Origin of the sequence: Pseudotabrizicola sp., assembly GCF_030684215.1 — a bacterium.
Lineage (GTDB): Bacteria > Pseudomonadota > Alphaproteobacteria > Rhodobacterales > Rhodobacteraceae > Pseudotabrizicola.
Genome location: NZ_JAUXOV010000074.1, coordinates 113,613 through 169,545 on the forward strand (window position 1 = coordinate 113,613; position 55,933 = coordinate 169,545).

A 55,933-nucleotide genomic window follows, 5' to 3' on the forward strand; every position below is an offset into this window, starting at 1 on the left:
TGGTTAAGGCAGGCTTAAAACGGCACGTCGTCGGCCTGCTCTGCGGGAATGACGAAGCGCGCAACGAGTTTTTTCGGGCCAGCGTGTTCGAAATCGACGTCGAGTTTGTCGCCTTCGATATCTGTCACGCGGCCGTAGCCGAATTTCTGGTGAAACACCCGGTCGCCAATGGTGAAGGCAGAAACCGCTTCGGCATCAATGGTAATGTGCCGCGTTTCGCGCGGTTGTTGTACCGGGCGCACGGCTTGGCCCGCCTGCAAGCGACGCCAGCCGGGGGAGTTGTAGACATCGGCCTTTGACACGCGTTCTTCTAGGCCGGAACCAAAGCCCACGGATGCTGCTGCACCATAGCCGCCGCCATAAAGACCGGGCGGGGTAAGCACCTCGACATGATCGGCGGGCAACTCATCAATGAAGCGCGAGGGCAGTTGGCTTTGCCACTGGCCATAGACCCTGCGGTTCGAGGCAAATGAGACAGTGCAGAGCGATTCCGCGCGGGTGATGCCGACATAGGCGAGGCGGCGTTCTTCCTCCACGCCCTTGAGGCCGGATTCGTCCATGCTGCGCTGGCTTGGGAACAATCCGTCTTCCCAGCCCGGCAGGAAAACTACGGGGAACTCCAAGCCCTTGGCGGCGTGCAGGGTCATGATGCTGATTTTTTCCACCGCTTCTTCGGTTTCATTGTCCATGATGAGGGACACGTGTTCGAGGAAGCCTTGCAGATTGTCGAACTGTTCCAGTGCCTTGACCAGTTCCTTGAGGTTATCAAGACGGCCCGGAGCCTCGGGCGTCTTGTCGTTTTGCCACATCGTCGTGTAGCCGGATTCGTCAAGGATCTGTTCGGCTAGGGCTATATGATTGTAATCGGCGTTTAGCGTGATGGCGTGCCAGCGGTCTGCGCCCTCAACAAACTGGCGCAACTGGCCGCCCCCCTTGCCGCCAATGGTTCCCTTGGCCACAGCTTCGCGCGCGCCATCGAGCAAGGGCACACCTGCCGCCCGCGCAAGGCGCTGAATGTCGCCTTGGGCCTTGTCGCCAAGGCCGCGTTTGGGGGTGTTGATGACGCGTTCAAACGCAAGATCATCTTCAGGCGAGACGGCGAGGCGGAAATAGGCCATCGCGTCACGGATCTCCAGCCGCTCATAAAAACGTGGGCCGCCGATCACGCGGTAGGGAAGGCCGATGGTCAGGAAACGGTCTTCAAACGCGCGCATCTGGTGCGACGCGCGCACCAGAATCGCTTGCTGGTCAAGGTTGACGGGATCAAGACCACGGGTGCCGCGTTGCAGCGCCTCGGCCTCTTCGCCTATCCAGCGGGCCTCTTCCTCGCCATCCCAGTGGCCGATCAAGCGCAGCTTTTCGCCCGGCTCGCCCGCCGTCCACAGGGTTTTGCCAAGGCGGCCCTTATTGGCGGCAATGACGCCTGATGCAGCGGCGAGGATATGGGCGGTGGAGCGGTAGTTCTGTTCCAGCTTGATGACGGTCGCGCCGGGGAAATCCTTTTCAAACCGCAGGATATTGCCGACCTCGGCCCCGCGCCAGCCGTAGATCGACTGGTCATCATCGCCGACGCAGCAGATGTTCTTGTGCGATTGCGCCAGCAGGCGCAGCCAGAGGTATTGGCAGACATTGGTATCTTGATACTCATCGACCAGAATATAGCGGAACCAGCGCTGATACTGGCCCAGCACATCAGGGTGGGCCTGAAAGATGGTGACACAATGCAGCAAAAGGTCGCCAAAATCGGTGGCGTTAAGGGTGCGCAGGCGGTCCTGGTAAGCGGCGTACAACTCGGTGCCCATGTTGTTGAAGCCGGACGCTTCATTTGAGGGCACGTTGGCAGGCGTCAGCGCGCGGTTTTTCCAGCCGTCGATCATCCCGGCCAACATGCGGGCGGGCCAGCGTTTTTCGTCAATATCAGCCGCCGCGAGCAGTTGTTTCAACAGACGCAGCTGGTCGTCAGTATCCAGAATGGTGAAATTGGGCTTCAGCCCCGCCAGCTCGGCGTGACGGCGCAGGATTTTGACCGACAGCGAATGGAAAGTGCCCATCCACGGCATGCCCTCTGCCACCTGCCCCAGCAGGCGGCCGACACGCTCTTTCATCTCGCGCGCGGCCTTGTTGGTGAAGGTCACCGAAAGGATTTCATTCGGCCGGGCGCGGCCCGTGTGCAAAAGATGCACAATGCGGCTGGTCAGCGCCTTGGTTTTGCCGGTGCCTGCGCCTGCCAGCATGAGGACCGGGCCATCCAACGCCTCTACCGCCGAACGCTGCGCCGGGTTCAGGTCGTCAAGGTATGGCGCAGGGCGTGCGGCCATGGCGCGTTGCGACAAAGGCACGCTTTGCGGTGCGGCGGCAGCCTCGAAGGCGTCGTTTTCATCCCAATCGTTCATCGGGTATTTATACGCCTGATTGAGGGGAAGAAAAGCATCTGTTCGTGACTTGTTCACATTTTTGCTGCCGAAAGACGGGGTTTCGCAGCTGCAAACAACTGCCTGCATATTTCGCAAACTTTGCAGTTTGGTGACAGAGTGCCCTTGCGCTGCAGTGCAGCACCAATAGAGTGAGGCGGATTGCCGCGCCTTCGCCGCGCCGTTGCCACGTCTTTGATGGAGTTAGCCATGCCCGAGTTCAGCAAAATTCTTGTCGCCAACCGGGGAGAGATTGCGATCCGCGTGATGCGCGCCGCCAATGAGATGGGTAAGAAGACGGTTGCGGTCTTTGCCGAGGAAGACAAGCTGTCGCTGCACCGGTTCAAGGCGGATGAGGCGTATCGGATCGGTGAGGGCCTGTCGCCGGTGGGGGCTTACCTGTCGATCCCGGAAATCATCCGGGTGGCCAAGATGTGCGGCGCGGATGCGATCCATCCGGGCTATGGCCTGCTGTCGGAAAACCCCGATTTTGTCGAGGCCTGCGATCAAGCCGGGATCACGTTCATCGGGCCGCGGGCCGAAACCATGCGCGCGCTTGGCGACAAGGCATCGGCGCGGCGGGTTGCGATCGAGGCCGGGGTGCCGGTGATTCCGGCGACCGAAGTGCTGGGCGAGGATATGGCCGCGATCAAGGCCGAGGCCAAAACGGTCGGATACCCCTTGATGCTCAAGGCCAGTTGGGGCGGCGGCGGGCGCGGCATGCGCCCTATTCTGGCCGAGGATGAACTGGAAACCAAGGTGCGCGAAGGCCGGCGTGAGGCCGAGGCTGCATTTGGCAATGGCGAAGGCTATCTGGAAAAGATGATCCAGCGCGCGCGCCACGTCGAGGTGCAGATCCTTGGCGACAAGCACGGCCAGATCTACCACCTGTGGGAACGCGACTGCACCGTGCAGCGCCGCAATCAAAAAGTGGTGGAGCGCGCCCCTGCCCCGTATCTGACCGAAGAACAGCGGGCCGAAGTCTGCGAAATGGGCCGCAAGATCTGCGCCCATGTGAATTACGAATGCGCCGGAACGGTCGAGTTTTTGATGGATATGGATGATGAAAAATTCTATTTCATCGAAGTGAACCCCCGCGTGCAGGTCGAACACACGGTCACCGAGGAAGTGACCGGGATCGACATCGTGCAAGCGCAAATTCTGATTGCCGAGGGCAAGACGCTGGCGCAGGCAACGGGGGTGGCCGATCAGGCCGAGGTCAAGCTGAACGGCCACGCGCTGCAATGCCGGGTCACTACCGAAGACCCGCTGAACAATTTCATCCCCGATTACGGGCGCTTGACCGCCTATCGGTCAGCCACAGGCAACGGCATCCGGCTGGATGGCGGCACGGCCTATGCGGGGGGCGTGATCACGCGGTATTACGATTCGCTGCTGGTCAAGGTGACGGCCCATGCCCAGACGCCGGAAAAGGCGATCAAGCGGATGGACCGGGCACTGCGCGAATTCCGTATCCGCGGCGTCGCCACGAATATCGAGTTCGTGATCAACCTGTTGCAGCATCCGACCTTTCTGGATGACAGCTATACCACCAAATTCATCGACACGACGCCCGATCTGTTCGCGTTCCGCAAGCGGCGCGACCGGGCGACGAAAATCCTGACCTATATCGCAGACATCACGGTGAACGGTCACCCCGAGACGGCGGGCCGCGCGAAGCCAGCGGCCGAAGCCAAGGCCCCGAAAGCGCCAAAGTTGCGCACGGAACCCGCGATGGGCACCCGCAACCTGCTGGAGCAAAAAGGCCCGCAGGCGGTGGCAGACTGGATGAAGGCGCAGAAAAAGGTGCTGATCACCGACACCACCATGCGCGACGGGCACCAAAGCCTGCTGGCCACGCGGATGCGGTCGATTGACATGATCAAGGTGGCTCCAGCCTATGCCGCGCATCTGCCGCAACTGTTCAGTGTGGAATGTTGGGGCGGTGCCACGTTTGATGTGGCCTACCGCTTTTTGCAGGAATGTCCGTGGCAGCGCTTGCGCGACCTGCGCGCTCAGATGCCGAACCTGATGACGCAGATGCTGCTGCGCGCGAGCAATGGCGTGGGCTACACCAACTACCCCGACAATGTGGTGCAGGCATTTGTGAAGCAGGCCGCCGAAACCGGGGTGGATGTGTTCCGGGTGTTCGATTCGCTCAACTGGGTTGAAAACATGCGCGTCGCAATGGATGCGGTGCTGGAATCGAACAAGGTCTGCGAAGGCACGATCTGTTACACTGGTGATCTGCTCGATCCTGACCGCGCGAAATATGATCTGAAATACTATGTCGAGCGCGCGCTGGAACTGAAAGGGGCCGGGTCGCACATCCTTGGCCTGAAAGATATGGCCGGGTTGTTGAAGCCTGCGGCGGCGCGGATTCTGGTGCGCACACTAAAGCAAGAAGTGGGCTTGCCGGTGCATTTTCACACGCATGACACGTCAGGCGCGGCCGCGGCGACGGTGCTTGCCGCCTGTGAGGCCGGGGTGGATGCAGTGGATGCGGCGATGGATGCGTTTTCGGGCGGCACCTCGCAGCCCTGCCTTGGATCAATTGTCGAGGCGTTGCGCCACACCGAACGGGACACTGGTCTTGATATCGCCGCCATCCGCGAGATTTCAAACTATTGGGAACAGGTGCGCGCGCAATATACTGCATTTGAGTCCGGCACCCCGGCACCCGCGTCAGAAGTCTATCTGCACGAGATGCCCGGCGGGCAGTTCACCAACCTGAAAGCCCAAGCGCGCTCTATGGGGCTGGAGGACCGCTGGCCCGAGGTGGCGCAGGCCTATGCCGACGCCAACCAGATGTTTGGCGATATTGTAAAGGTCACACCCTCATCCAAAGTGGTGGGTGACATGGCGTTGATCATGGTGGCCCAAGGGCTGAGCCGCGCGCAGGTCGAAGACCCAAGCGTGGAACTGGCCTTCCCCGACTCGGTGGTCGATATGCTCAAAGGCAATCTGGGCCAACCCCATGGCGGCTGGCCCGAAGGCATCCTGAAAAAGGTGCTGAAGGGCGAGGCCCCACTGACCGAACGACCGGGCAAGACATTGCCTGCCGTCGATCTGGCCGAAGTGCGCGCCAAGTTGGCGCAGGAACTGCATCTGGGGCAGGAAGACGCTGATGGCGAGATGCTGGATGAAGAAGACCTGAACGGATACCTGATGTATCCACGCGTGTTCATGGATTACCGCGCGCGTCATCGTCTCTATGGCCCGGTGCGTGTGCTCCCGACGCGCACTTTCTTTTACGGCATGGTCTCGGGTGAAGAAATCACCGCCGAGATCGACCCCGGCAAGACGCTTGAAGTGCGCCTGCAAGCCGTGGGCGATGTATCCGAAGACGGTGACGTAAAGGTGTTTTTCGAGCTGAACGGCCAGCCGCGCGTAATCCGGGTGCCAAACCGCGCCGTAAAGGCCAAGACCGCCTCGCGCCCCAAAGCGGCCGAGGGCAACGCCGCCCATATCGGCGCGCCGATGCCGGGGTCGGTGGCATCTGTGGCGGTGACAGTGGGGCAAAAGGTGCGGGCAGGTGATCTATTGCTGACCATCGAAGCCATGAAGATGGAAACCGGCCTGCACGCAGACCGCGAAGCAACGGTCAAAGCGCTGCACGTTCATGCTGGAAGCCAGATCGACGCCAAGGATCTGTTGATCGAACTGGAATAATCTTTCTTTTCCAGATGCTTGAAGGCCCCGGCGTTGCGTTGGGGCCTTTTTCTTTGGACGTTCGCAAACCCTTGCGAAAAATCCGTCACCACATGCATTTTTCCCTTGCAGGCATCCGCGCCATCCCCTAAATCACCGCTTACCGAAACGGTGCGGGCGTAGCTCAGGGGTAGAGCATAACCTTGCCAAGGTTAGGGTCGGGCGTTCGAATCGCCTCGCCCGCTCCATTTCGGTTTGAAACAGGCAGCTTCGGCTGCCTTTTTTCATTTGCTGCAATCCCCCGGATAACCCAGACTAAAGCTTGGCACCTTTCCACTGCCTTGACAGGTATCATCGGGGCATGGTCGGTTTTGCAATTTGGGTGCAGGCAAAAGGAAAGCCGCCCGAAGGCGGCTTTCTTTGCTGTCGGCCATCACCAAGGATGATGGTGGGTGACCCTGGAATCGAACCAGGCGTGGGTCTCCCCGGCGGAGTTACAGTCCGCTGCCGCACCTTGCAGCTCGTCACCCGACGGGGGCGGAATACCCAAGGGCACGGGGAGCGTCAAGCGCCGAATGCAATGGGGTGGCAAGAGTTTCGGCTTGCGCATCCCCCCTGCCCCGCCGCATTCTGTGGCGCCAGAAACAATGGCCCGAACAATAGGCTGAATGATGAAGACCGGAACCACCAAACCAACATGGGTGATCGACAAGGAACGCGGCAAGCGTGCCGAAGCGAAGGAGACCGTCTGGCTGTTTGGCCTGCATGCGGTGCGCGATGCGCTGGTGAACCCTGCGCGCGAAAAGCTGCGGCTGGTGTTGACCAAGAACGCACTCGACAAGCTGGAGGAGGCGGTGGCGCAATCGGGGATAGAGCCCGAGATTGCCGATCCGCGCAAGTTCGACGTGCCGATTGATGAAGGCTCGGTGCATCAGGGTGCAGCGATGGAAGTGCGGCCGCTGAACTGGGGCAAGCTGGCAGATGTGGCGATTTCAGGTGCCGGTGCGCCGCTGGTTGTACTGCTGGACAGGGTGACCGACCCGCATAACGTGGGCGCCGTGCTGCGGTCGGCCGAGGTGTTCGGCGCGCGGGCGGTGATTGCCCCCCGCCACCACTCGGCACCCGAAACCGGGGCCCTCGCAAAAACCGCCAGCGGCGCACTGGAGCGCCAGCCCTATCTGCGGGTGGGCAACCTGTCAGATGCGATGCAGGAATTGCGCGACATGGGCTATATCCTGATCGGGCTGGAGGGAGAAGCCGAGCACACGCTGGAAGGCGCGCTGGATTTGGCCAACAAGCGCCCGATTGCGCTGGTGATGGGGGCCGAAGGGCCGGGCCTGCGCGAAAAGACACAGCTGACCTGCGATTATCTGGCGCGCATTCCCTATACGGGCGCGTTTGGCAGCCTGAACGTATCGAACGCCGCTGCAGTGTCGCTTTATGCCGCGAGTCGGCGGCTGGTTCACAAAAGCGCGACATGAGCTTTAACCCGGCCTCAAACTTCTTATGTCAAAGTCATAGGGTGCGGGTTGGAACTCCCGCCCTTTATTCACTGTCCCTCGTTCCGCGACTTGGCGCCCGGGTTTACCCCCGTGGCGCCTTTTTCTTGCACAGGTGAATTCATGCCATCTGAAGACGCGCGTATTGCCGATATTCTGACCCGCAGCCGCACGATTGCACTGGTCGGCTGGTCGCCCAAGCCTGACCGCCCCAGCCACCGCGTTGCCTCTTATCTTGCGCAACGAGGGTATCGGGTTATTCCGGTGAACCCCGGTCAGGCCGGCCAAATCGTTTTGGGGGAAATAGTACGCGCCAGCCTGTCCGAAATCGAAGGGCACGTCGATATGGTCGACATCTTTCGCCGGTCAGAAGAAGCAGGCGCGGTGGTGGATGAGGCGCTGGCACGCTTCCCCGAACTGATCTGTGTATGGATGCAATTGGGTGTCGAGGATGAGGCCGCAGCCGCCCGAGCTCGCGCGCGGGGCGTCGAGGCGGTGATGAACCGCTGCCCGGCAATTGAAATACCAAAGCTGGGGCTGGTCTGATCCCGGATCACCAGCCATTCAGCGGCAAGCCCGCTTCACCTGTCGCAAGATGAGAATTAAACCAAGATGAATGGGCATAGCAAAGCGCCCTTCATTCATCTTGGCTCAAATACTTATCTTTCTGTCAGGGCTGCCGCGATGCCTTTTCCGCGATGCCAGACTCCCCCTCGCGCCGGTCCAGTTCGGCAAGCACGTCTGCCAGTCGCACGTCACAGGCGGCGAGCATGACGAGGAAGTGGTAGAGTACATCTGCTGCTTCGGACGTCAGCTTGGCGCGGTCGCCCTTTACCGCCTCTATGATCGCCTCGATTGCCTCTTCGCCGAACTTCTCGGCGCATTTTTCGGGGCCTTTGGCAAGCAGCTTGGCGGTCCAGCTTGAGTCGGGATCGGTACCTTTGCGCGCGGCAATGGTCGCTGCGAGGCGGCTCAGAGTATCGGTCATGACAGCCTCATCGGAATGCCGGCAGCGGCCATATGGGCTTTGGCCTCACCGATGGTGAAGGTGCCGAAGTGGAAGATGGAAGCGGCGAGGACGGCGGAGGCGTGGCCTTCGGTCACGCCCTCGACCAGATGATCCAGCGTACCGACACCGCCCGACGCGATAACGGGGATCGACACCGCATCGGCGATAGCGCGGGTAAGAGGCAAATTATAGCCTCCCTTGGTGCCGTCACGGTCCATGCTGGTCAGAAGGATCTCGCCCGCGCCTTTGGCAGCGACGGTCCGGGCAAAGTCCACCGCATCGATGCCTGTGGGTTTACGGCCGCCATGGGTGAAAATTTCCCATTTGCCGGGAGAGACGGTCTTTGCATCGATGGCAACCACGATGCATTGGCTGCCGAAACGGTCAGCGGCGTCGGCAACGACGTCAGGGTTGGCGACAGCGGCAGAATTGAAACTGACCTTGTCAGCCCCGGCCAGTAGGAGCGCGCGCACATCGTGATGGCTGCGCACACCGCCCCCCACGGTAAGCGGCATGAAGCATTGCTCGGCCGTGCGGGTGACCAGATCAAACATGGTCCCGCGGTTTTCATGGGTGGCATGGATGTCGAGAAAGGTCAGTTCATCTGCACCCGCCGCATCATAGGCGCGGGCGGCTTCGACCGGGTCGCCCGCGTCGATCAGGTTGACAAAATTGACGCCTTTGACCACGCGGCCATCGGCGACATCAAGGCAGGGAATGATGCGGGTTTTCAGCATGGATGGACCCTAGCGCGTGTGGTTGGCCGGGGAAAGGGGGGCGCTGCCCCCCGCGCGACGCGCGCCCCCGGAGTATTTGGAAAGCAGCAATTCAGGATTTGAGAGCCGAAAGCGCCGTAGCAAGGTCAATGGCGCCGTCATAGAGCGCGCGACCCGAGATCGCGCCGGCGATAACGCCGGTGTCACGCAGGGCGGTAAGATCGGCCATCGATGACACGCCACCGCTGGCGATGACCGGGATCGAGACAGCGCGGGCGAGCGCCTCTGTCGCATCGATATTGGGGCCCTGCATTGCACCATCACGGTCAATGTCGGTGTAGATGAGGGCGGCGACGCCTGCGTCTTCAAAGCTGCGGGCGAGCTCGGTGGCTTGGACCGTGGTCTCATGCGCCCAGCCTTTGGTGGCGACAAATCCCTTGCGGGCGTCAATGCCGACGGCGACTTTGCCGGGAAACGCGCGGGCCGCCTGTTTGACCAGATCAGGGTTTTCCACCGCGACAGTGCCAAGGATGACGCGGGCAAGGCCCTTGGAGAGCCACATCTCGATCGTGGCCATGTCGCGGATGCCGCCGCCAAGCTGGGCGGGAACATTGATGCGGGCAAGGATCGCCTCCACCGCAGCGGCGTTCACGGGTTGACCCGCGAAGGCACCGTTGAGGTCAACCAGATGCAGCCAGTCGCAGCCTGCGGATTCGAATTTGGCGGCTTGTTCTGCCGGATCGTCACCGAAAACAGTGGCGGCGGACATCTCGCCACGCAACAGGCGAACGCATTGGCCGTCTTTCAGATCAATGGCAGGATAGAGGATCATGGCGCACCTTTTGACTTTCCCCCCCTTTGGCATGGCTGCCGCGCAATTCCAAGAGGTCCGCGACCCGACGTCATGCTTGCAAGAGCGGGAGCGGATTGCGGATGATCTGCGAACCTTCAGGGAGGAGGACCGCATGAACAGATTCGTATCCCGCGTGGCACTGGCTGCCGCCGTAGTTTTTACCGCTTCCGCTGCGTTTGCCGATCCGGCTGTCGGGCTTTGGAAAACCAAGCCCGATGACAATGGCAACTTTGGCCATGTGCAGGTGCAAGCCTGTGGTGCAGCCGTCTGTGGAACGCTGGTCAAGGCGTTCGATGGCACAGGCAAAGAGATCGCTTCGCCCAATGTTGGCAAGCGGATCATCTGGGACATGAAATCAAAGGGCGGCGGCGCCTATGCCGATGGCAAGGTCTGGTCGCCGGATCGCAACAAGACCTATAACTCCAAGATGGTCTTGCAGGGCAACGGATTGGCGATCTCTGGCTGTGTGCTGGGCATCTGCCGTGATGGCGGCACCTGGACCCGAATCAATTAAGCACGCTTCGGGTTGAGACGGGGGCGCGGAGCAGTGAAGATTGCTCTGCGCCATTTGCGTTGGAGGGGAAGACGTGACCGATCAGGATTGGGCAGATTTGCTGGCGCGGCGGCACCGGGGCGGGGTCTACGCTGTGGTCACGACCGGGGTGGTGTGCTGCTTTGGTTGCCCCGCGCGCCCGCCGTTACGCCGGAATGCGCGGCTTTTTGACAGCCGGGAGGCTGCGCAGGCCGCCGGTTTCCGGGCCTGCAAGCGATGTGGTGGTCAGCCGAAAACCGACCAGCCGGTGGCGTGGGCCAGATGCTCCATCGCCTCGGCCCCCAGTTTGGAATTTCCCTGAGCGTTCAAACCCGGCGACCAGACGGCGATGCTGGCGCGGCCGGGCGCAATGGCAAGAATGCCGCCACCCACCCCGGATTTTCCCGGCAAGCCAACACGGTAGGCGAAATCACCCGAGGCATCGTAATGGCCACAGGTCAGCATCAGCGCGTTGATCCGGCGCACGCGGGCCGGAGAAACGAGGCGGGCCGCATCCGGGAACCCCGCCAGAAACCGCCCTGCGCGGGCCAGTTGCACACATGACATTTCTACCGCGCATTGATGGCAATAGGTGCCGATGGTCAGCGCACTGGGATTTTGCAGATTGCCATGGGCGGCCATGAACTCTGCCATGGCTATATTGCGATGCGCATGGGCCAATTCAGACAGGGCCACGTCTTTGTCGATGTGAATGTCATTGTCTTCGGCGGCAGTGCGTAAAAACCGCAGCAACTCGGCCAGAACATCGCGCGGCTGAAGTCCGTGCAGGATCGCATCGGTGACCGCAATGGCGCCGGGGTTCACGAAGGGATTGCGCGGGATGCCGTTATTCTGCTCCAGCGAAACGATGGAATTGAAGGCCAGCCCAGACGGTTCCCGCCCGACACGGCTCCACAGACTGTCGCCAAGTCGGCCAAGCGCAATGGCGAGGGTGAAGACCTTGGAAATCGACTGGATAGAGAACGGCGTGGCGGCGTCCCCTGCCTGCAGCACCTGCCCCCCCGGCAGGCACAGCGCGATCCCAAACTGGTCGGGATTGATGCAGCCAAGTTCAGGGATATAGGTCGCGGGCTCGCCCCTATCGGTGGCGCTCGCCATGGCATGTGCGATTTCGTCAAGGATTGGCTGAAGATCAGCCGGGCTCAGGGCTTCCATTGCAGAAAATTGGCAATGATGCGCAAGCCAGAGCTTTGCGATTTCTCTGGGTGGAACTGAGTGCCGACCATGGTGCCACGCCCGATGATGGCGGTGATGTCGCCCGCGTAATCGACATGGGCGAGGCGATGGGCCGGGTCGGCCACGCGAAAGTGGTAGGAATGGACGAAATAGGCGTGATCGCCAGTTTCGATGCCGGCAAGAATCGGGTGAGAGTGGTCGATCACCAAATCATTCCAGCCCATGTGCGGAATCTTCAGGCCCGGATCGGCGGGGGCAATCTTGACCACCTCACCCGGCACCCAGTCAAAGCCGCGTGTATCTGTATACTCTCGCCCCCATGTCGCCATCATCTGCATGCCAACACAGATGCCCATGAAGGGACGGGCCTTGTTGGTCACCGCTTCTTCGATCGCCTCAAACAGCCCGCCGTATTCGCCCAATGCGCGACGGCAGGACGGGAAAGCGCCGTCCCCTGGCAGCACGATACGGTCGGCGCGGGCCACGTCTTCGGGGCGCGAGGTGACGAGGATGTCGCCGCCGCCGATTTCGGCCGCCATGCGCTGGAAGGCCTTTTCGGCAGAGTGCAGGTTGCCGCTATCGTAATCGACGAGGACGGTGAGCATGGTCTTGACCCTTGCTCCCGGCAGAAGCGTGGGAGCCTCCGGCGGGGATATTTAAGAACAGAAAATGGATCAGAGTGCGCCTTTGGTGGAGGGGAGTTGGCCTGCCATGCGCGGATCTGGCTCTACCGCCATGCGCAGGGCGCGGGCGACGGATTTGAAGGCGGCCTCGGCAATGTGGTGGCTGTTGACACCGTGGACGCGGTCGACATGCAGGGTGATGCCGCCGTGGGTGGCGAGCCCCTGGAAGAATTCGCGCACCAGTTCGGTATCAAACGTGCCGATCTTGGCAGTTGGGAAATCGACGTTCCAGACGAGAAAAGGCCGCGCGCTGAGGTCAAGCGCGCAGCTGATCTGGGTGTCGTCCATCGCCAGTACAAAGTGGCCGTAGCGGCTGATGCCGGTTTTATCGCCAAGCGCGCGGGCCAGGGCCTGTCCCAGCGCGATGCCGCAATCCTCGACCGTGTGGTGGTCGTCGATGTGCATGTCGCCCTTGGCGCGCAACGTGATGTCGATCAGCGCGTGGCGGGCAAGTTGGTCGAGCATATGGTCGAAAAACCCAACGCCGGTCTTCACGTCATACTGACCAGTGCCGTCGAGGTTGATCGAGACGGTGATCTCGGTTTCGGCGGTCTTGCGGGTAATTTCGGCGGTGCGCATCGGGGTGCCCTCGCTGTGGGTTTGCGGCCTTATAGGGCGGCGCGGGCGCGTTGGGAAGCGATCAGCGCGGCAGCAGCCAGCATCAGGCCCGAGACCGTGGCGATCATGCCAGAGGCGGAGAGCGTGAAGGGCAGGCCGATCCATAACGGCGCATAGCCGGCGAGGACGTAACCCAAGAGGGCCGAAGCGATGGCAAAGCCGAGCGAGACTGCAAGTTGAGCTGGCAATGTGCGGGTCAGCAGGCGCGCCGTGGCCGCCGGGCAGATCAGCATGGCGATGGTGAGGATCGAACCGACGGCCTGGAACGCCGCGACCGCGGCCAAGGCGGTGGCGGCGGTCAGCCCTGCGCGCAGCCACGCCACAGGGACCCCTTGGGTTTGCGCAAAGACCGGATCGAATGTCGCCAGCACCAGTGGCCGCCAGACCAGCCGGAGCGCAAGAGCAAGGCCCGCGGCGATGAGGGTCAGGCGCAAGAGTTCCGGTGGCGCAGACCCCAGCCAGATCAGGCTTTCCAGATTGCCGTATAGCGCGTGTTCAACATCAAGGTGCACGCCCGAGGTGCCGGTGGTTTCCAACAGCACCACGCCCAGCGCGAACATTGTGGTGAAAACCACGGCCATGGCGGCCCCCGGCTCTATCCCGGCGCGTCGGGTGACCCATTCGATCATGACTGCCGACAGCCCCGCAGCGGCAAGCGCCCCTGCCCCCATCACCACGCCACTGCCCGATCCTGTCAACAGAAAGGCCACGACGATGCCGGGCAGGACCACGTGGCTCATTGCGTCGCCCAGCATGGCGCGGCGCGAAAGCAAAAGGAAGTTGCCGGGCAGCACGCAAGCGATGGCGGCAAGTGAAGCGATCACCATGGGCGGCAGCGACAGATACAGGAATTCATCCATCAGCGCGCCCCCGGATCAGCAGCGTCAGCACGAAGACGCCCGCCGCCAGCAGCACAATCACCGGACCGGTGGGCAGATCGGGAACAGAGGCCGAGATCGCCGCACCGAAGTAGCCGCACGCCGCCCCGATCAGCGCAGACACAGAGGCCGTGCCGGTGACGGTCGTACTCCACATCCGGGCCGAGACGGCGGGGGTGACCAGAAGCGCCACGATCAGGATCAACCCGGTTACATTCAACCCCACCAGCACCACAGCAAGCACAAGTGCCATGAGTGCGGCATCCATCTGGCGCGGGTTGACGCCCATCATCCGGGCGTGCAGCGGGTCAAAGGCCACCATCGCCAAGGGTCGGCTCAGCGCCCAAAGTGCACAGGTGACCGCCAGACCGCCAAAACCGATCACCAAGGCGTCGGCGCGCAACATTCCGGCGGTGGATCCCAGAAGCACGGTTTCAAGCCCCGCCGGCCGCCCAGCGCCAAGGCCCTGAATAAGCGTCAGAAGAACGATGCCTGCGCCATAAAAGCTGGCCAGAACCGCCCCTGTGGCCGCGTCTTCGTGCATCTGGCGGGCCAACCGCTGCACCGCCCAAAGCCCAGCAGCGGCGGTCAGTGCCGCGCCAAGCATCAAGCCGGGCAGAAAGCGGCCATCGCCGCCCAGCGCCACCATGGCCAGAAAGGCCAGACCGATCCCCGGCAGTGTCGCATGGGCCATCGCGTCTGACATCAGCGCCCGGCGGCGCAGTGTCAGGAATGCCCCCGCAGCCCCGGCGGATGCCCCCAAAAGCGCCGCGCCAATGCTTACCAATGCTGCGTTATAGCCACCTTGCAGCAGTAGCGCCTGCCAGATCATGCGGCGGGGTCCAGAATCAGGGCCGGGCCATAGGCCTGAGCCAAAGCCGTGCGGGTGAAGGTCTCTGCCACAGCGCCTTCGGCCACGGTGCGGCGGTTCAACAGCAGCACACGGTCGAAATAGGCGGCAACGGTGGACAGGTCATGATGCACCGCGATGATGGTCGCACCGCCATCGCGCAAGGACTTCAATACGCCGATAATCGCAGCTTCGGTCGCGGCATCGACCCCGGCAAAGGGTTCATCGAGCAAAATCAGGTCAGCCCCCTGTGCCAAAGCCCGAGCCAGAAATACCCGTTGCTGTTGCCCACCCGACAGTGCGCCGATCTGGCGACGGGCGAAATCCTGCATGCCGACACGCGCCAACGCCGCCATGGCATGCGCCGTCATCCGTCGGTCGATCCGGCCCAAAAGCCCAGTCTTTCGGTAGCAGCCCATCAGCACCACGTCGATCACCCGGACCGGAAAGCTCCAGTCCACTGCGGCGCGCTGCGGCACATAGGCGATGCGGGCCATCACTTTCGCAACCGGGCCGCCAAAGGCGCTGACCTGCCCCTCGGCTTCGACCAGACCAAGCACGGATTTCAGGAATGTGGATTTGCCTGCACCATTCGGTCCAATGATGGCGGTCATGCTGCCAGAGGGAAACGTGGCGCTGGCACCGTCAAGGGCAAGCACATCGTTGTAGCGTAGTGTAAGGCCCTGCACCTGTAGTGCCGCCTCAGCCCCGGCCTGCATCAGCCAATTCCCCCGGAATCTTTAACCATTCATACCTAAAACCCCCAAAGCCCCGCGCTCTGGCGCATTGCCACCCAAGGCACGGGCGATGGTGGTAGCGTTGTGGTCCATCATGCCAAACCAGGTGCCTTCATAGCTGCCTTCCGGCCCCATCGCATCCGAAAACAACTCGCCCCCGATGCGAACGGCATGTCCTTTGGCCGCAGCCCCCTCAATCAGGGCGCGCAGCGCACGGTCTGACACAGAGCTTTCGACAAACACCGCGGGCACGCGGCGATTGACCAGCAGATCGACCAGTGCAGCAATGCGCGACAGACCCGCCTCAGAGTCGGTGGAAATGCCCTGCACGCCCGCCACCTCCAATCCGAAGGCGCGGCCGAAATAGGAAAAAGCGTCATGCGCGGTGACCAAAAGCCGCGACTCTGCCGGGATCGTGTCCAGCACCTTCTTGGCGTAAAATCCTATGGCGCCGACAGACTCGCGGTATGCCACCCCCTTTGCCGCCACATCCGGTGCAAAATCGGCAAGCGTAGGCTCCATCGCCTGCGTGACCTGCGACCAAAGCACCGGATCAAACCAGACATGCGGATCGGGACGGTCGGGATAATCAGGGTCTGAAAGCAAAAGATCAGCAGGCAATGCCTCGGCCACGGCCAGAACGGTGGTTTTTTGCGACAAGCCCGCCATGAGCGTGGCAAATTGCGCCTCTAGGTTCAGGCCGTGCCACAGCACCAGATCGGCGCGCGACAGGGTCAGAATATCGCTGCGGGTTGGCCGGTGGCCGTGCGGGTCCATCCCCGGCCCGATTAATGCAGTAACCGGAAGGCCCGTCATCTCGCGGGCAGCGTCCGCAATCATGCCGGTGGTGGCCACGATAGACGGGGTCGCGGCAAAAGGCGCCGACGGAAGAAAGCCACCCGCCATCAGCCCCAGAAAACTGCGTCGCGCCAGCATATGTCTTGATCCCTGCCTTGGCTGTTCCATTGAGCAGGAACATATGCGAATTAGTCGCAATGTCAAATTAATTGCGAACCATTCTCAAAACTGGAGCGGTGCCTCAAGGCAGCAAAATCGACTTTCGCTCATAGTCCATCCGGTCTTCGCTGCCGTCATCATAAATCACCACGACAGAGACGGTCGCAGCCATCCCCAAAGGCAGAACGGTGTAGGGCAAGCGGCCATCCAGCTTCATGGCATTGGGCTGGGCCTCGTCTTCATAACAGGGCTCCATGTCCCAAGGCATGGCGGCGGCGGCGGTCGAATTGACCGAAAACCGCACCTCTGACAGCCCGCAGCGCCAGCTTTCCAGATGGGTGAAATACAAAAGATCATTGCCATCATATTCGCGCAGCGCCACCCAGTTGGCCTTTGTGGCCTGCAAGATCGGCTTTACCTCGGCGGCAGTCACGAAGCCTTGTGCAAAGGCAGGCCCCGCCAGGACGGCGCAGAGCAACAACAGCTTTCGCTTTTTCATCATACTATCCTTTTTCTGTGCCGGATTTCCCAGTAAACACCCATCAACCAGTTCACGGGAAGAATGATGCCCGACACCACCCCCACCCAGCAAGACTTTACCATTATGGCCATCGGTCAGGCCGGTCGCCTGCAATATGAGGCGATTTTACTGGCCGGGTCGCTGCGCCTGACCAACCCGGATTTTGCGGGCAAACTGGTGATCTGCGAGCCGCAACCGGGATCATTGTGGAAAACCGACCCCCGCATGAGCGCCGATGCACGCGCCGCGCTGGAGGGGTTGGGGGCGGAGATTGTGCCGTTCGAGTCGCAGGCATTCGGCCAGGACTACCCCTTTGGCAACAAGATCGAGGCGCTCGCCGCCCTGCCGGAAGCGCCGTTCCTGTTTCTGGACACCGACACCCTGATTACCGGCGACCTGACAACGCTGGATCTGGATTTCACGCGCCCTTCGGCCAGCATGCGGCGCGAAGGCACATGGCCCCGGATAGAGCTTTATGGCCCCGGCTACGAGGCAATCTGGAAATCTCTTTACAACCGGTTCGGGCTGGATTTTGCGGCCTCGCTCGATCTGAGCAAACCCGATGAATACTGGCAGCGCTATTTGTATTTCAACGCGGGCTGGTTCTTTCACGAAAGCCCCCGGCGTTTTGGGGCGCGGTTTCTGAGCTATGCCCGGTCGATCCGCGATGACCGCCCCGTGGAACTGGTGTTGCAGGAACTGAATCCCTGGCTAGATCAGGTGGCATTGCCGCTGGTTATCCACTCATTCGATGGCGGTCGGCCCGGCCCCGGTCTGGCGGGGCTGGATGGCGAGGTAACCTGCCACTACCGCACCCTGCCGCTGCTTTATGCGCGCGAAAGTGACCGCGTGGTAGAGGTGCTGGAAGCGGTGGCCAAGGACCAGCCGCTGCGCCGGGTGCTGCGCGACTATGCCCCGGTCAAAGCGATGGTCTATCAAAATCAGGGCCGCCGCGCGCGCGGGCTGTTTGACCGCGCTGACCTGCCGCACCGCGAACAGGTGATCCGCAACACGCTGAAACGCGAAGGGCTGTGGCTGCGTTAAATCCGTTTGCGCTACAGCCGCAGCACCGGCCAAAGCGAGGCCACCAGCAGCACCGCCATTGTCCAGTTGAACACCTGCAATCGTCGATTGGTGGTCAGCCAGCGCCGCAACTGCTGGCCCGCGACGGTCCAGACCGACACCGACGGCAGGTTCACAAGCGCAAAGACCACCGCCACAGTCAACATCGCCGCGCTACTTTGCCCCGCCGCGTAAACGGTCACCGCCGTCAGCGCCATCGCCCAGGCCTTTGGGTTCACCCATTGAAACGCGGCCGCTTGCAGAAAGCTGAACGGACGCCCACCGACACTGCCCTCTTGCGGGGCGGCGGCATGGGCGATTTTCCACGCCAGCCAAATCATATAGACAACCGAACCGATTTTCAGCCCTAGCCCCAGCAATGGCATCGCGGCAAATACCTGTGCCAACCCCATGCCCACCAGAAACACCATCAACGCGTGGCCAAGACTGATCCCCAGCATATGCGGCACACTGCGGCGAAAGCCGAAATTCGCACCCGAGGCCAGCAGCATCATATTGTTCGGCCCCGGCGTCACCGAGGTTACAAAGGCAAAGCCGATAAGGGCGGTCAACAGATCAAGGGTCATCATTTGCGTTGTTTGCCACAAACTCCGGCGCATGAAGTTGCTATTTGCGGTGAAAAGCGACAATCTGCACAACAAATGACGAAGATTGACAGTACAGACCAAAAGATATTGCGCGAACTGACCCGAGACGGCCGGCAATCCAATCTGGACCTTGCCGCCCGCATCGGCCTGTCACCCTCGGCCACACTGCGGCGTGTGCAGGAATTGGAACGCCAAGGTGTGATCAAGGGCTACCGCGCAGTACTGGACCCATCGGCCATGGGCCTGGGGTTTATCGCCTATGTCTCCGTCGGGCTGAACAGCCACACCAAAGAATCGCAAGAGGCGTTTGAACGCGCCGTCGCCCGCGCACCACAAGTCACCGAATGCCATAATGTGACGGGCACGGTCGAGTATCTGCTGCGTGTCGAGGCGGCGGATCTATCCGCCTATAAGCACTGGCACACCGATGTTCTGGGTGTGCTGCCTCAGGTACGGTCGATCACGACCTTTGTGGTCATGGGCAGTCCGAAAGACCAGCGCGCCTGACGGCAAAGGTAATTGCTGCTTTTAAAATACTCCCGCCGGAGGCGAGCGCCCGCGTCACGAACGCATCGCTTCACGTGAGGCGACACGCTGCCGCCGCCGTCGCGACGCCTCCGGCGGGAGTATTTCAAAAGCAGCAATGCGCAGGGGGTCTTCAGACAGGTTCGCACAGAGCGCAGGTTGATGACGGCGGCGTTCGGCGGTAGCGTCTGGCCACATCCATAGGGGGGACACGACATGACCGATTCACCGAAGCTTGGCTTTGACACCTTGGCCATTCATGCAGGGGCCGAGCCTGATCCGGCCACCGGCGCACGACAGGTGCCGATCTACCAGACCACGGCCTATGTGTTCCGCGACGCGGATCACGCCGCCAAATTGTTCAATCTGCAAGAAGTAGGTTACATCTACTCACGCCTGACCAATCCGACCGTATCGGCGCTGGCCAACCGGGTTTGCGCACTGGAGGGCGGCGCGGGTGCGATCTGCTGCTCATCGGGGCATGCGGCGCAGATCATGGCGCTGTTTCCGCTGATGGGGCCGGGGCTGAACATCATCGCCTCGACCCGGCTTTATGGCGGGACGCTGACGCAGTTCAGCCAGACCATCAAACGCTTTGGCTGGTCGGCCAAGTTTGTCGATTTCGACGATCTGGCGGCGCTTGAGGCGGCGGTCGATGACAATACCCGTGCGATTTTCTGCGAAACCATCGCCAATCCGGGCGGCTACATCACCGATCTCGATGCAATTTCGGCCATTGCAAACCGCGTTGGCCTGCCGCTGATCGTGGACAACACCACAGCCACGCCGTACCTGTGCAAACCGATCGAACATGGCGCGACGCTGGTGGTGCATTCGGCCACCAAATACCTGACCGGCAACGGCACCGTCACCGGGGGTGTGGTGGTCGATTCGGGGCAATTCGACTGGTCGGCCAGCGGCAAGTTTCCGTCCCTGTCGGAGCCCGAACCTGCCTATCACGGGCTGGCGTTCCATCCGGCCTTGGGGGCGATGGCGTTCACCTTCCATTCCATCGCGGTGGGCCTGCGTGATCTGGGCATGACGATGAACCCGCAAGGCGCGCATTACACGCTGATGGGCATTGAAACGCTTGGCCTGCGGATGCAGCGCCATGTCGAGAACGCAATGGCAGTGGCAAAATGGCTGGAGGCCGACCCACGGGTGGAGATGGTCACCTATGCCGGGCTGGAGAGCAGCCCCTATGCCGACCGCATTCCGCGGATCTGCCCCAAGGGTGCAGGCGCTTTGTTCACCTTTGGGCTGAAGGGCGGCTATGACGCCTGCGTCAAGCTGATCGACAACATGAAGCTGTTCAGCCATGTCGCCAACCTGGGCGATACGCGCAGCCTTGTGATCCATCCGGCCTCTACCACCCACCGTCAGTTGGCAGAGTCCGAACAGATCAAGGCTGGGGCCGGGCCGAATGTGGTGCGCCTGTCAATCGGGATCGAGGATCTGGCCGATATCATCGCTGATCTGGATCAGGCGATGGACAAGGCAACCGCTTGAAACTGAACGAATCTGCCGGGCGCACCGCAAGGAGCGCCCGGCAGGCAGCGATAAGCGCTTACTGCGTGATCTCGAACACGATTGTGACGCTGGCACTGGTGGCGACCTCGCCCGCCGCGACCGGCACCGCCCCTGCAGTTTCGGCGGCCTGGCGGAACATCGGCTGAGGCGCGCTGTAACCGCCGCCTTCCGAGATCGACACAATCCGGCCCAGCGTCGCCCCGGCCGCCTCTACCAGCAATGTCGCGCGCGCGCGGGCATCTTCAACCGCCGCTTTGCGGGCGGCGTCCATGGCGGGGCGCGGCTCGGACAGACCAAAGCTCAATCCGTTCAATGTGTTGGCTCCATCCTGAATCGCGGCATCCAGCACCGCGCCCAGACCGTCAAGGTCACGAATGCGCACCGTCAACTGGTTGGATGCTGTATATCCGTCGATCCGCTGGCGCTGGCCGCTGTCATAGCCAGACCAGTTCGGGTTGATCGACAGGTTGGTGGTCTGCATATCGCGATCCGCAATTCCCGCGGATTTGAGCCGGGCCATCACAGCGCTCAGCGCGTCAGTATTGGCGGCCATCGCTACGACGGCGGTATCGCCCATGGTTGTCACCCCCAGCGACAGGGTGGCAATGTCGGGGATGCCGTCCACCACACCTTCGCCCGTCACCGTGATCTGTGGGGCCGGGATTTGAGAAAGCGCGGTGGTCTGGGCCTGAACCGCCGTAAGCGCTGTGGCCGACAGCAGGGTGGCGATCAGGGCGGCTTGCACGATACGCATGATATGTTCTCCGAATGGTTACGATCAGTTTCCAAGCATGGAACGCGGGCCGCAAGGCGATCCTTGGCGCATCACGGGGCTTTTTCTTTCTTTCGGCGGAAAGCTGCTGTAGGAAAGACTTAGCCCGCAAGGAACGGTTCCCGCACCTTGTCTCCTCATGCTAGACGCCGAACATGAAACCGAATTTTGCCCTTAATCTGACCGAAGACGGTATCACGCTCCTGCACCGAACGTCTCGGGGTTGGATGGATGTCGGAAACGTGGCATTTGACGATCCGGATCTGGGCGCAGCGCTTGACTATCTGCGCTCGACCGCTTTGGGCCTGTCTCCCAAGGGGCTTGCCACAAAGCTGATCATCCCGGAATCCCAGATCCTGTATTTGCAGGTGGATGCCGCCGGACCAGATGACACCAGCCGCCGCGCCCAGATTGAAACAGCGCTGGACGGGCGCACGCCCTATGCGCTGGACGAGCTGGTCTTTGACTGGACTGGCAGCGGACCGACAGTCACCGTGGCCGTCGTCGCGCGTGAAACGCTGGCCGAGGCCGAGGGCTTTGCAGCCGAACATCGGTTCAACCCTGTCGGATTTGTTGCCCGCCCCGAAGGTGGTTTTGACAAGGAGCCGTTCTTTGGCCCCTCAACGCTGGCGCCCAGCCTGCTGACGGACGGCGACAAGGTCGAAGCGGACGATGCGCCCGTCACCATCATCGCGCGCGAGATGCGTCGGGCAGAAGATGCGGCACCCGGATCTGTAGACGCAACCGACGAGGCTGTTGCAGAGCCAGAGGCGCCTGCGCCCAAAGTGCCGCAGTCAGACCTTGCTGAGTTGGATCTTCCGCCGCCAGATCAGCCAGAGCCTGAAGTTCCCGAACCCGACCTGCCTGAACACGACCTGCCTGAGCCTGAAGCACCCCAGCCTGACCTGCCTCCGTCTGAAGTGCCCCAGCCACATCAGCCAGAGCCACCAGCACCAGCACCTGATCTGCCACAAATGCAGCCGCAGGCCGACGCGCCAGCGGAAGGTCCGGTCGCAGAACCGGATCCTACCCCTTCGCAGGCAGACCCGGCACCGATCTCTGAACCAGAGCCGCAACCCTTTGCGGCCACTGCCCCAGTTCCGCCTGCCCCAGCGCAGCCCTCGACGATGAGCGCCCCGGCGGTGCCTGACGAGGTTGAGGCACCGATGGCGGTGGATGTGCAGCCGGAAGACGCGCCCGATGATGTGCCGCCGATGCCCACATCGCGCTCTGCATCGGTTTTGTCGGGACTATCCCCTCCGTTGGACGATCTGCCACCACCGCTCTCGGCAGCGGCCATGATGTCGTTTTCTAGCCGACGCCCGACCGATGGCGCGCCGCGTCCCTTGGGTGGCGCCGCAGCGCCCGAGGCTGGCACTGCAACGCGTCCGGTCGCCCCGTCTGCCGCACGCCCGGCAGCGGCCAAACCGATTGTGGAACGGCCCGCAGCAGCGCGGCCCGCTCCAAAGTTCAGCTATGATGACCCGTTGCCGCCCCCGGCAAGGATGCCCGGTGATCCGCCGACACCACCTTCGTCGGTTGTGGGCAAGGCTAGCAAGGGGCTGCGCAACCTTAGTTCGCTTGTCACCGCGCCCAGCATTCCGGGCACGCGCAAAAAGAAACCCGTCGCAAATAGTGTCGCCGCAGGCCCGGCAATCACCATAAAGCCCGCATCGGCACTTGGCCCTGGGGCCACACTTTCGGCACCGATGGATGCCTCGCCAGTCACCGCCAGCGTCAAGGCCGCTGCGCAATCGCTGTCGCGTCAGGCCCCAATCTCTCCGGATGCTCTCGCCAAGGGGCTGAGCGCGCGCACCATGCCACAACGGGGAAAGCCCAGGTATCTTGGCCTGATCCTGACCGGAATCTTGCTGCTGCTTCTGGCGCTGGTCGCGGCGTGGTCATCGTTTTACCTGTCGCGCTCTGATGCTCCGGCCGATGCAGTGCAGATCGCGACCGTGGATGATGAAGCGCTCGCGGATGGCCAGGATCTTGAACTGGAAATGCTGGCCGATTTGCAGGAACCGGATGATCTGGCGGTTGATGTTGACCTGACCGAGGTTGCCGCACCCGAAGAGGCCGCAAGCACCGAAGACTTTGCCGCCGCAGACCCTACCGCAGACCCCGCGACAGTCATCGGCGAACCGGCACCACAGACTGGCGTGCAGGATGTTGCCGCAGTGTCGGTCCAGCCTGATCCGGCAAATCAGGACGAAATCTTCCTTGCCGCGATGGATGCGCCACCATCGCTCAGGGATCCACTGGCATTGCCACCCCCTGCCGCACAGGGCGATGCGCCGCCCGCTGCACAAATGCCGCCGCCGCCGTTCGGGACAGTGTATCAATTTGATGCCGATGGCCGGATCGTGCCGACAGCCGAAGGTATCCTGACCCCTGAAGGCGTGATGCTTATCGCGGGCAAACCAGCCCGCGTGCCTCCGCCGCGCCCGGCAACACTTCAGGCACAAGCCGTTGAAACCGCCACGACCGAGGCCACAGCACCCGCTGCAACGCCAGAAGATGTCGTGACAGTGACTCCCTCAGTGGCAGAGGCCGAAGTCTTGCCTGCCGATACCTTCTCTGCCGACCCTACACTTTCTGCGGCACGCCCGCGCCTGCGCCCCGACGGTCTGGTCGTCGATGCTGCGACAGATGACGACGCATCCTTGGCCCCCGCCGAAGATAGCCGCTTTGCCAGCCTGCGCCCTCGCCTGCGGCCAGCTGCGATTCTTGCAGCAGGCGAAGCTTCCCGCCGGGCGTCAGAAGCCGCATCGCTTGCAGTTCAGGCCGCGTCTGTCGAGGCCGCAGTGGCCAGCGCCGCAGACGCCGATCTGAGCCCGTTGGCGGTTTCCGTCTCGCGAGTGCCTGCCCCCCGCCCGCGTGATCTGAGCCGCGCGGTTGAGGCTGCCGTCGCCGCAGCAACCCGCCGCGCAGAGCCGCAGGTCGTGGCTGCCGCCGCCCCAGCGGCAAAAGCCGCGCCAGTTGAAGATCATGAAGCCGAAGACGAACCGGAAATCGCCGCAAAATCGACTGCCCCGCGCATTCCGACCACAGCCAACGTCGCCAAACAGGCTACGTTTGTGAATGCCATCAACCTTGGCAAGATCAACCTGATCGGGGTCTATGGCACGCAATCGAAGCGCTATGCGCTCGTGCGGCAGCCCAATGGCCGCTACCGCAAAGTACGGGTCGGTGACAGTCTTGATGGCGGCAAGGTTCAGGCCATCACCGCCTCGGAAGTGCGGTATCAAAAGGGCGGGCGAATGCTGGCCTTAGCAATGCCAGCCGGATAAGCTGTCCGGCGCGGCGCGCGTCAGCCGCCGCTGACTCCCGCTTCTGCAAAGCTGGCCATACCCGAATGGCAGGCGACCGCGCCCTGCACAATGCCAAGCGCCAGTGCGGCGCCCGACCCTTCGCCAAGCCGCAACCCAAGGTTCAGAAGCGGCTCTTTGCCCAAAGCCGCCAAAAGGCGCCCGTGACCAGCCTCGGCGCTGACATGGCCGGCAAGACAGTGATCCAGCGCGCCGCTTTGGGTCTGGTGCAGCACCAGCGCCGCCGCGCAGCAGATAAACCCATCCAGCACCACTGCGATCCGTTCTGCCCGCGCCCTCGCAATCGCGCCCGCCATTGCGGCGATTTCGCGCCCGCCAAGGCAGCGCAACACCTGCAACGGATCAGACAGTGACTGCGCATGGGCCGCGAGCCCGGCACGCACGACATCGGCCTTGCGGGTCAGCCCGTGGTCATCGACGCCCGTGCCACGCCCAACCCAATCCTGTGCCGCGCCGCCCAGCAAAGCCGCCGCGATTGCTGCGGCAGAGGTGGTATTGCCAATCCCCATCTCGCCCGTCACCAGCAGATCGGCAGAGGGGTCAACCGCAGTCCAGCCAGTCAGCAGGGCCGCGACAACCTCGGCCTCGGTCATGGCCGGGCGTTGGGTGAAATCTGCGGTCGGGTGGTCAAGGTCAAGCGCGTGAACGGTCATCGACGCGCCAAAGGTGCGGGACAACTGGTTGATCGCAGCGCCGCCGTTTTGAAAGTTGGCGACCATCTGCGCCGTAACCTCGGGCGGAAACGCAGATACACCCCGCGCCGCAACGCCATGATTTCCAGCAAAGATAATAACTTGCGGCGCGGTAGCACTTGGCTTTTCGCAGCCCTGCCAGCCCGCAAGCCAGATTGCCAGATCCTCTAGCCGCCCCAGCGCGCCGGGCGGCTTGGTCAACTGACCATTGCGCACCTGGGCGGCCGCCAAAGCGGTGGTATCTGCGGCAGGTTGCGCGGCGAGAAGACCGCGAAAGCTGTCAAGCGAGGTAAAGGGCGCGGCCATGAAGGTTCCTGAGTTGCAAGGTGTTGATGCCTTGGCTACAGACCGGGCAAGGGAATTTCCAGCCGGAAGGGACGCGATGACAGCCAAACCCGACAGAGTGGTGTGGATTTTCGCCGATCTGGCCTCGGCCTTTGGATTGCTCAGCCGGTTGCCCCTTGTGCAGACTGCGCATCACCGCCCCCATGCCTGCTGGGCGTGGCCGCTGGTGGGACTCGTTGTCGGTGGGCTGGCGGCGGGTCTGGGATGGGCCGCGATCAACGCTGGCCTGCCAGTCGGGCTTGCGGCGGCGCTGGTGCTGGCCACCGGAGCGATGTCCACGGGTGCGCTGCATGAGGACGGTTTGGCCGACACCGCAGACGGACTGTTTGGCGGCTGGACACGCGAGCGGCGGCTAGAGATCATGAAGGACAGCCATATCGGCAGCTTTGGCACACTGGCGCTGCTGCTGGTGACGCTGGCCGCGTGGTCGGCGCTGGGGGCATTGCTTCAGGCCGGGGCTTACGGTGCAATCGTGGCGGCGGCGGCCCTTTCGCGCGCGCCGATGGCAATGATCATGGCTGTGATGCCACAAGCGCGTGCGAGCGGGCTGTCACATTCGGTCGGTCGGCCGCCGGTGTGGGCGGCGCTCTTGGCGACGACGTTTGCTTTGCTCATCGCCGCCCCGCTTGGGTTGATGGCAGCGACTATGGCTGTGTCGGCGGCGGGCGCGGGTTTGGCGATCGCCCTTTTGGCGCGTGCGCGGATCGGTGGGCAAACCGGGGATATTCTGGGCGCAAGTCAGCAGTTGGCCAATCTGGCCGCATTGGCAGCCGCCTCGGCCATCATGGTGCAATGAAAAACGGCGGCCTTTTCAGACCGCCGTTTTCAACCAAATGCAACAGAATCAGGCCGCGCGGCTGACCAGAACGTCATCAACGGTTTTCGCGGCTAAACCGGCATCAAGGCCAGAAACAGCAGCAACTTCGCGGGTCAGACGTTCAAGCGCAGCCTCATACAGCTGACGCTCAGAGTAGGATTGTTCGCGCTGATCATCGCTGCGGTGCAGGTCGCGGACGACCTCGGCAATCGCCATCAGATCACCGGAGTTGATCTTTTGCTCATATTCCTGCGCGCGGCGCGACCACATGGCGCGCTTGACCTTGGCCTTGCCCTTCAGCGTATCCAGAGCCTTGGACACGACGTCGGGCGCGGACAAAGCGCGCATGCCGATTTCAGTGGCCTTATGGGTGGGAACCCGCAGCGTCATCTTGTCCTTTTCGAAGGTGATGACGAAAAGCTCCAGCGTGAACCCGGCGATTTCCTGCTCCTCGATGGACATGATCTTGCCCACGCCATGAGCGGGATATACAACGAATTCATTGGGGCGGAACTCGGGTCTTTTGGACTTGGTCATTCAGTCATTTCCTAACAGCGGCAGCCCTCCGGCGACAAAATAACCGCCCAGACCTGAACAGGTCCGGCGATGCGGTTGCTGTTGTCACAAAAAAATCCACCTCAGGCGAGCAGCTCCGAGAGGATGTCAGGCGTCCATGGTTGTTTGTAACATTTGTATATCACAAATTTCGTGTGATTCCAACTGCTGCAAAAGGCTGCAACGCGTCAAAGCAGCCTTGAAAACAATGATTTTTCACAAGCCATGCCGAATCAGCATGGCCGCAATGCCGAATCGGCCGTTAATACCGCGTCAGCTGCCTTCGCCGGGCGCTTCCGAGAAATAGCTCTTCAGCTTTCCCTTTTCGCCATCGCGCGCTTCGGCGTCGGGCATCGGATCTTTGCGAACAGTGATCACAGGCCACATTTCCGAATACTTGCGGTTGAACGATACCCATTCGTCCATATCCGGTTCCGTATCCGGGCGGATCGCATCGGCGGGGCATTCGGGTTCACATACGCCGCAATCAATGCATTCATCGGGATGAATAACCAGCATGTTCTCGCCCTCATAGAAGCAGTCCACCGGACAGACTTCCACGCAGTCGGTGTATTTGCAGGCGATGCAGTTATCAATCACCACATATGTCATCGGATCAGGCCCTTGGGTTGGTCGGGTCACTAGCTAGAGCATGAAGTAGGATCATTCAAGCGCCTCTGGCGCGCCTTGTGGGTCAAGGTCCAGATAAAGCGACTGCGCTTCGATCGCTGGGCCGCGCCGCAAACCAAGAGCCTGCACCCTGATCACCCTGATCTGCTTGCTTTGGGCAAACGTCAGCACATCACCGATGCAGATGCCGTGGCCCGGCTTTTTGGTACGCTGGCCGTTCACACGACAATGGCCGCTTTCGATGACATCAGCCGCCAGACCGCGCGATTTGAAGAACCGCGCTTGCCACAGCCATTTGTCCAGCCGCAACCGCGGCTGGACATCGGGCGCGGGCTTGGCGCCCGGCCCGGCCAAGCCTTAGACCTTGCCCTTCAGCGCAAGAAGCGCGGCAAAGGGGTTATCGGGGTCGATCGGTTTGTCGGCGCGCTGCGGGCGGGCCTCGAACTGACGTGGCTTGTTGTTGTCGTTGCGGTCGGGGCGGTCGCCCTTACCCTTGTTGCGGTCACCTTTGGGGCCACCCTTGTTGCGGTCGCCCTTGCCGTGATGCGGCTTGGCATCGCCTTGCGGACGGTCACGCCGTTCTCCCTGTGGCCGTTCTCCCTGCGGCCTGTCACCTTGTGGGCGCTCGCCTTGCGGCTTGTCACCCTGCGGGCGCTCACGGCGCTCGCCCTGCGGGCGGGGGCCACGTTCGGGACGCGCGGTGCGGGGCTTAGGGGCCCAGGTGAAGGTGTAGAACGCCTCCATCTCTGGTGGGGCCTCGGACACGGGCTCTTCTGGCATGGGGGCCAGCACCGACACTTCTTCGGGGATCGGGTTTTGTGGGGCGTCCGGGTCCACCGCAGGCACCACAACAGGCTCTGCAGCCTTGACCTTTGCCCGTTCGGCCTTTTCACCCTTATACCCAAGACCAGCCATCAGATCGGCGAACTGATCCAGCGTCATGCCGGTGATCGACAGCATGTCCGGAGTCGCCTCAAACCCGGCACGGCTGTCTTTCTGGCGCAAAATATCGGCCAGACGTTCAAGCATATCAATGCGGATCGCACGCGTGCCGGCCGGGTGATAGCCCGCCAGCGTGTAATGCGCCTTTGGCACCTCGGCGACGTTGGGAATCGTCACCAGACCGGGTGGCGGGCTTTCAGGAAACTCGTCCAACCCATTCCACAACGACCACAGCACCAGCCGCAGACGCGTCGGCGCGGGTTTCAGCAGCAGCGGCAGGAAGATGGTGAACTGACCAAAGCGCACGCCATGCTTGCGCAAAGCGCCGCGCGCTTCTTGATCCAGTTCTTTGACGTCATTTGCCACCGCGTCGCGCGGCAGCACGCCCAGACCCTCGACCAGACGGAACGCAAAACCGCGCGCAAGCCCGGTCAGCGTCTCGTCCCGGCTCATCGCTGCCAGCAGCTCGAATTGCGCGGCCACCTTGCGGTCGATGAAGTGCTGCAACCGGCGGCGCACCTTTTCGGCAACCTCGAAGCCTGCTTCGTCATCGACGAATGCCTCGACAGACGGGCGCAGCGCCTCGGCCCCCTTGACCAGTTTGCCCACCGCGGTGGTGCCCCACATCAGGCCCCCCTGTTCGGTGAAATCCATCTCGGTATCGGGCGCGTTGTAGAACCGGTCCGCCCGCAGGTGGAATTCGGGCTTCAAAGCCTGCACTGCGGCCTGCGCCATCACCTTTGCCCCATCGGGCGAGGTACTTGCATCCTGCCGGAACCGGAATCCTTCCAACCGACCGACGAATTCGCCTTCGACCGTCACTTCGCCTTTGTCATTCACCTCGGCCACGAGGGTCTCCTTCTGGTTCAACCGGCGAAGCAGAACGCTGGTCCGCCGGTCTACAAATCTTTGCGTAAGTCGGTCATGCAAGGCATCCGACAGGCGATCTTCTACAGCGCGCGTCTCGTCGCGCCAATGGCTTTCATCATCCACCCAGCCTTTGCGCTGCGCGATATAGGTCCATGTGCGAATATATGCCAAACGCTTGGAAATAGCATCAATATCGCCATCGGTGCGGTCAATGCGCGAAACGGCCTTTGCGATCCAGTCCGAAGGCACCCGCCCGCCGCCCAGACCACGGCCACAAAGATACTCAAAAATCCGCGCCAACAGGCCTGCGTGGTCGCTGTCGGATGATCCGCGAAAATCGGGGATGCGGCAGACATCCCACAGAAGTTGGACGCGTTTCGGGCTGGTCAGCCGGTCGCGGACCTCGGGCATTTCAATAAGTGCTTTCAGCGCCAGCACGTCATCGGCATCGCGGGCGCGGGTCAGCCAGTCGTTGCTTGTGGGGGATTCCAGGCTGCGGATCAAACGCTCTGCTGTGCCAAAATCAAGCGCGTGGTTGCGCCACATGAGTTTGCGCACCGGGGCGAACTGATGGTTTTCAATCGCCTCGATGATCTCATCATCAAAGGGCCGCGCCTCACCTGTCACACCAAAAGTGCCGTTTTCGGTGTGCCGACCCGCCCGCCCGGCGATCTGCGCCAGTTCCTGTGGGTAAAGCCCGCGCATCCGGCGACCGTCGAACTTCGCGGTGGCGGAAAAGGCGATGTGCTTTATATCCAGATTCAGCCCCATGCCGATGGCATCGGTGGCGACAAGGTAATCGACATCGCCATTCTGATACAGCGCCACCTGCGCGTTGCGGGTGCGCGGCGAAAGCGCCCCCATCACAACTGCGCAACCACCTTTCTGGCGGCGAATCAACTCCGCGATGGCATAGACGTTTTCAACCGAAAACCCCACAATCGCACTGCGCGGCGGCATCCGGCTTATCTTTTTCGAACCTGTGTAGGTCAGTTCACTGAACCGTTCGCGCTTCAGGAACGTCACCCCCTGCACCAGCCCCGCAATCGCCGGGCGCATGGTTTCCGCCCCCAAAAACAGCGTTTCAAGCAACCCGCGCGCGCGCAGCAACCGATCCGTAAAGACATGACCCCTGTCGGGGTCGGCACACAGCTGAATCTCGTCAATCGCCACGAAATCGGCACCGATCTCAAGCGGCATCGCCTCAACCGTGCAGACCCAATATTGTGTCCGGTCCGGCACGATGCGTTCTTCGCCCGTCACCAGCGCCACGACAGACGGGCCGCGCAGGGCAACGATGCGGTCATACACTTCACGCGCAAGCAGGCGCAGCGGCAAACCGATCACCCCTGTTCGGTGGCTCAGCATCCGGTCAATGGCGTAATGTGTCTTGCCTGTGTTGGTCGGCCCAAGAACCGCCGTGACCCGGCCCGTGGTCGCGCTCATCCGCTTGCCCTTACGCCCTGCCCTTAAAGATCGGTGCCTGCGACCTTTGCCTCAAGCCGTTTTGCCGACTCTGATACGCCGCGCAGGTTCGGATGTATAGCCAGTGCGGCACGATAGATGTCGAGCGCCTTTTGCGGATTGTTCAGTTCCTCATATATCGCACCCAAGCCCGCCATCGCCCCGAAGTGGCGCGGGTTCAGGGTAAGGGTACGGGCAATGTCTGAAACCGATGGGCCAAACTGCCGCGCCTGATAATAGGCGGTGGCGCGGGCGTTCCAGCCTTCGGCAAAGTCGGGTGCGTGGTCGGTCAGGGCCGTCAGATGATCAATCGCCTCGGCCGGATTGCCTGCGGCCAACGCATCGCGCCCGCGCTGCAACAAAAGATCCATAGCAGCTGAGCCGCTTTTCGACCATTCGTTCCAGATTTCACGTTCCAGCCGGGCGGCGGCGCGCGAATCGGCAGATTTCAGCTTGTCGAACAAGCCATCCAGCGGTTCGTCGGCAAAAGCCGTCGCCGTCAGCAGAAAAACCGCCGAAAGTGCCGCTACGATAGGATTGAGAAATCGCTGATGAACTTTCATATGGTTATGGTAGCGCATCGGCGCAGAAAAACCATATCCAAGCCGTCACAAGGCAGAGAGGATTTCATATGAGCGACGTGGTAACCCAAGCCGTCGAAGTGTTGTCAAAAAAAATGTCAGGCGGTTTTGACGGTGTCGCCAAATTCGTGATCGAAGGCGAAGGCGCGATCATGATGGATGCGGATGGCGTGCGCGCGGGCGACGAACCGTCTGATGTAACGATGACCGCCAGTGCCGAAGTGTTCAAGCGCATTCTGGAAGGCGATCTGAACCCGACGATGGCCTTCATGCAGGGCAAGCTTGCGGTGGATGGCAGCATGGGTCTGGCGATGAAACTCGGGTCGGTTCTGGGGTGACCCAAGCCGCGCTTCAAATCGCACCGCTTTACGCCGACCTAGCCCTTGGGCCTGAGGGCGGCGAGGCGTTTTGGCTGACGGCCTCGGACGGTCTGCGGATTCGTGCGGGTGTCTGGCCGGTCGGGGACAAGGGCACCGTGCTTTTGTTCCCCGGGCGTACCGAATACATCGAAAAATATGGGCTGGCTGCAACGGACCTGCAAGCGCGCGGTTACGCAACGCTGGCAATCGACTGGCGCGGCCAAGGGCTTGCCGACCGGATGCTGGCCGACCGCCTGATAGGTCATGTCGCGCGGTTTCAGGATTACCAGTTGGATGTACAGGCCGTGTTGGACCTTGCGCGCCAGCTTGGGCTGCCCGAACCCTACTATGTGCTGTCGCATTCGATGGGCGGCGCGATCGCGCTGCGCGCGCTCATGCGGGGTTTGCCTGTCAAGGCGGCGGCGTTCTCTGCCCCGATGTGGGGGATCGCCATGGCCGCGTGGATGCGACCCTTTGCACAACCGATTGCACAAGTGTCGGGTTGGTTCGGTCAGGCCCACCGCTTTGCGCCGAGCACATCCGACAAAAGCTATGTGATGGAGGCCGAATTCGGCGGCAATGTCCTGACCACTGACCCCGAGATGTGGCGCTATATGAAACGGCAGGTGACAGAGCGGCCAGAACTGGCGCTGGCGGGCCCTAGCCTGGGCTGGCTGCACACCGCGCTTGCGGAATGCCGCGACATGGCACTGGCCCCTGCCCCCGATTACCCCGCGTTGACCGCACTTGGCACGGCGGAAAAGGTTGTGGACGTGCCCCCCGTGCATTTGCGGATGGCCGGATGGCGAAACGGGCGGCTGGAAATGTTTATCGGCGCAGAACACGAGATTCCGATGGAAACCCTGCCCCATCGCAAGCGGTTTTTTGATCTGACGGCAGAGCTGTTCGACGCGCACCGGTGATCCGGCAGGCCGCACACAGGCCGCCATCGCCGGATGCGCTGCGCGCGCGAGTATTTAAAAAGCAGCAAATGCCGGAGGCAGGTACGTGATCAGATCGCGATCTGGGTAAACCCGTCGCGCAGCGCGCGCGACCAGGCTTCGCTCATCTCACGGAAGGATTCGTCGCCTGCCTCGATCCGGCGCTGGGTGCCTATGCGGAACTCGTCACGTGGGATCACGCACAGATCAAGCGGCATGCCCACCGACAGGTTGGACCGCAGGGTGGAATCCATCGACAGCAACACCGCCTTTTGGGCATCGCTCAGAGAGGTGGAGGGCTTTACCACCCGGTCCAGAATTGGTTTGCCGTATTTATGCTCACCGATTTGCAGGAAGGGCGTATCTTCGGTGGCCTCGATGAAATTGCCTTCGGGATAGATCAGGAACATCCGCATGCCACCGCCCTTGCGCTGACCGGCGACGATCATCGTGGCGCTAGCACCCTGTGCCATTGACAGCTTTTCGTCGATGTCGCGCCGCACCTTTGCCAGCACATCGCCCACGATTTCTGCAACCGCCAGCATGGTTGGCGCAAGCAGCACAGACGTTTGCGGCGTGGCCTCCTGATCATCGACGGCGTCGCGCAGGCGCGCGATTGTGGTCTGGGTGACTGACAGACTTCCCGCTGTCAGAATTGTGATGATGCGCTCGCCCGGAATTTCGAAGTGAAACATCTTGCGATAGGTGGCGATATTGTCGAACCCGGCATTGGTGCGTGTATCAGACAGCAGCACCATACCCTCATTCAACAACAAGCCGACACAATAGGTCATATTCAACGCCCCCAAGACTCAGACGGGCAAAGTTATCGCCCACGCGCGGCGATGGAAAGGGGCGATGATGCCGCGCAAGCTATAAGCTGGCCAGCGCGGTCAGGGCCGGGCCAGAGAAAAGTTGCATCGCAATCAACACCAGACCAGCTGCTGCGCCAAAGCGAAGCATACGGCTTTGCCAGAATTTCAGGTGGGGTGCTGCCGGTTCTTCTGCATCAGGCTGTGAGTCGGTGATCGGATCGGTCTCAAAGATCGGTGGCAGTTTCGGCTCACGCAGAACGACAGGCGCGGCTTCGCAGTCGTCAAACAGGGGATCAACGTCGGGCATTTGGATTGGCGCGGTTTTGTCCAGCTCTGCCAGAAACTCGCCCAGACGAAAGACGTCGCCGCCTTCGGCACTGTCATCGGGCCGGGGCAAATCGTGACTGCGGGCATTGTCCGTCAGTCGGCGGATCAGGTCCAGCCGCGCCGCCTCGTCCCGGGCCGGATAGCGCCCGCGCGGCGCGCCCGAGTCAAAGGTGTTCAGCCCGAAGCCTGAGTCGAGCAAGTAGGCGCGCAGGCCAGGCGGTGCGCGTCGAAGGGCATCTGCTGTGCGCGGATCGCGAAACAGCGCGACAGTGGCCGCCTCGGGCGGGGGGCTGAAGCCGATGGCGTTCAGAAACCCGCTCAGTTCCGAATCAGACGATCCCGTGTCCGGGATTATTTGAAAAATATCAAAATCATAGGCCAAGGCCATGGATCACCCCCTGCGAAAGTATCGCGAGGGTCAGCCTGCGTGTCGGATGTGGCAAGAACGCGGCAACAAAAGGGAATCTGCGGTGCGTTTTCCCTATTGTTGAGTTTGCGACTGCGTCTGGGCGGCCTGCACCGTCACAGACACATCAAGGCTTTCTTCGCCCTGCCCCCGCGCGATACCCCGAATCATCGCCGCATGCAGCGAGTCCAGACCGGACCCAAGCCGGATATAACGATCATCGGGGCAGCATCGGTTGGCAGGGTCGAACCCGACCCAGCCCAGCCCGGCGATGAACACCTCGGCCCAGGCGTGGGCAGCGTCATGCGCGGCACCATCAATACCAACCAACAGATAGCCCGACACATAGCGTGCCGGAAGACCGATATGGCGGCACACCGCGATTACGGCATGGGCCTGATCCTGACACACCCCGGTGCCCTGCGCCAAAGCCTCTGCCGCTGTGGTGTGGGCATTGGTGGTGTCGGGCGTGTAGACAATCGCGTCGGACACCCGCGCAGAGATGTCATGTGCCGCCGACAGCGCGTCCTTCGCCGTGGTCAGCCCATCGGCAAGGGCGGCCAATCCGGTATCGGCATCGGTCGGGTGGGTTTTGCGCAGATAGGCGTCGGGCGGGGTCAATTCCTTATGGCCGCGCAGCACACCGGCCTGATCGACGGTATCGACCTGCCCCGTGACATGCACAGTAATCTCGTTCACCGGGCCAAGCACGGTCCAGCCCTGCACCCAATCGCCTGCTCCGTCGCGAAAGCCGCCGCCCATCTGGCCATCGCTGACGCTGACCTTCCACTTCAACACCTTTTGTCCGGCGCATTGCGATGGCATCAAGCGATGGCTTTGCACCACGCCGCGCACGGGCTGGTCATAAAAATATCGGGTGACATGATCGACGGTCAGCAACATCAGCGCACATCCCCATTAAGATAGCAGTCACGAATGACCGAACCAGCCCGCGCCATATCGCCGATAAAGCGGCTGAGAAACTCGTGCAGACCCTCTTCAAAAATATCCTCGACCCGCAGTTCGGCCAGTTCGGCCTGAAGGCTGCGGGCTCTGTCTTGCGCAAAGGTCTTGCGCTGATAGCCGCGCGACAGCCGGTCCAGATGGCTGGTCATTCCTTCGACACAGGTGATCAGACTGCGCGGGCATTGCGGGTTCAGGATCAGAAAATGCGCAATCTTGGCCGCCGTCACCTCGCCGCCGTAAGCCCAGTGAAACGCCCGGTGCGACGACATTGCACGCAAAAGCGTGGTCCATTGGTAATTATCGAGGCCGGAGCCTACAAATTCAAGGCGCGGCAGCAGGACGTAGTATTTCACATCCATCAATCGCGCGGTGTTGTCGGCGCGTTCCAGGTAATAGCCAAGGTTCAGGAAATCCCAGCCGTCATTGCGCAAAAGCGTGGCGTCAATCGATCCGCGCACAAGCGCGGTGTTGCGCATGGTCCAATCGGTCAGCGTCGACAGGTCCAATTCGGAACGCGGGCGGCGCTCCAACTGGCGCAGCTCCTGAAACGCGGTGTTCAGCGCATCCCAGACTTGCGTGGTCAGCGCCGTACGCACGATGCGCCCATTTTCCCGTGCCGCAGTAATGCATGACATTACGGACGACGCATTGTCGGTGTCAAAAAAGAACCAGCTTTCCAGATTTCGCTGCACCGCGTCGCCATATTTCTTGGCAAAGCCGTTTGCAGTGCCACTGGCATGCAACAAGGATTCCCATTCGTTTCGATAGCCCGCAGCGGACGGCATCAGCGCAATGCGCGCCCCCACCTCCAGCAGCCGGGCCGAGGTTTCAGCACGCTCCAGATAGCGGGCGAGCCAGTACAGGTTGTCAGCGGTTCTGCTCAGCATGTCTGTTTACTCCGCCAGCACCCAGGTATCCTTGACGCCCCCGCCTTGCGACGAGTTCACCACCAGCGACCCTTCGGTCAGCGCCACACGGGTCAGACCGCCGGGCACAAGCTCGATCCGCTCCCCCACAAGGCAATAGGGCCGCAGATCAACGTGGCGGGGCGCGATCCCTTCGGCCACAAAGGTCGGCGTGGTGGACAGTGCCAGCGTGGGTTGAGCGATATAGTTATGTGGGTTCGCGGTGATACGGCCGCGGAACATCTCAACCTGATCCCGCGTCGCCTTGGGTCCGACCAGCATGCCATACCCGCCCGACCCATGGACCTCTTTCACCACCAGTTCGTTCAGGTGCGACAACACATATTTGCAGTCGTCATCCTTGCCGCATTGCCATGTCGGCACGTTGTTCAGGATCGGTTCTTCGCCCAGATAAAAGCGGATCATCTCGGGCACATAGGTATAGACGGCCTTGTCATCAGCCACCCCTGCACCTGGGGCAGAGCAAATGCTGACCCCGCCAGAGCGGTACACATCCATCAAACCCGGCACCCCCAGCATGGAGTCGGGCCGAAAGCACAGCGGGTCGATATAGGCGTCATCAAGGCGGCGGTAGATCACATCCACCCGGCGCGGGCCTTCGGTGGTGCGCATAAAGACGAACTCACCTTCAACGAACAGATCCTGCCCTTCAACCAGTTCCACGCCCATCAGATCGGCCAGAAAGGAATGCTCATAATAGGCGCTGTTGAAATGGCCGGGGGTCAGGATCACCACGGTCGGCTCGCGGTCACATTTCATCGGTGCCACCGATGCCAATGTGCGGCGCAGGATTTCCGGGTAGCTGTCCACCGGTTCGATCCGGTTTTCGCGGAACAGGTCAGGGAACATCCGCATCATGATCTCGCGGTTTTCCAGCATGTAGGACACGCCCGACGGCGTGCGGCAGTTGTCCTCCAGCACGAAAAACTCATCCGGCCCGGTGCGGACAAGGTCGATGCCGACGATGTGGGAATAGACACCCTTGGGTGGCACAAATCCTACGACCGCCTTTTCATAGGCCTCATTCAGATAGACCAGCCGCGCCGGGATACGGCCTGCGCGCACGATCTCGCCGCGCCCATAGACATCAACCAAAAACGCATTCAGCGCCCGCGCCCGTTGCTTGATACCGCGTTCCAGCTTCGCCCATTCAGCCCCGGAAAACACCCGCGGGAACATATCGAACGGGATCAACCGGTCAGGATCGCCGCCCTCGCCATAGACGGCAAAGGTTATGCCGATACGGCGAAACAGCGCCTCGGCCTCGGCCTGTTTCATCTGGCGCAACTCGGCAGGCATGGAGTTCATCCAGTCCTGCAGCCGCGCATAGGGCACGCGCACCGATTTGCCTTGATACATCTCATTGAAATAGCTGGTCACAACGGCCCCCGTTTCCCGGTCCTTAACGCCAGTTAATCAGGCCAGTTCCCATAGCGAAAGGGGGAGCCTGCATTTCCTGCCCACACAAGCCCCATTCGCCTGATTTTTGTGCATTATAAATGTGTCCTGTGACCTTTCCCAAAGGCTGCGTCGTGCTAGGCTTTGGCTATGTGCGCGCAATTGCTCAGCTTCACCGACCGTGGCATCTTTTGCGCCGACGGCGGATTTTACATCGACCCATGGCGCCCGGTGGACCGGGCGCTGATCACACACGGCCATAGCGACCACGCGCGCTGGGGGCATGGTCAGTATTTGTGTACCCATCAAGCGTTGCCGGTGATCAGGCACCGGCTGGGCGATATCCGGGCCGAAAGCATCGCTTATGGAGAGTCGCGGCAGATCGGCGGCGCCCGCGTCAGCTTTCACCCCGCGGGCCATGTGCCGGGTTCGGCACAGATAAGGGTAGAGCGTGGCGGAGAGGTCTGGGTGGTGTCGGGCGATTATAAGGTCGAGGATGACGGTCTGTCAGAACCGTTCGTGCCTGTGTCCTGCCACAGCTTCATCACGGAATGCACCTTTGGCCTGCCACTGTTTCAATGGCAACCGCAGGCTGTGATTGCGGCACAACTGGCCGCTTGGTGGCAATCCAATGCGGCTCAGGGCAAAACGTCGATCCTTGCCGCCTACGGATTAGGTAAGGCACAGCGGCTGATGACCTTGTTGCCCGATGCGGGGCCGATCCTGACCCATGGAGCAGTCGAGGAAACCACCCGCATCTTGCGCAATCAGGGTTACCCCTTGCCGCCCACAACCCGAGTTGCAGCCGGCATTGATGCAAAATCGTACCCCGGCGCGCTGGTCATAGCCCCCCCATCCGCGCTTGGCACACCATGGGCGCGGCGCTTTGGCCCGGTGTCCGAGGCCTTCGCCAGCGGCTGGATGGCTTTGCGCGGCATCCGCCGCCGCCGCGGGTTTGGCACCGGATTTGTCATCTCGGATCACGCCGACTGGCCCGGACTGAACGCCGCCATCCGCGCCACCGGGGCCGACCGGGTGTTTGTGACCCATGGCTACACCACCCCTTTCCGTCGCTGGCTGGAAGAGCAGGGCTATGATGCTGGCATCGTCCAGACTGAATTCGGCGGCGATGAAGCAGACTTCGCACCAGAGGCAGACCCCCTATGAGCTTGCTGCTTGTCCAAATACTCTCAGGGGGGAAGGCCGCAGGCCTTGGGGGGCAGACAGCCCCCCTGCCACCGCCAGTCACAGAGCGCCCCATATGAAACGGTTTGCCGCCCTGTTCACCGCATTGGAATCCACTCCCAAAACCGGCGAGAAAACCGCCGCCCTTACCGAGTATTTCCGTACCGCGCCAGAGCCAGACCGGGTCTGGACCATCGCACTTTTGTCAGGCCGTCGCCCGAAACGGGCGGTCAATGCCACCGAATTGCGCCTTTGGGCGGCCCAAGCGGCGAATGTGCCGCTGTGGTTGTTTGAAGAATCTTACGCCGTTGCGGGCGATCTGGCCGAAACCATTGCCCACCTGCTACCCCCTGCCACGACCACCGCTGCGCCGTCGCTGGAGTCAACGGTGCGCGCGCTGATTGCCCTGACCGGGCGCGCCGAGACCGAGAGACGGGAGTTTGTCCTTGCCGCATGGCGCACGCTGGGGTCCGATGAGCGGTTCTTGTTTAACAAACTCCTGACCGGAGGCTTTCGGATGGGGGTCAGCCGGGGGCTGATGACGCGGGCCTTGGCGCAGGCAACAGGCGTTGACAATGCGGTGATGGCACACCGGCTGATGGGGGACTGGGATCCGGCGCACACGCTTTTTGGCGATCTGACACAGGACGGCGGGGCCGAAACTGCTGCGCGACCCTATCCTTTTGCGCTGGCAAGCCCGCTCGAGTCGGGGCCAGACAGCCTTGGCGAACCCGATGAGTATCTGGCCGAATGGAAATGGGATGGCATCCGGGGCCAGATCATCGCCCGAACAGGGGCTTTCGCGATCTGGAGCCGGGGGGAGGATCTGATCACCGACCGCTTCCCCGAGTTCGCGCCCCTGCAGGACCATCTGCCCCCCGGCACCGTGCTGGACGGTGAAATTGTCGCTTGGGGTGGCACGGCCCCCCTTCCCTTTGCCGACCTGCAAAAGCGCATAGGCCGCAAGACGGTGCCCAGGAAACTGCTCGCCGAGGCGCCGGCATATTTTCTGGCATATGACCTGCTGGAAGACGGCGGCACCGACCTGCGCGATGCCCCGCTGTCGCACCGCCGCACGCGGTTGGAGGCGGTGCTGACCGCCCTGCCCCCCGGTCTGCCGCTTTCGGCCTCTCCGGTAACGACGGGCGATTGGACGCAATTGGCCAATCTGCGGGCAAGCGCGCGCGCACAGATGGCCGAGGGCCTGATGCTCAAACGTCTTGCCGCGCCTTATCACACCGGGCGAAAACGGGGTGATTGGTGGAAATGGAAACTGGACCCGTTCACGGTGGATGCGGTGATGATCTATGCGCAATCGGGCCATGGGCGGCGGGCGAACCTGTTTAGCGATTTCACCTTTGCGCTGCGCGATGGCAATGATCTGGTGCCGTTCACCAAAGCCTATTCCGGCCTGACCGACGCCGAATTCGCCGAGATCACCCGATGGGTCGGCAAGCACACGCTGGAACGCTTTGGCCCGGTGCGGCGCGTGACGCCGGAATTGGTGTTCGAGATCGGGTTTGAGGGGATACAGGCCAGCCCACGCCACAAATCAGGCATCGCGCTGCGCTTCCCGCGCATTCTGCGCTGGCGGCGTGACAAGGGTGTGGCGGAGATCGACACATTGGACGGCTTGCGGGACTTGCTGCGGCAGGTATCGGAGGCAGGGGCTTTACCCGCAGAGGGCTTAAAGACGGGGGCTTTGCCCCCGGACCCCCAGGATATTTAAGAACAGAAAATGGGCAGTGGGTTGCCTTTTGCTGGGGGCGGCCCCTATTTGAGTCACAGACAGCTTTGTAAGGATGGCCGATGACCCTGCCGATGCCCAGACCCGTTTTTGATGCCAATGCAAGCTCTGGTGGGTTTGGCGACCTGCCGGACTGGGATTTGCGCGATCTGTATCCTGCACCGGAGTCGTCTGAATTTGCAGCGGACATGGCGTGGCTGGAGACGGCTTGCGCCGCATTTGCCGCCGATTATGAGGGCAAGCTTTCGGGGCTGGATGCGGGCGCCATGTTGGCCTGTGTGTTGGCTTATGAGAGGATCGATATTGTTGCCGGGCGGCTGATGTCTTTTGCGGGCCTGCGGTATTACCAGAACACGATGGACAGCGACCGCGCCAAATTCATTGCCGATGTGCAGGACAAGATCACCACCTTTACCACCCCGTTGGTGTTTTTCAGTCTAGAGTTCAATCGGCTGGAAGACAGCCAGCTTGACGGGCTGCTCGCCGCGAATTCTGACCTTGCGCGCTATAGGCCGGTATTTGACCGGATGCGCGCGATGCGGCCGCATCAGCTGTCAGATGAGCTGGAAAAGTTCTTGCACGACGAATCCGTTGTGGGGGCGAGTGCGTGGAACAAGCTGTTTGACGAGACCATGGCCGGGCTGATGTTCCGCGTGGAGGGCGAAGCGGATGAGCTGAACCTTGAGGCCACTTTGAACCTGCTGACCGACCCTGTGCGCGCAAAGCGCGAGGCAGCAGCACGGGCCTTGGCGGAGGTGTTTGACAAGCATATCAAACTGTTTGCGCGGGTACACAACACGCTGGCCAAGGAAAAGGAAATCCATGACCGCTGGCGCAAGATGCCCAGCCCACAGCATGGGCGGCATCTGTCGAACCATGTGGAGCCCGAGGTGGTGGAGGCGCTGCGCAATGCGGTGGTCGCGGCCTATCCGAAGCTGAGCCACCGTTATTACCGGCTGAAAGCCAAGTGGCTGGGGCTGGAGCGGTTGCAGGTCTGGGACCGCAATGCGCCCTTGGCGCTGGAGGCCCCAAAGGTGGTGAACTGGGACGAGGCAACGCAAATGGTCCTGGGCGCTTATGGCGATTTTGCGCCGGAGATGGCCGATCTGGCCAAGCCTTTCTTTGAAAAGGGCTGGATTGATGCCGGGGTAAAGCCGGGCAAGGCGCCGGGCGCTTTTGCACACCCAACCGTTTCCACCGTGCATCCTTATGTCATGCTGAACTACATGGGCAAGCCGCGCGATGTGATGACACTGGCGCATGAGCTGGGCCACGGCGTGCATCAGGTTCTGGCTGCGGGTCAAGGTGAATTGTTGTCATCCACCCCGCTGACACTGGCCGAAACCGCATCCGTGTTTGGCGAGATGCTGACCTTCCGCAAGCTGCTGGATGGGGCCAAGACCAAAGCCGAGCGCAAGACGCTGCTGGCAGGCAAGGTTGAGGACATGATCAATACGGTCGTGCGCCAGATCGCGTTCTACGATTTTGAATGCAAACTGCATGCTGCGCGGGCCGAAGGCGAATTGACGCCGGATGACATCAACGCGTTATGGATGAGCGTACAGGCGCAATCTCTGGGTGATGCCTTTGATTTCATGGACGGATATGAAACCTTTTGGGCCTATATCCCGCATTTCGTGCATTCGCCGTTCTATGTCTATGCCTATGCCTTTGGCGACGGATTGGTGAACGCGCTGTATGCGGCCTATGAAGGCGGCTTGCCTGATTTTGAGGCCAAGTATTTCGATATGCTGAAAGCCGGCGGATCAAAGCACCACAAAGAACTGCTTGCGCCCTTTGGCCTTGATGCCTCGGACCCAAAATTCTGGGACAAGGGCTTGTCGATGATTGCGGGCTTCATCGACGAGTTGGAGGCGATGGAGGACTGACCTTCAGAACCGGTTTGCCCGGCGCTCCATAAGACTGGAAAGGTGGGCGAGCATCAGTTGCTCGGCCGCCTCGGCAGAGTTCGCGACGGCATCTGCGCCTGTCAGGGCCAGAAGCTCGGGCTCCTCCGTGGTGATTGCGCCGCCGATCATCACCCAGACGCCCGGAATATGCGCGCGCAATGCAACCACAAGCCGGGTAAGTGGCAATGTCATCTCTGCCGAAGTGGCTCCAAGTGCCACAGTGATCGGCGCCCGGCGCTCTATTTCCTGAATAAGCGCATCATGATCGTCGCGGGACACCAATTCAATTTCCCAGCCCCGACGCCGCAAATCATCTGCCGTCATTGTCAGGCCGATCATATGGCTTTCTTGTGGGCAGGGTGCGAATATGGCGTGCTGACCCGGCTTGCGGTCTGATATCCGCACAAAAACCTCGCGCAGATCGTTCATGATCTGCCAGACGCGATGCGAAGTCCGCAGCATGTCTGGCATGGCGACATCATCCTTCGCCCAAGTATGACCGACCTGATCAACAGCCCCTGCCACCAGCCCGTAATACAGCGTATCGACAGGCATCCCGCCAAGCCGGGCATCACGTACAAAATCGGCGGCAGCGGCATCGTCGTCGCACAACAGCGCTTCACACAAGAGCGCGATTTTTGGCGCAGTCGCCTCGACCCGATCCCGTCGGGCCTGAGCCGCCACGCGCAAGATCACCTCTTGCGCAAAGGAGTGCACGATGGCCGTTGAAGGCAAGGACCGCATAGCCTCGGGGCCAAAGGCCCATCCGGCATCAGCGGAAAACGCTGGAAAACGTGTCGCCATGTCTGGTCACTTTGAACTTGGGCCACGTGTCAATCTGGCCGCGAGGCCTTGGGACACGGAGCAATTCTCCCCCCGGACGATTCCCGTCCTTGGAGAGAGTGTTGACGAAATGTGTCAACCTGTCCAGCCAAGTTTTGCAGAACATCTGCGCCACAACACATGCTGCAGCGCAGAGAATTTGCGGATTTTTGCCTTACAGGCTGATCTCTACCGCCACTTCCAGCGCGCGATCCATCATGGCTTGCGTGCCGCGCACAAATTCCAGAGGGCACGGATAGGCGGCCCCGGTGCGGACGCTGCGACCAAAGGCTTCGACCTGAAGTTTGTAGTGGTTTGCGGTCGGGAAACGGTCGGTGATCACGCGCTGATCGGGCAGATGCAGCTCTGCCTCGGCCACATCATGCACATTGGCGTTGAAAGGTGCCGACCCCACTCGGATCATGCCCTTGTCGCCCTGAAACACCACCTCTTGCCGGTTCGCCAGCCGCATCGACGTCATCGAGCGATAAGTGAAGCGACCCGTCGGGCCCTGCATCATGGCGTTGACATCAGCAAACACCTCGACCCCGGCTTCCATGATCACGCGGGCGGCGACAGTTTCGGGTTCAGCACCGGTCACAAAGCGCATCGAACCAAGCGTGTAGACCCCGATATCCCGCAAAGACCCGCCGCCGGTGTCGGGGCGGTTGCGGATATTGCCCGGCTCGGCCGCGTTGTTATAGCTGAAGGCCGCATCGACGTGGCGAAGTTGGCCGATCTTGCCCGCCTCCAGCCACTCTTTCGCGCGGTGCCATTGCGGATGATGCACGATCATGAACGCCTCGGCCGCCAGCAACCCGCTGGCATCGCGGGCGGCGATGATCTGGTCAATCTGATCAGCGCGCAAGGCGATAGGTTTTTCAGTCAGCACATGCTTGCCGGCGGCCAGCGCCTTGAGCGTCCATTCCACATGCAGGTGATTGGGCAGCGGCACATAAACCGCATCGATCGTCGGATCGGCAAGCAACGCATCATAGCTGGAATGCACCTGCAAGCCGGGGCAAAAAGCGCGGAAGGCTTCGGCCTTGGCCGGGTCAGAAGTTGCAAGCGCTGCAAGTTCGGCCCCCTCGGCGGCATGGATGGCCGGTGCCATATGCTCACGCGCGAATTTGGCCGCGCCAAGCACGCCCCAACGAACTGGTTTCATCTGCTTCTCTCCCTGATAGCGCAATCAGACTAGCTGCTTGGGGCGACGGGGGGAAGCCACTTCAACACTGCCGTCAAGGCGCGTCAGTCTTTGCGAAACCGCATCAGGGTCATCATGCCAAGGGGCGGCAACGCAGTTTCCTCAATCAGGGTCAGTCCGCGCGTCTGGGTCACGGTGCTGCGCTTGAAATCGGAATGCCAGCCCAGACGGTCAGCAAAGGGAGCAAACACCCGCTCCAACCATGGCAGCGCACCTTTGTCCTGCGGGTCACGGGCGAAGTGGTTGACCATTACAATGGTTCCGCCGGGGCGCAGCACGCGGGCCATTTCGGCCATCACCCGCTCAGGTTCGGGCACCACCGACATGATGTGCAGGGCGCTGATATGATCAAAGCTGTTGTCGGGGAATTCAAGCGTGCGCGCATCCATCAGCCGCAAGGCTTCGACATTGCCAAGGCCAAGTTCCGAAACCTTTTCGCGGGCCTTTTCCAGCATTTCCTCGCTGGCATCGATGCCTGTCACCGACACTTCAGGGCGAAAGGCAGGCAAAGTCAGACCAGTGCCCACCCCGACCTCTAACACACGCCCGCCAAGACCGTTCAGCACAGACACCGCCCGCCGCCGCCCGACCCGCGTGATCACACCGAATGTGGCGTCATAGATCGGGGCCCAGCGGGCATAGGATTTGCGAACGGCTTGAATATCCATGTCAGACGACACTCCTTAGGGAACGCGCACTTTTGCGCCAGAGAACCAGAATTGCCACCAGATACACCAGATCCAGCAACAGAAGTGTGACCCACGGATAGGTCAGCAAGGCTGCAATCACCGCAACCGAACCAACCAGTACGAACCGGGCGTTTTCGGCATAGATCCTGACCCCCTTGAAAGAGGGCGTTGGCATCCGGGAAATCATCAGCGCACCGACAAAGACCATCCAGATCGCGACCGCCCAAGGCGGCAGGCGCAAAGCATTGTCAAAGCCATAGGCCAGATAGATGGGCAATAACGCCAGCATGGCCCCTGCGGGCGACGGCACGCCGACAAAGCCTGTGGGCTTATCCTCGCCTTCAGGCAGGCGGTTGCCCACGTTAAAGCGCGCAAGACGCAGCATGCAGCAGACTGCATAGATAAGCACCGCGATCCAACCCAGCGAGGTATCAGCACGCATGCCCCAGTAATACAGCACCAGGGCCGGGGTGACGCCAAAGTTGACCAGATCACACAGACTGTCCAACTCTGCCCCGATGGCGCTTTCCGATTTCAGCATCCGCGCCAACCGCCCGTCGATCCCGTCCAGTGCGGCGGCAAGACCGATCAGTGCGACAGCCCAGCCAAAACTCCCCTCGACCGCCATGCGAATGGCGGTCAGCCCGGCGCAAAGCGCGAGAATGGAAATCAGGTTCGGCAAAAGATACAAAAGCGGCATCTTGCGCCGGGGCGGCGTAACGGGTTCTTCGGTCATTCGGTCCGGCTCACGGTCTGTGGCAGATCGCGGCCCAGCACTGCCAGCACGGTTTCACCGGCGACCATTGTCTGACCGATGGCGACTTGCGGGGTCACGCCTTCGGGCAGGTAAACATCGACGCGGCTGCCAAAGCGGATCAGGCCAAAGCGTTCGCCAGTGCGCATCCCCTGCCCTTCAGACACCCACCACATGATGCGACGCGCAACCAGACCTGCAATCTGCACCACGGCAATCTGGCGGCCATCGGGCAGATCAATGCGCAGCGAATTGCGTTCATTATCCACCGACGCCTTGTCAAGAGATGCGTTCAGAAACTTGCCGGGGCGATAGCCCATCGCGCCGATGGTGCCAGCGATAGGCGCGCGGTTCACATGGCAGTTGAACACGTTCATGAACACCGACACCCGCACAAGTGCCTCTGGCCCCATGCCCAGTTCTTCGGGCGGCACTGCGCATTCGATCAGGCTGATCACCCCATCGGCGGGTGATACCAGAATACCAGCACCCTGCGGCACGGACCGTTTGGGGTCGCGGAAAAAGTAGTAGCACCAGACCGTCAGCCCGACGCCGATCCAGCCCAAAGGCTCCCACAGCCAGAACAGCACAAGGGTTATTGCGGCGAAGATCGCCACGAATTTATACCCCTCGGGGTGCATCGGCTTTAGAAATGTGCCCAGCATGGTCATGGTTGGTCCGGTCCTTTCAACCTCAGGCTGAGGACGTAGCCTGCCCACTCGACAGGGGCAAACAAAAACGACGCATCAGCCGACAAAAACGTCATATCTTCGGCGGACGCCCGCCGTTTGTGCTGGGAGTCGTAGCGGTCCACGCGGGTAAGGCCAAGGGGGTCCAGACATGCAAAAGGCGGCCCGATCAGGGGCCGCCTCTTTTCTTGGTCGCGGGTGGGGTCAGCCAGGAACGACCATCCCCTTGCCCTTGGCCAGTTCGCGCATCTTGTTTTGCAGCTTTTCAAAAGCCCGCACCTCAATCTGGCGGATACGTTCGCGGCTGACCGAGTGCTTTTCAGACAGCGTTTCCAGCGTCACAGGTTCATCCGCCAGACGCCGCTGCATCAGGATTTCCTTTTCCCGATCATTCAGAACCGACATGGCCTTCACCAGCAGACGGCGGCGAATATCCATCTCGTCGCTTTCGGCATAGGCTTCGGCCTGATTGCTGTTTTCATCTTCCAGCCAATCCTGCCACTGCGCGCCGCCATCTTCGGACCCGACAGTTGCGTTCAAAGACGCATCCGCACCTGCCATGCGGCGGTTCATGGCGATGACCTCTTCTTCGGTCACCGACAGATCCTTGGCGATCTGAGCCACGTTTTCGGGGCGCATATCGCCCTCTTCCAACGCGCCCAGTTTGGCCTTGGCCTTGCGCAGGTTGAAAAATAGCTTCTTCTGCGCCGAGGTGGTGCCCAGCTTCACAAGGCTCCACGAGCGCAGGATGTATTCTTGAATGCTGGCGCGGATCCACCACATGGCATAGGTCGCCAGCCGGAAGCCGCGTTCCGGGTCAAACCGTTTGACCGCCTGCATCAGGCCGACGTTCGCCTCTGAAATCACCTCGGCCTGCGGCAGACCATAGCCGCGATAGCCCATGGCAATCTTGGCCGCAAGCCGCAGGTGACTGGTCACCAGCTTGTGCGCCGATGCGCTGTCCTGCCGGTCAACCCAAGCCTTGGCCAGCATGTATTCTTCTTCCGGTTCCAGCAGCGGAAATTTGCGGATTTCCTGCATGTATCGGTTCAAGCCCTGTTCCGGGCTTGGTGCGGGTAGGTTGGTATAGGTGCTCATCTTTCGCCCCCTGTTAGCCCCGGTGCCATCAGCCCCCGAGGGACCGCATAACCTAAGGTCTGTGCGCCGCCCCTGCAAGGGCTCGGCCTATCATGCAAAGATTAACGCCCGATGAAGGTATTTCCGTTCCCTGAGTGAAGGATTGTGTCCGGCTAATCACGCGAATGTCAGTCTAAGGGCGCGCGCATTGCGTCCAACAGCCCCGAGATGTCTTCGGGCAGGGGCGAGGTGAACTCCAGCCATTCATCTGTCACCGGGTGGGTAAAGCCCAAAGTGGCCGCGTGAAGCGCCTGTCGGGGAAAGCCGTTGCCCATCTCGGCAGCCAGCGGTGTCAGCGCCTTTGGCGACAGCTTGCGCTTGCCGCCATAGGTCTGATCGCCCAGCAAACCATGCCCCGCATGGGCCATATGCACCCGGATCTGATGGGTGCGCCCGGTTTCCAGCCAGCATTCCACCAAAGCGGCCTGATCGGCGAATGCCTCCAGCACCCGAACACGCGTGACCGCATGACGGCCATCGTGCCAGACCACGGCCTGACGCTGGCGGTCGGTCTTGTGGCGGGCCAGCAGGGTGGCAATCTTGATGATTCCACCGGTCTCGAACGTAACGCCCTTGATCCCGCGCAGGCGCGGGTCGGCGGCGTTTGGCACGGCATGAACCAGCGCCAGATAGCGACGGTTCACGTCATGGCGTTCAAACTGCGTGGCCAGCCCGTGATGCGCCTTGTCAGACTTGGCCACCACCAGCAGCCCGCTGGTATCCTTATCGATGCGGTGCACGATACCGGGCCGACGCTCGCCGCCGATCCCTGACAGCGTATCACCGCAATGCGCCAGCAGCGCGTTCACAAGCGTGCCCGACGGCGTGCCGGGTGCCGGATGCACCACCATGCCCACGGGTTTATCAACCACGATCAGGTGAGCATCCTCATAGATAACATTCAGCGGGATATCCTCAGCCAGCGTGTCCACGCTGACCGGCGGGTCAAGGACAAGCGTGATGACTTCGCCATCCTCGACCTTGGTCTTGGGGTCGGTCAACGCCTCACCGCTGCGCCAGACAGCGCCCTCGGCAATCATCTTCATCAGGCGGGTGCGCGAAAGCGACGCTTCCTCTGGCACCGAACGGGCAAGCGCCTTATCAAGGCGATCAGCGCAGCCATCGGCGATGGTCACCTGTAGAGTAAGATCGTCGTCTTCGGATGCATCGGCAAAAGGGCCTGACATGAACAACACTCCTGAAACCGAAGCGCTTCCGCCTTCGCTGAGACTTCTGAAATGGCTGGTGATGGTTCTCACCGCCACGATGATTGTGGGTGTCATAACCGTGGTTGGCCTGCTTGTCACCCGCATGCCGAACCTTGCACCAATGGCGATGCCGGATCGTCTGGCCCTGCCAGAAGGCGTGCGGCCCGCCGCCGTAACGATGGGCCAAGGGTTTATTGCGGTGGTGACAGACGATGACCGCATTCTGATTTTCGGGCGGGATGGCACGATATGGCAAGAGGTCGAAGTGATTCCCCGTGCGAACACAGGCGCGCAGCCCGTTCAGCCCTGATGCTCAGGCGCGCTTTAGCCGGATCACCACATCAACGCGCGAAATCTCGGTCCCCTCGGGCGCATCTGGCAGACCGCTGATTTCAAGCTGATCTTTTGGCGCGTCGGTCAGTTCTGCGGTGTCTTCCCAGTAGAAATGCGGGTGGTCATCCATGCGGGTGTCGAAATAGCTTTTCGACCCGTCGACGACCACTTCATTCATCAGGCCCGCCGAACAAAACGCGCGCAGCGTGTTGTAGACGGTTGCAAGACTAACCCGGTCACCCGACTGAACAGACAGCGCAAACAGGCTTTCAGCCGTGACATGGCGGTCAACCCCGTCGCCCACAAGCAGACTGGCAAGCGACAGCCGCTGACGCGTCGGGCGCAATCCGCCCCGTGCCAGCCATTCCGTTCCGCGTTCCAATGCCGTGTTTTGCATGCGCTATCCTGTCGTTCCCCTCTATATAAAGCCCGCGCCCCCCAGATTTCAATGGAAATCCGGGTGAGCAGCCGCAGACCCCTTGCGGGCCACCCTTGCCTCTGGCTGATTACGGGTGTTACAGCATTGAAACGTAAGACACCAAACAGGGGGACCGTCGGCGATGGGGCAATTTCCGTCAAGCTTTGACAAAGATGCACTTTTGGCCTGCGCGCGTGGCGAGCTTTTTGGCCCCGGCAATGCCCAGTTGCCTGCACCGCCGATGCTGATGATGGACCGCATAACCGACATTTCGGAAGATGGCGGCGAGTTTGGCAAAGGCCATGTGGTGGCTGAATTCGACATCACCCCAGACCTGTGGTTTTTCGACTGCCATTTCCCCGGCAACCCGATCATGCCCGGCTGCCTTGGCCTTGACGGCTTGTGGCAGCTGACCGGCTTCAATCTTGGCTGGCGCGGCTGGCAAGGGCGCGGTTATGCGCTTGGCGTCGGCGAGGTGAAGCTGACCGGCATGGTGCGACCCGACCGCAAGATGCTGACCTACAAGGTTGATTTCACCAAGGCTCTGTCCACGCGCCGCCTGACCATGGGGGTTGCCAACGGCATCGTCGAGGCGGATGGCGAGGTGATCTACATCGTCAAGGACATGAAGGTGGCGCTCAGCGAGTCCTAGCCTGCGAAGCGGCGCGCTATGGCTGACAGTCATCGGTCCTGACAGGCGCCGCGCCAAGCTTTTCATAAGAACAGAGTTTGGCTGTCGGTTCGGTCAAATCTTACGCTGTGGCGTGCGTTTCATCATCTTCGAACAGGACGCACCTGTTGGCCTTGTGACGCGCCACGAGAGCGTGCCCTTGTCGCCCAGAAACCATATGGCGGCACGCTGGAAAATCGTATGTGGCCAGATCGGTCTGGACACGCCGCGCAACAACCTGTTCCAACACACCGGAGCCGACGGCTTTTAACGCCTCTCTGCCCGGATACAGGCTTTCGCAGGCCGCGCCATTGGCCAAGAGTATCTCATGGCTGTCGAGTAGAATGTGATGGTATTCAGCGTGGCCGACATCTTGCGCCACCTCGATCCCGCGCAGTCCGACCAGATGCTTGACCGCCACCAGAACCTCTTTTTCACCAAACATTCGTTGCGCGATCTTTGACTTTACAAGAATCCGATGCTGTGGCGACAGGCACAGATCCTGTTCGGGCGTACCCAGACCCAACGCGCCTTTCCTGATCCGGATCGGACGCAAGTTTGGAAATGCTTCCAACAGATGGCGGTCAAGGACCGTGCAGCCAATCCATCTGATCTGCATGATCCCGTGATCTACGGTCTTTACCCAGTCATCGACCAACAGATTTTCAATCGCGACCAGCCCATTTCTTGCGACCTCAATCATGGTACCGCGGGTGAAACAAACGATCTTGATCGTGTTGTTTGAAGTGGAAATCACCCCCGCGTCATTGCCAGCTACGTCGGTCAGACTGCCCGTCCTGATCGCCTCGATAGACATGTCGCCGTAGCTATCGTTCGGAATAATGAAGTGGCGAACCGTTCCACCAGACGAAACCGTCAGAAAGATGACCTGCAGGTTGCTTTCACTAGCGGGAGAGAAACTTAGGTCAGACCCATCCCCCAGAATGAACCGCCCGCTGCTGCTTGGTTTCTGGATACGGTCAATGGTATAGGAAACGCCGTCGATCAGAAGGCTGTCACCAATATCGAATTCGCCATCTTTGTCATCAACGCCCTTGTCAAGCAATTGGGCGTTGTCCAAGACACCCAACAATTTGCCGTTGGCCGTCGAGTAAGTTGTATCAGCACTGATTCCCGTTACTTCGATCAAGTCATGTATGATTGCCATGCCAAACCTTTCACGGCTTAAATCACGATCTTTGTGCCACTGTTTCGGTGCCCGGGAACGGACAACGCACAGGCGATGCTAGACCAAGGAGATTTCCAGAATGTAAATTGAGACCCTGCCCTGTTCCCGGTCGTCGACGCAGCATGGCAGTGGAGCGTTTCACCAAATCGGACCATTGGCCCATCCTGCTTGCCCCTTCACGTCCCCTGCCTTAAACAACCATAATAAACCTTGAGGAGGCCCCATGCGTCGCGTCGTCATCACAGGCATCGGGGTCGTATCCCCCATCGGCAACACCGCAGCCGAGGTTGAGGCGTCATTGCGCGCCGGAACATCAGGCATCGTCTTTGCGCCGGAATATGCAGAACGCGGTTTTCGCAGCCAAATCCATGGCCAGCCGCAGATCGTACTGGAAGACAACATCGACAAGCGCGACCTGCGCTTCATGGGCGATGGCGCGGCCTATAACTTCATCGCCATGCGTCAGGCGATTGAGGACTCGGGGCTGGAGGCTTCGGACATCTCGAATGACCGCACCGGCATTATCGTAGGCTCCGGCGGGCCATCGACGAAATCGTTCTTCAAAGCCCATAACATCGTGCGCGACAGCGGCAGCCCGAAACGCATCGGGCCGTTTGGCGTGACCAAGGGCATGTCCTCGACCAACTCGGCCTGCCTTGCCACGCCGTTCAAGATCAAGGGCGTGAACTATTCGATCACCTCGGCCTGCTCCACCTCGGCCCATTGCATCGGCAACGGGACCGAGCTGATCCAGTTCGGCAAGCAGGATATCGTGTTCGCTGGCGGCGGCGAGGAGTTGGATTGGACGCTGTCTTGCCTGTTCGACGCGATGGGGGCGATGTCGTCGAAGTACAACGACACGCCCGCCCTTGCATCGCGCGCCTTTGACGCCACCCGCGACGGATTCGTGATTGCGGGCGGCGGCGGTGTGGTTGTTCTGGAAGAACTCAACCACGCCCTTGCGCGCGGCGCCAAAATTTATGCCGAAGTGACTGGTTACGGCGCGACCTCGGACGGGCACGACATGGTGGCGCCATCGGGTGAGGGCGGCGAGCGGTCGATGCGGCAGGCCTTGTCCACCCTGCCCGCAGATCGCAAGATCAGCTATATCAACGCCCATGGCACCAGCACCCCCGCAGGCGACGTGACCGAGGTAAAGGCCGTGCGCCGCGTGTTTGGCGACGGATTGGTCCCGCCGATTTCCTCCACCAAATCGCTGACAGGCCACAGTCTGGGGGCAACCGGCGTGCATGAGGCGATTTATTCGCTTCTGATGCTGAACGGCAATTTCATTGCGGCCTCTGCCAACGTCACCCAGCTTGACCCAGAATTGAAACCGGAGGAAATCGCCACCACTTACCGCGATGGCGTGGATATGGATTCGGTCCTGTCCAACAGCTTTGGCTTTGGCGGCACCAATGCGACGCTCGTGATGAGCAAGTATCGCGCGTAAGGATTGATTATGACCAACTGGATGACCGGCAAGCGCGGGCTTGTCATGGGTGTCGCGAATGAACGCTCTATCGCGTGGGGAATCGCCAAAACGCTGGCGGATGAGGGTGCGGAACTGGCGTTTTCGTATCAGGGCGATGCCTTTGGCAAACGGGTGGAACCACTGGCCGCCAGTGTCGGATCCAACCTGCTGGTCGATGTCGATGTCAACAACGACGACAGCCTTGATGCCTGTTTCGCAACGCTGAAAGACCGCTGGGGCACGATGGATTTCCTGATCCATGCCATCGCGTTTTCCGATAAGAACGAACTCACGGGGCGGTTCATCAACACGTCACGCGGTAACTTTCAGAACTCGCTGACCATTTCGTGCTTTTCCTTCATCGACGTGGCGCGCCGCGGGTCCGAGATGATGCCAGATGGCGGCAGTCTGATCACTCTGACCTTTCAAGGGTCAAACCGCGTGTCGCCCAATTACAATGTAATGGGCGTTGCCAAGGCCGCGTTGGAAAGCGCGACGCGCTATCTGGCGAATGACCTTGGGCCGCAGAAAATCCGGGTCAACGCGATTTCTCCAGGCCCGATGAAGACGCTGGCCGGGGCGGCGATTGGCGGCGCTCGAGCCACGTATCGCCACACTGAAGAAAACGCTCCCCTGCGCAGTAATGCCACGCTGGACGCGATTGGCGGCACGGCGGCTTGGCTGTGTTCCGATTTCGGCGCCTCAACCACTGGTGAGGTCATTCATGTGGATGGCGGCTATCATGTCTTGGGCTTCCCGCAGCCTGCCAACATGTAAGCCATTACTCTTGCATGCAAAAAGCCCGGCCCATCTGGTGCCGGGTTTTTTCATGCACGGCATCAGACCGTGTGCAGATAGAGGTCGAAATCCACCTCGGACACGGTGCGCATCACCCGCGCATATTCCGCTGCCTTGATCGCGGTAAATGTGCGGTGCATTTCCTCACCCAATGCCGCTTTCAAAAACGCCGAGGCTTTTGCCGCTTCGATTGCCTGCCGCCAATCCAGCGGAATCACGGGCGCGTCTTGCGCATCTTCATACCCGTTGCCCACCGTCTCTGGTCCGGGGTCGATCTTGTTTTGCATTCCGTGGCGTATGCCCGCCAGAACAGTCGCGGCCACCAGATAGGGGTTTGCATCCACCCCCGCCGGGCGGTGTTCAATCCGCCGCGCGCGAATGTCACCCGCCGGAATGCGCAACGCGACAGAGCGGTTATTGACCCCCCATGTCGGGCTGACCGGGGCATAGCTTTGCGCCGCAAACCGTCGCCAGGAATTGGCATGAGGTGCAAACACCAGCATTGATTCCCCCATCGTGGCACGAAGCCCACCCAAGGCGTGCAAGATGGTGGCGTTCCACACGCCCTCCTCCGCCTCGACAAACACATTCGTGCCGGTGGCATCCATCATCGACACATGGAAATGCATGCCAGACCCGGCGTAATCCTCATTCGGTTTGGCCATGAAACAGGCCGTCACCCCATGGGCGCGCGCCTGCGCCCGCACGATCCGCTTAAGCCGCATCAGATCATCCGCCGCCTGCATCACATGAGTGCGGTAATGCAGGGTCAGTTCATACTGACCGGGGGCGTATTCAGAAATCATCGTCTCGGCCGTGATGCCCGCCTTGGCGGCCCCTGCATAAATGTCGGAAAACAATGGCAGCATCCCGTGCAGGTGATCGACCGAATACACTTCGGTCTTGGACGATTTGCGTCCATCCAGCACGTCGCGCGCGGGCTGCATCTTACCATCCGGCCCGCGCTCATTGGCCAACAAAAAGAACTCCAGTTCAAACGCCCCGGCAGGGTGCAGCCCCTCGGATGCCAGCGCGTCGACCTGACGCTGCAAGGCATGGCGCGGATCCGAGGACATCGGCGCACCATCCAGATCATAAAGCGACATCAACACCTCGCCACGCGGAGGCGTAGTGTTGTGCAAGGGCACAAGCGTGCCGGGAATCGGCCAGGCCCGCAGATCGCCATCGCCCTGATCCCAGATCAGGCCGGTTTCATGGACATCCTCGCCGCAGATGTCGAGACCCAGAATGGAAATCGGCAAATGCCGGCCATTGTTGTAAAATGACAAAAGCTCATGCCGACGAATGATCTTGCCTCGGCCAATTCCATTCGAATCGTGCAAGATGATATCAAACGCCTCAATCTCTGGGTGGGCATCCAGGAAAGCTTCGGCTTCGGCTGGCATCGAACCAGAGGGGCTGTGTTGTGCGGTCATGGGCTTACTCAGGCAAAAAGTTCGGACAGGATTTCATCAAACGCCAGAACCAGACGATCAATCTGGCGCGGCTTTGTGGCAGGGCTTACCAGCATCATATTGTGGAACGGCGCAATCAGGCAGCCCCGGTTAAGCAGGGCTGTATGGAGGGCCGCTTCGACCTGCGGCTGATGGGAAGCGGCAGCCTCGGCCCCGTTTTTCAACGGCCCGGGCGCACAGATAAACTCCACCCGCGCGCCGACACGCACCACATGCCATGGCGCGCCATACGCGGTGATGGCCTTTTCCAACCC

Annotated in this window: 55 protein-coding genes and 2 tRNA genes (1 of these 57 running past the window's edge); 20 read left to right on the forward strand and 37 right to left on the reverse strand. The window is 61.2% G+C overall.

The window, feature by feature from the left end:
• Nucleotides 1-14: 14 nt before the first annotated feature.
• A complete protein-coding gene (locus Q8K08_RS18720) occupies nt 15-2,393 on the reverse strand; it encodes an ATP-dependent helicase (protein ID WP_305251220.1) in 2,379 nt (792 codons plus the stop codon).
• A 228-nt stretch (nt 2,394-2,621) separates the two neighbouring features.
• Between Q8K08_RS18720 and Q8K08_RS18725 the strand changes: the two genes are divergently transcribed.
• Entirely contained in the window at nt 2,622-6,083 is a 3,462-nt protein-coding gene (locus Q8K08_RS18725; protein WP_305251222.1) for a pyruvate carboxylase, read from the forward strand.
• A 152-nt stretch (nt 6,084-6,235) separates the two neighbouring features.
• Nucleotides 6,236-6,310, forward strand: a tRNA-Gly gene (locus tag Q8K08_RS18730).
• A 198-nt stretch (nt 6,311-6,508) separates the two neighbouring features.
• Here the strand turns inward: Q8K08_RS18730 and Q8K08_RS18735 are convergent.
• A tRNA-Tyr gene (locus Q8K08_RS18735) sits at nt 6,509-6,592 on the reverse strand.
• A 141-nt stretch (nt 6,593-6,733) separates the two neighbouring features.
• Between Q8K08_RS18735 and rlmB the strand changes: the two genes are divergently transcribed.
• Together rlmB and Q8K08_RS18745 are read left to right on the forward strand one after the other, a co-directional pair.
• Nucleotides 6,734-7,543 carry a 23S rRNA (guanosine(2251)-2'-O)-methyltransferase RlmB gene (rlmB, locus tag Q8K08_RS18740; RefSeq protein ID WP_304800725.1) on the forward strand — a complete coding sequence of 270 codons (810 nt, stop codon included), beginning with the start codon at nt 6,734-6,736 and terminating at the stop codon, nt 7,541-7,543.
• A gap of 141 nt (nt 7,544-7,684) precedes the next feature.
• Nucleotides 7,685-8,107, forward strand: a complete 423-nt coding sequence (locus Q8K08_RS18745; protein WP_304800723.1) for a CoA-binding protein — start codon at nt 7,685-7,687, stop codon at nt 8,105-8,107.
• Nucleotides 8,108-8,231: 124 nt separating this feature from the next.
• Here the strand turns inward: Q8K08_RS18745 and Q8K08_RS18750 are convergent, their stop codons facing one another.
• The 3 genes from Q8K08_RS18750 to hisA all read right to left on the reverse strand — a co-directional run bounded on the left by Q8K08_RS18750 (nt 8,232) and on the right by hisA (nt 10,118).
• Nucleotides 8,232-8,549 (reverse strand): phosphoribosyl-ATP diphosphatase, encoded by a 318-nt coding sequence (locus Q8K08_RS18750; RefSeq protein WP_305251225.1) that lies wholly within the window; start codon nt 8,547-8,549, stop codon nt 8,232-8,234.
• On the reverse strand, nt 8,546-9,307 hold the full coding sequence (hisF, locus tag Q8K08_RS18755) for an imidazole glycerol phosphate synthase subunit HisF (protein WP_304800719.1): 762 nt from the start codon (nt 9,305-9,307) through the stop codon (nt 8,546-8,548). The genes Q8K08_RS18750 and hisF overlap by 4 nt, the downstream gene beginning before the upstream one ends.
• A 91-nt stretch (nt 9,308-9,398) precedes the next feature.
• Nucleotides 9,399-10,118, reverse strand: a complete 720-nt coding sequence (gene hisA / locus Q8K08_RS18760) for a 1-(5-phosphoribosyl)-5-[(5-phosphoribosylamino)methylideneamino]imidazole-4-carboxamide isomerase (protein WP_305251227.1) — start codon at nt 10,116-10,118, stop codon at nt 9,399-9,401.
• Nucleotides 10,119-10,251: 133 nt separating this feature from the next.
• On the opposite strand from hisA, the gene Q8K08_RS18765 reads away from it, so the two are divergent.
• Both Q8K08_RS18765 and Q8K08_RS22015 read left to right on the forward strand, forming a co-directional pair.
• On the forward strand, nt 10,252-10,653 hold the full coding sequence (locus Q8K08_RS18765; RefSeq protein ID WP_304800715.1) for a DUF2147 domain-containing protein: 402 nt from the start codon (nt 10,252-10,254) through the stop codon (nt 10,651-10,653).
• A 133-nt stretch (nt 10,654-10,786) separates the two neighbouring features.
• The gene (locus tag Q8K08_RS22015; RefSeq protein WP_370870565.1) at nt 10,787-10,993 is read left to right on the forward strand and encodes an Ada metal-binding domain-containing protein; all 207 of its coding nucleotides are present in this window, start codon (nt 10,787-10,789) and stop codon (nt 10,991-10,993) included.
• Here Q8K08_RS22015 and Q8K08_RS18770 read toward each other — a convergent pair.
• From Q8K08_RS18770 to Q8K08_RS18805, 8 genes are all read right to left on the reverse strand, one after another.
• Nucleotides 10,918-11,847, reverse strand: a complete 930-nt coding sequence (locus Q8K08_RS18770; RefSeq protein ID WP_304800713.1) for a glutaminase — start codon at nt 11,845-11,847, stop codon at nt 10,918-10,920. The genes Q8K08_RS22015 and Q8K08_RS18770 overlap by 76 nt on opposite strands.
• Complete coding sequence (hisH, locus tag Q8K08_RS18775; protein ID WP_305251229.1) at nt 11,835-12,473, reverse strand: imidazole glycerol phosphate synthase subunit HisH; 639 nt, start codon at nt 12,471-12,473, stop codon at nt 11,835-11,837. Before hisH ends, Q8K08_RS18770 begins: the two co-directional genes overlap by 13 nt.
• 69 nt (nt 12,474-12,542) lie before the next feature.
• Nucleotides 12,543-13,130: an imidazoleglycerol-phosphate dehydratase HisB gene (gene hisB, locus Q8K08_RS18780; RefSeq protein ID WP_304800709.1), complete on the reverse strand. Its 588-nt coding sequence runs from the start codon at nt 13,128-13,130 to the stop codon at nt 12,543-12,545.
• 29 nt (nt 13,131-13,159) lie between these two features.
• Entirely contained in the window at nt 13,160-14,029 is an 870-nt protein-coding gene (locus tag Q8K08_RS18785) for a metal ABC transporter permease (RefSeq protein WP_305251232.1), read from the reverse strand.
• Nucleotides 14,022-14,879 (reverse strand): metal ABC transporter permease, encoded by an 858-nt coding sequence (locus Q8K08_RS18790; protein ID WP_305251234.1) that lies wholly within the window; start codon nt 14,877-14,879, stop codon nt 14,022-14,024. Before Q8K08_RS18790 ends, Q8K08_RS18785 begins: the two co-directional genes overlap by 8 nt.
• Complete coding sequence (locus Q8K08_RS18795; protein WP_304800702.1) at nt 14,876-15,616, reverse strand: metal ABC transporter ATP-binding protein; 741 nt, start codon at nt 15,614-15,616, stop codon at nt 14,876-14,878. Before Q8K08_RS18795 ends, Q8K08_RS18790 begins: the two co-directional genes overlap by 4 nt.
• Before the next feature lie 21 nt (nt 15,617-15,637).
• On the reverse strand, nt 15,638-16,600 hold the full coding sequence (locus Q8K08_RS18800; RefSeq protein ID WP_305251237.1) for a metal ABC transporter solute-binding protein, Zn/Mn family: 963 nt from the start codon (nt 16,598-16,600) through the stop codon (nt 15,638-15,640).
• 73 nt (nt 16,601-16,673) lie between these two features.
• Entirely contained in the window at nt 16,674-17,090 is a 417-nt protein-coding gene (locus Q8K08_RS18805) for a hypothetical protein (protein WP_304800698.1), read from the reverse strand.
• 66 nt (nt 17,091-17,156) lie between these two features.
• On the opposite strand from Q8K08_RS18805, the gene Q8K08_RS18810 reads away from it, so the two are divergent.
• On the forward strand, nt 17,157-18,155 hold the full coding sequence (locus tag Q8K08_RS18810) for a hypothetical protein (RefSeq protein WP_305251239.1): 999 nt from the start codon (nt 17,157-17,159) through the stop codon (nt 18,153-18,155).
• Between the two features lie 11 nt (nt 18,156-18,166).
• On the opposite strand, the gene Q8K08_RS18815 is transcribed toward Q8K08_RS18810, so the two are convergent.
• Nucleotides 18,167-18,760, reverse strand: a complete 594-nt coding sequence (locus Q8K08_RS18815; RefSeq protein WP_304800737.1) for a LysE family translocator — start codon at nt 18,758-18,760, stop codon at nt 18,167-18,169.
• Nucleotides 18,761-18,835: 75 nt separating this feature from the next.
• Here Q8K08_RS18815 and Q8K08_RS18820 point away from each other — a divergent pair, with 75 nt between their 5' ends.
• On the forward strand, nt 18,836-19,288 hold the full coding sequence (locus Q8K08_RS18820) for an Lrp/AsnC family transcriptional regulator (RefSeq protein ID WP_304800694.1): 453 nt from the start codon (nt 18,836-18,838) through the stop codon (nt 19,286-19,288).
• Between the two features lie 234 nt (nt 19,289-19,522).
• Nucleotides 19,523-20,815 carry an O-acetylhomoserine aminocarboxypropyltransferase/cysteine synthase family protein gene (locus tag Q8K08_RS18825; protein ID WP_304800690.1) on the forward strand — a complete coding sequence of 431 codons (1,293 nt, stop codon included), beginning with the start codon at nt 19,523-19,525 and terminating at the stop codon, nt 20,813-20,815.
• Between the two features lie 58 nt (nt 20,816-20,873).
• Here Q8K08_RS18825 and Q8K08_RS18830 read toward each other — a convergent pair whose 3' ends face one another.
• Complete coding sequence (locus tag Q8K08_RS18830) at nt 20,874-21,590, reverse strand: SIMPL domain-containing protein (RefSeq protein ID WP_304800688.1); 717 nt, start codon at nt 21,588-21,590, stop codon at nt 20,874-20,876.
• A gap of 173 nt (nt 21,591-21,763) precedes the next feature.
• On the opposite strand from Q8K08_RS18830, the gene Q8K08_RS18835 reads away from it, so the two are divergent.
• Nucleotides 21,764-24,901, forward strand: a complete 3,138-nt coding sequence (locus Q8K08_RS18835) for a hypothetical protein (RefSeq protein ID WP_305251243.1) — start codon at nt 21,764-21,766, stop codon at nt 24,899-24,901.
• 20 nt (nt 24,902-24,921) lie between these two features.
• Here the strand turns inward: Q8K08_RS18835 and cobT are convergent, their stop codons facing one another.
• Entirely contained in the window at nt 24,922-25,938 is a 1,017-nt protein-coding gene (gene cobT / locus Q8K08_RS18840) for a nicotinate-nucleotide--dimethylbenzimidazole phosphoribosyltransferase (RefSeq protein WP_305251245.1), read from the reverse strand.
• 76 nt (nt 25,939-26,014) lie between these two features.
• On the opposite strand from cobT, the gene Q8K08_RS18845 reads away from it, so the two are divergent.
• Entirely contained in the window at nt 26,015-26,773 is a 759-nt protein-coding gene (locus tag Q8K08_RS18845; RefSeq protein ID WP_304803766.1) for an adenosylcobinamide-GDP ribazoletransferase, read from the forward strand.
• A 48-nt stretch (nt 26,774-26,821) separates the two neighbouring features.
• Here the strand turns inward: Q8K08_RS18845 and Q8K08_RS18850 are convergent, their stop codons facing one another.
• From Q8K08_RS18850 to Q8K08_RS18870, 5 genes are all read right to left on the reverse strand, one after another.
• Nucleotides 26,822-27,331, reverse strand: a complete 510-nt coding sequence (locus Q8K08_RS18850) for a CarD family transcriptional regulator (protein ID WP_304803769.1) — start codon at nt 27,329-27,331, stop codon at nt 26,822-26,824.
• 291 nt (nt 27,332-27,622) lie between these two features.
• Nucleotides 27,623-27,961, reverse strand: a complete 339-nt coding sequence (fdxA, locus tag Q8K08_RS18855; RefSeq protein WP_304803771.1) for a ferredoxin FdxA — start codon at nt 27,959-27,961, stop codon at nt 27,623-27,625.
• 51 nt (nt 27,962-28,012) lie between these two features.
• Nucleotides 28,013-28,333: an RNA-binding S4 domain-containing protein gene (locus Q8K08_RS18860; RefSeq protein WP_304803773.1), complete on the reverse strand. Its 321-nt coding sequence runs from the start codon at nt 28,331-28,333 to the stop codon at nt 28,013-28,015.
• A 3-nt stretch (nt 28,334-28,336) separates the two neighbouring features.
• On the reverse strand, nt 28,337-31,237 hold the full coding sequence (locus Q8K08_RS18865) for a helicase-related protein (protein ID WP_305251249.1): 2,901 nt from the start codon (nt 31,235-31,237) through the stop codon (nt 28,337-28,339).
• A gap of 23 nt (nt 31,238-31,260) precedes the next feature.
• Nucleotides 31,261-31,836 (reverse strand): tetratricopeptide repeat protein, encoded by a 576-nt coding sequence (locus tag Q8K08_RS18870; protein ID WP_305251251.1) that lies wholly within the window; start codon nt 31,834-31,836, stop codon nt 31,261-31,263.
• 50 nt (nt 31,837-31,886) lie between these two features.
• Between Q8K08_RS18870 and Q8K08_RS18875 the strand changes: the two genes are divergently transcribed.
• Together Q8K08_RS18875 and Q8K08_RS18880 are read left to right on the forward strand one after the other, a co-directional pair.
• Entirely contained in the window at nt 31,887-32,174 is a 288-nt protein-coding gene (locus tag Q8K08_RS18875) for an SCP2 sterol-binding domain-containing protein (RefSeq protein ID WP_305251253.1), read from the forward strand.
• Nucleotides 32,171-33,118 (forward strand): alpha/beta fold hydrolase, encoded by a 948-nt coding sequence (locus Q8K08_RS18880; RefSeq protein WP_305251255.1) that lies wholly within the window; start codon nt 32,171-32,173, stop codon nt 33,116-33,118. The genes Q8K08_RS18875 and Q8K08_RS18880 overlap by 4 nt, the downstream gene beginning before the upstream one ends.
• Before the next feature lie 89 nt (nt 33,119-33,207).
• Here Q8K08_RS18880 and Q8K08_RS18885 read toward each other — a convergent pair whose 3' ends face one another.
• From Q8K08_RS18885 to Q8K08_RS18905, 5 genes are all read right to left on the reverse strand, one after another.
• Nucleotides 33,208-33,930: a proteasome-type protease gene (locus tag Q8K08_RS18885; protein WP_304802112.1), complete on the reverse strand. Its 723-nt coding sequence runs from the start codon at nt 33,928-33,930 to the stop codon at nt 33,208-33,210.
• A 79-nt stretch (nt 33,931-34,009) separates the two neighbouring features.
• Entirely contained in the window at nt 34,010-34,666 is a 657-nt protein-coding gene (locus Q8K08_RS18890; RefSeq protein WP_304802114.1) for a hypothetical protein, read from the reverse strand.
• A gap of 93 nt (nt 34,667-34,759) precedes the next feature.
• On the reverse strand, nt 34,760-35,587 hold the full coding sequence (locus tag Q8K08_RS18895) for a transglutaminase family protein (protein WP_304802116.1): 828 nt from the start codon (nt 35,585-35,587) through the stop codon (nt 34,760-34,762).
• Nucleotides 35,587-36,537: an alpha-E domain-containing protein gene (locus tag Q8K08_RS18900; protein ID WP_305251257.1), complete on the reverse strand. Its 951-nt coding sequence runs from the start codon at nt 36,535-36,537 to the stop codon at nt 35,587-35,589. Before Q8K08_RS18900 ends, Q8K08_RS18895 begins: the two co-directional genes overlap by 1 nt.
• 6 nt (nt 36,538-36,543) lie before the next feature.
• Nucleotides 36,544-37,935, reverse strand: coding sequence for a circularly permuted type 2 ATP-grasp protein (locus Q8K08_RS18905; RefSeq protein WP_305251294.1), 1,392 nt, complete (start codon nt 37,933-37,935; stop codon nt 36,544-36,546).
• Nucleotides 37,936-38,124: 189 nt separating this feature from the next.
• Here Q8K08_RS18905 and Q8K08_RS18910 point away from each other — a divergent pair, with 189 nt between their 5' ends.
• The 3 genes from Q8K08_RS18910 (at nt 38,125) to Q8K08_RS18920 (ending at nt 42,795) form a co-directional block, all read left to right on the forward strand.
• Entirely contained in the window at nt 38,125-39,141 is a 1,017-nt protein-coding gene (locus Q8K08_RS18910; RefSeq protein WP_305251259.1) for a ligase-associated DNA damage response exonuclease, read from the forward strand.
• Between the two features lie 94 nt (nt 39,142-39,235).
• Nucleotides 39,236-40,888, forward strand: a complete 1,653-nt coding sequence (locus tag Q8K08_RS18915) for an ATP-dependent DNA ligase (protein ID WP_305251261.1) — start codon at nt 39,236-39,238, stop codon at nt 40,886-40,888.
• An 80-nt stretch (nt 40,889-40,968) separates the two neighbouring features.
• Entirely contained in the window at nt 40,969-42,795 is a 1,827-nt protein-coding gene (locus Q8K08_RS18920) for a M3 family oligoendopeptidase (RefSeq protein WP_305251263.1), read from the forward strand.
• Nucleotides 42,796-42,798: 3 nt separating this feature from the next.
• Here the strand turns inward: Q8K08_RS18920 and Q8K08_RS18925 are convergent, their stop codons facing one another.
• The 7 genes from Q8K08_RS18925 to Q8K08_RS18955 all read right to left on the reverse strand — a co-directional run bounded on the left by Q8K08_RS18925 (nt 42,799) and on the right by Q8K08_RS18955 (nt 49,301).
• Nucleotides 42,799-43,620, reverse strand: coding sequence for a B12-binding domain-containing protein (locus tag Q8K08_RS18925; RefSeq protein WP_304803810.1), 822 nt, complete (start codon nt 43,618-43,620; stop codon nt 42,799-42,801).
• 193 nt (nt 43,621-43,813) lie between these two features.
• The gene (locus tag Q8K08_RS18930) at nt 43,814-44,806 is read right to left on the reverse strand and encodes a Gfo/Idh/MocA family protein (RefSeq protein WP_304803812.1); all 993 of its coding nucleotides are present in this window, start codon (nt 44,804-44,806) and stop codon (nt 43,814-43,816) included.
• A gap of 83 nt (nt 44,807-44,889) precedes the next feature.
• Nucleotides 44,890-45,513: a class I SAM-dependent methyltransferase gene (locus Q8K08_RS18935; RefSeq protein WP_304803814.1), complete on the reverse strand. Its 624-nt coding sequence runs from the start codon at nt 45,511-45,513 to the stop codon at nt 44,890-44,892.
• A gap of 1 nt (nt 45,514) precedes the next feature.
• Nucleotides 45,515-46,270: a CDP-diacylglycerol--serine O-phosphatidyltransferase gene (gene pssA, locus Q8K08_RS18940; RefSeq protein ID WP_304803816.1), complete on the reverse strand. Its 756-nt coding sequence runs from the start codon at nt 46,268-46,270 to the stop codon at nt 45,515-45,517.
• On the reverse strand, nt 46,267-46,959 hold the full coding sequence (locus Q8K08_RS18945) for a phosphatidylserine decarboxylase (protein WP_305251266.1): 693 nt from the start codon (nt 46,957-46,959) through the stop codon (nt 46,267-46,269). Before Q8K08_RS18945 ends, pssA begins: the two co-directional genes overlap by 4 nt.
• 222 nt (nt 46,960-47,181) lie before the next feature.
• Nucleotides 47,182-48,075, reverse strand: a complete 894-nt coding sequence (gene rpoH / locus Q8K08_RS18950; RefSeq protein ID WP_304803820.1) for an RNA polymerase sigma factor RpoH — start codon at nt 48,073-48,075, stop codon at nt 47,182-47,184.
• Nucleotides 48,076-48,242: 167 nt separating this feature from the next.
• Nucleotides 48,243-49,301 carry an RluA family pseudouridine synthase gene (locus tag Q8K08_RS18955; protein WP_305251269.1) on the reverse strand — a complete coding sequence of 353 codons (1,059 nt, stop codon included), beginning with the start codon at nt 49,299-49,301 and terminating at the stop codon, nt 48,243-48,245.
• On the opposite strand from Q8K08_RS18955, the gene Q8K08_RS18960 reads away from it, so the two are divergent.
• Nucleotides 49,300-49,632: a DUF6476 family protein gene (locus Q8K08_RS18960; RefSeq protein WP_305251271.1), complete on the forward strand. Its 333-nt coding sequence runs from the start codon at nt 49,300-49,302 to the stop codon at nt 49,630-49,632. The genes Q8K08_RS18955 and Q8K08_RS18960 overlap by 2 nt on opposite strands.
• Before the next feature lie 3 nt (nt 49,633-49,635).
• Here the strand turns inward: Q8K08_RS18960 and irrA are convergent, their stop codons facing one another.
• Nucleotides 49,636-50,052 (reverse strand): iron response transcriptional regulator IrrA, encoded by a 417-nt coding sequence (gene irrA, locus Q8K08_RS18965; RefSeq protein WP_304803826.1) that lies wholly within the window; start codon nt 50,050-50,052, stop codon nt 49,636-49,638.
• A 163-nt stretch (nt 50,053-50,215) separates the two neighbouring features.
• On the opposite strand from irrA, the gene fabA reads away from it, so the two are divergent.
• Nucleotides 50,216-50,725 (forward strand): bifunctional 3-hydroxydecanoyl-ACP dehydratase/trans-2-decenoyl-ACP isomerase, encoded by a 510-nt coding sequence (gene fabA, locus Q8K08_RS18970; RefSeq protein ID WP_305251273.1) that lies wholly within the window; start codon nt 50,216-50,218, stop codon nt 50,723-50,725.
• 100 nt (nt 50,726-50,825) lie between these two features.
• On the opposite strand, the gene Q8K08_RS18975 is transcribed toward fabA, so the two are convergent.
• Nucleotides 50,826-51,893 carry a Hint domain-containing protein gene (locus tag Q8K08_RS18975; protein ID WP_305251275.1) on the reverse strand — a complete coding sequence of 356 codons (1,068 nt, stop codon included), beginning with the start codon at nt 51,891-51,893 and terminating at the stop codon, nt 50,826-50,828.
• A 262-nt stretch (nt 51,894-52,155) separates the two neighbouring features.
• Here Q8K08_RS18975 and fabB point away from each other — a divergent pair, with 262 nt between their 5' ends.
• Together fabB and Q8K08_RS18985 are read left to right on the forward strand one after the other, a co-directional pair.
• The gene (fabB, locus tag Q8K08_RS18980) at nt 52,156-53,385 is read left to right on the forward strand and encodes a beta-ketoacyl-ACP synthase I (RefSeq protein ID WP_304799612.1); all 1,230 of its coding nucleotides are present in this window, start codon (nt 52,156-52,158) and stop codon (nt 53,383-53,385) included.
• 9 nt (nt 53,386-53,394) lie between these two features.
• Nucleotides 53,395-54,183, forward strand: coding sequence for an enoyl-ACP reductase (locus Q8K08_RS18985; protein ID WP_304799610.1), 789 nt, complete (start codon nt 53,395-53,397; stop codon nt 54,181-54,183).
• Nucleotides 54,184-54,245: 62 nt separating this feature from the next.
• Here Q8K08_RS18985 and Q8K08_RS18990 read toward each other — a convergent pair whose 3' ends face one another.
• Nucleotides 54,246-55,640: a glutamine synthetase family protein gene (locus Q8K08_RS18990; RefSeq protein WP_305251278.1), complete on the reverse strand. Its 1,395-nt coding sequence runs from the start codon at nt 55,638-55,640 to the stop codon at nt 54,246-54,248.
• A gap of 8 nt (nt 55,641-55,648) precedes the next feature.
• On the reverse strand, nt 55,649-55,933 hold the end of the coding sequence (locus Q8K08_RS18995; RefSeq protein WP_305251280.1) for an aspartate aminotransferase family protein. 1,083 nt of this gene lie beyond the right edge of the window; 285 of the gene's 1,368 nt are visible here — the last part of the coding sequence; the start codon falls outside the window, past its right edge; its stop codon occupies nt 55,649-55,651.

Coding starts and splice junctions, on each gene's coding strand:
- Q8K08_RS18720 (WP_305251220.1), bottom strand. CDS start 2,393: ATGAACGATTGGGATGAAAACGACGCCTTCGAGGCTGCCGCCGCACCG.
- Q8K08_RS18725 (WP_305251222.1), top strand. CDS start 2,622: ATGCCCGAGTTCAGCAAAATTCTTGTCGCCAACCGGGGAGAGATTGCG.
- rlmB (WP_304800725.1), top strand. CDS start 6,734: ATGAAGACCGGAACCACCAAACCAACATGGGTGATCGACAAGGAACGC.
- Q8K08_RS18745 (WP_304800723.1), top strand. CDS start 7,685: ATGCCATCTGAAGACGCGCGTATTGCCGATATTCTGACCCGCAGCCGC.
- Q8K08_RS18750 (WP_305251225.1), bottom strand. CDS start 8,549: ATGACCGATACTCTGAGCCGCCTCGCAGCGACCATTGCCGCGCGCAAA.
- hisF (WP_304800719.1), bottom strand. CDS start 9,307: ATGCTGAAAACCCGCATCATTCCCTGCCTTGATGTCGCCGATGGCCGC.
- hisA (WP_305251227.1), bottom strand. CDS start 10,118: ATGATCCTCTATCCTGCCATTGATCTGAAAGACGGCCAATGCGTTCGC.
- Q8K08_RS18765 (WP_304800715.1), top strand. CDS start 10,252: ATGAACAGATTCGTATCCCGCGTGGCACTGGCTGCCGCCGTAGTTTTT.
- Q8K08_RS18770 (WP_304800713.1), bottom strand. CDS start 11,847: ATGGAAGCCCTGAGCCCGGCTGATCTTCAGCCAATCCTTGACGAAATC.
- hisH (WP_305251229.1), bottom strand. CDS start 12,473: ATGCTCACCGTCCTCGTCGATTACGATAGCGGCAACCTGCACTCTGCC.
- hisB (WP_304800709.1), bottom strand. CDS start 13,130: ATGCGCACCGCCGAAATTACCCGCAAGACCGCCGAAACCGAGATCACC.
- Q8K08_RS18785 (WP_305251232.1), bottom strand. CDS start 14,029: ATGGATGAATTCCTGTATCTGTCGCTGCCGCCCATGGTGATCGCTTCA.
- Q8K08_RS18790 (WP_305251234.1), bottom strand. CDS start 14,879: ATGATCTGGCAGGCGCTACTGCTGCAAGGTGGCTATAACGCAGCATTG.
- Q8K08_RS18795 (WP_304800702.1), bottom strand. CDS start 15,616: ATGCAGGCCGGGGCTGAGGCGGCACTACAGGTGCAGGGCCTTACACTA.
- Q8K08_RS18800 (WP_305251237.1), bottom strand. CDS start 16,600: ATGGAACAGCCAAGGCAGGGATCAAGACATATGCTGGCGCGACGCAGT.
- Q8K08_RS18805 (WP_304800698.1), bottom strand. CDS start 17,090: ATGAAAAAGCGAAAGCTGTTGTTGCTCTGCGCCGTCCTGGCGGGGCCT.
- Q8K08_RS18810 (WP_305251239.1), top strand. CDS start 17,157: ATGCCCGACACCACCCCCACCCAGCAAGACTTTACCATTATGGCCATC.
- Q8K08_RS18815 (WP_304800737.1), bottom strand. CDS start 18,760: ATGACCCTTGATCTGTTGACCGCCCTTATCGGCTTTGCCTTTGTAACC.
- Q8K08_RS18820 (WP_304800694.1), top strand. CDS start 18,836: ATGACGAAGATTGACAGTACAGACCAAAAGATATTGCGCGAACTGACC.
- Q8K08_RS18825 (WP_304800690.1), top strand. CDS start 19,523: ATGACCGATTCACCGAAGCTTGGCTTTGACACCTTGGCCATTCATGCA.
- Q8K08_RS18830 (WP_304800688.1), bottom strand. CDS start 21,590: ATGCGTATCGTGCAAGCCGCCCTGATCGCCACCCTGCTGTCGGCCACA.
- Q8K08_RS18835 (WP_305251243.1), top strand. CDS start 21,764: ATGAAACCGAATTTTGCCCTTAATCTGACCGAAGACGGTATCACGCTC.
- cobT (WP_305251245.1), bottom strand. CDS start 25,938: ATGGCCGCGCCCTTTACCTCGCTTGACAGCTTTCGCGGTCTTCTCGCC.
- Q8K08_RS18845 (WP_304803766.1), top strand. CDS start 26,015: ATGACAGCCAAACCCGACAGAGTGGTGTGGATTTTCGCCGATCTGGCC.
- Q8K08_RS18850 (WP_304803769.1), bottom strand. CDS start 27,331: ATGACCAAGTCCAAAAGACCCGAGTTCCGCCCCAATGAATTCGTTGTA.
- fdxA (WP_304803771.1), bottom strand. CDS start 27,961: ATGACATATGTGGTGATTGATAACTGCATCGCCTGCAAATACACCGAC.
- Q8K08_RS18865 (WP_305251249.1), bottom strand. CDS start 31,237: ATGAGCGCGACCACGGGCCGGGTCACGGCGGTTCTTGGGCCGACCAAC.
- Q8K08_RS18870 (WP_305251251.1), bottom strand. CDS start 31,836: ATGCGCTACCATAACCATATGAAAGTTCATCAGCGATTTCTCAATCCT.
- Q8K08_RS18875 (WP_305251253.1), top strand. CDS start 31,887: ATGAGCGACGTGGTAACCCAAGCCGTCGAAGTGTTGTCAAAAAAAATG.
- Q8K08_RS18885 (WP_304802112.1), bottom strand. CDS start 33,930: ATGACCTATTGTGTCGGCTTGTTGTTGAATGAGGGTATGGTGCTGCTG.
- Q8K08_RS18890 (WP_304802114.1), bottom strand. CDS start 34,666: ATGGCCTTGGCCTATGATTTTGATATTTTTCAAATAATCCCGGACACG.
- Q8K08_RS18895 (WP_304802116.1), bottom strand. CDS start 35,587: ATGTTGCTGACCGTCGATCATGTCACCCGATATTTTTATGACCAGCCC.
- Q8K08_RS18900 (WP_305251257.1), bottom strand. CDS start 36,537: ATGCTGAGCAGAACCGCTGACAACCTGTACTGGCTCGCCCGCTATCTG.
- Q8K08_RS18905 (WP_305251294.1), bottom strand. CDS start 37,935: ATGTATCAAGGCAAATCGGTGCGCGTGCCCTATGCGCGGCTGCAGGAC.
- Q8K08_RS18910 (WP_305251259.1), top strand. CDS start 38,125: ATGTGCGCGCAATTGCTCAGCTTCACCGACCGTGGCATCTTTTGCGCC.
- Q8K08_RS18915 (WP_305251261.1), top strand. CDS start 39,236: ATGAAACGGTTTGCCGCCCTGTTCACCGCATTGGAATCCACTCCCAAA.
- Q8K08_RS18920 (WP_305251263.1), top strand. CDS start 40,969: ATGACCCTGCCGATGCCCAGACCCGTTTTTGATGCCAATGCAAGCTCT.
- Q8K08_RS18925 (WP_304803810.1), bottom strand. CDS start 43,620: ATGGCGACACGTTTTCCAGCGTTTTCCGCTGATGCCGGATGGGCCTTT.
- Q8K08_RS18930 (WP_304803812.1), bottom strand. CDS start 44,806: ATGAAACCAGTTCGTTGGGGCGTGCTTGGCGCGGCCAAATTCGCGCGT.
- Q8K08_RS18935 (WP_304803814.1), bottom strand. CDS start 45,513: ATGGATATTCAAGCCGTTCGCAAATCCTATGCCCGCTGGGCCCCGATC.
- pssA (WP_304803816.1), bottom strand. CDS start 46,270: ATGACCGAAGAACCCGTTACGCCGCCCCGGCGCAAGATGCCGCTTTTG.
- Q8K08_RS18945 (WP_305251266.1), bottom strand. CDS start 46,959: ATGACCATGCTGGGCACATTTCTAAAGCCGATGCACCCCGAGGGGTAT.
- rpoH (WP_304803820.1), bottom strand. CDS start 48,075: ATGAGCACCTATACCAACCTACCCGCACCAAGCCCGGAACAGGGCTTG.
- Q8K08_RS18960 (WP_305251271.1), top strand. CDS start 49,300: ATGAACAACACTCCTGAAACCGAAGCGCTTCCGCCTTCGCTGAGACTT.
- Q8K08_RS18955 (WP_305251269.1), bottom strand. CDS start 49,301: ATGTCAGGCCCTTTTGCCGATGCATCCGAAGACGACGATCTTACTCTA.
- irrA (WP_304803826.1), bottom strand. CDS start 50,052: ATGCAAAACACGGCATTGGAACGCGGAACGGAATGGCTGGCACGGGGC.
- fabA (WP_305251273.1), top strand. CDS start 50,216: ATGGGGCAATTTCCGTCAAGCTTTGACAAAGATGCACTTTTGGCCTGC.
- fabB (WP_304799612.1), top strand. CDS start 52,156: ATGCGTCGCGTCGTCATCACAGGCATCGGGGTCGTATCCCCCATCGGC.
- Q8K08_RS18985 (WP_304799610.1), top strand. CDS start 53,395: ATGACCAACTGGATGACCGGCAAGCGCGGGCTTGTCATGGGTGTCGCG.
- Q8K08_RS18990 (WP_305251278.1), bottom strand. CDS start 55,640: ATGACCGCACAACACAGCCCCTCTGGTTCGATGCCAGCCGAAGCCGAA.